The 55,605-nt window shown below is 69.9% G+C and carries 55 protein-coding genes, 3 tRNA genes and 1 pseudogene (2 of these 59 cut by a window edge); 18 read left to right on the top strand and 41 right to left on the bottom strand.

Annotated features, from left to right (window positions below; genetic code table 11):
• The 4 genes from AB0M11_RS07030 to AB0M11_RS07015 all read right to left on the bottom strand — a co-directional run.
• Positions 1-141: the start of a HAMP domain-containing sensor histidine kinase gene (locus AB0M11_RS07030; RefSeq protein ID WP_365702234.1), read on the bottom strand. It extends 1,500 nt beyond the left edge of the window; 141 of the gene's 1,641 nt are visible here — the first part of the coding sequence; it begins with the start codon at positions 139-141; its stop codon lies off the left edge, out of view.
• Positions 138-878 carry a response regulator transcription factor gene (locus tag AB0M11_RS07025; RefSeq protein ID WP_365702232.1) on the bottom strand — a complete coding sequence of 247 codons (741 nt, stop codon included), beginning with the start codon at positions 876-878 and terminating at the stop codon, positions 138-140. Before AB0M11_RS07025 ends, AB0M11_RS07030 begins: the two co-directional genes overlap by 4 nt.
• A 719-nt stretch (positions 879-1,597) precedes the next feature.
• A complete protein-coding gene (locus tag AB0M11_RS07020; protein WP_365702230.1) occupies positions 1,598-2,488 on the bottom strand; it encodes a DUF2797 domain-containing protein in 891 nt (296 codons plus the stop codon).
• Between the two features lie 303 nt (positions 2,489-2,791).
• Positions 2,792-3,190 carry an HGxxPAAW family protein gene (locus AB0M11_RS07015; RefSeq protein ID WP_365702228.1) on the bottom strand — a complete coding sequence of 133 codons (399 nt, stop codon included), beginning with the start codon at positions 3,188-3,190 and terminating at the stop codon, positions 2,792-2,794.
• Between the two features lie 144 nt (positions 3,191-3,334).
• Here AB0M11_RS07015 and AB0M11_RS07010 point away from each other — a divergent pair, with 144 nt between their 5' ends.
• Both AB0M11_RS07010 and AB0M11_RS07005 read left to right on the top strand, forming a co-directional pair.
• Positions 3,335-3,826, top strand: coding sequence for a MarR family transcriptional regulator (locus tag AB0M11_RS07010; RefSeq protein WP_365702226.1), 492 nt, complete (start codon positions 3,335-3,337; stop codon positions 3,824-3,826).
• 281 nt (positions 3,827-4,107) lie between these two features.
• The gene (locus AB0M11_RS07005) at positions 4,108-4,410 is read left to right on the top strand and encodes a hypothetical protein (protein ID WP_365702223.1); all 303 of its coding nucleotides are present in this window, start codon (positions 4,108-4,110) and stop codon (positions 4,408-4,410) included.
• A 78-nt stretch (positions 4,411-4,488) separates the two neighbouring features.
• On the opposite strand, the gene AB0M11_RS07000 is transcribed toward AB0M11_RS07005, so the two are convergent.
• A complete protein-coding gene (locus AB0M11_RS07000; protein WP_365702221.1) occupies positions 4,489-5,028 on the bottom strand; it encodes a hypothetical protein in 540 nt (179 codons plus the stop codon).
• Between the two features lie 354 nt (positions 5,029-5,382).
• Between AB0M11_RS07000 and AB0M11_RS06995 the strand changes: the two genes are divergently transcribed.
• Both AB0M11_RS06995 and AB0M11_RS06990 read left to right on the top strand, forming a co-directional pair.
• Positions 5,383-7,971: an AAA family ATPase gene (locus AB0M11_RS06995; RefSeq protein ID WP_365702219.1), complete on the top strand. Its 2,589-nt coding sequence runs from the start codon at positions 5,383-5,385 to the stop codon at positions 7,969-7,971.
• Between the two features lie 38 nt (positions 7,972-8,009).
• Entirely contained in the window at positions 8,010-8,315 is a 306-nt protein-coding gene (locus AB0M11_RS06990) for a hypothetical protein (protein ID WP_365702217.1), read from the top strand.
• Between the two features lie 42 nt (positions 8,316-8,357).
• On the opposite strand, the gene AB0M11_RS06985 is transcribed toward AB0M11_RS06990, so the two are convergent.
• Positions 8,358-8,430: transfer RNA gene (locus AB0M11_RS06985), tRNA-Arg, on the bottom strand.
• Between the two features lie 243 nt (positions 8,431-8,673).
• Positions 8,674-8,764 (bottom strand) — tRNA-Ser (locus tag AB0M11_RS06980).
• A 162-nt stretch (positions 8,765-8,926) separates the two neighbouring features.
• Here AB0M11_RS06980 and AB0M11_RS06975 point away from each other — a divergent pair.
• Both AB0M11_RS06975 and AB0M11_RS06970 read left to right on the top strand, forming a co-directional pair.
• Positions 8,927-9,343 (top strand): SSI family serine proteinase inhibitor, encoded by a 417-nt coding sequence (locus AB0M11_RS06975; RefSeq protein ID WP_365702215.1) that lies wholly within the window; start codon positions 8,927-8,929, stop codon positions 9,341-9,343.
• A 273-nt stretch (positions 9,344-9,616) separates the two neighbouring features.
• Positions 9,617-13,744 (top strand): PAS domain-containing protein, encoded by a 4,128-nt coding sequence (locus AB0M11_RS06970; RefSeq protein ID WP_365702213.1) that lies wholly within the window; start codon positions 9,617-9,619, stop codon positions 13,742-13,744.
• A 104-nt stretch (positions 13,745-13,848) separates the two neighbouring features.
• On the opposite strand, the gene AB0M11_RS06965 is transcribed toward AB0M11_RS06970, so the two are convergent.
• From AB0M11_RS06965 to AB0M11_RS06930, 8 genes are all read right to left on the bottom strand, one after another.
• Positions 13,849-15,492 (bottom strand): long-chain fatty acid--CoA ligase, encoded by a 1,644-nt coding sequence (locus AB0M11_RS06965; RefSeq protein ID WP_365702342.1) that lies wholly within the window; start codon positions 15,490-15,492, stop codon positions 13,849-13,851.
• Positions 15,493-15,638: 146 nt separating this feature from the next.
• Positions 15,639-16,208, bottom strand: a complete 570-nt coding sequence (locus AB0M11_RS06960; protein ID WP_365702211.1) for a SigE family RNA polymerase sigma factor — start codon at positions 16,206-16,208, stop codon at positions 15,639-15,641.
• 272 nt (positions 16,209-16,480) lie between these two features.
• A complete protein-coding gene (locus AB0M11_RS06955; protein ID WP_365702209.1) occupies positions 16,481-17,647 on the bottom strand; it encodes a lipid-transfer protein in 1,167 nt (388 codons plus the stop codon).
• Positions 17,644-18,093 carry a MaoC family dehydratase gene (locus AB0M11_RS06950; RefSeq protein ID WP_365702207.1) on the bottom strand — a complete coding sequence of 150 codons (450 nt, stop codon included), beginning with the start codon at positions 18,091-18,093 and terminating at the stop codon, positions 17,644-17,646. Before AB0M11_RS06950 ends, AB0M11_RS06955 begins: the two co-directional genes overlap by 4 nt.
• On the bottom strand, positions 18,083-19,267 hold the full coding sequence (locus AB0M11_RS06945; RefSeq protein ID WP_365702205.1) for an acyl-CoA dehydrogenase family protein: 1,185 nt from the start codon (positions 19,265-19,267) through the stop codon (positions 18,083-18,085). The genes AB0M11_RS06950 and AB0M11_RS06945 overlap by 11 nt, the downstream gene beginning before the upstream one ends.
• A gap of 1 nt (position 19,268) precedes the next feature.
• Positions 19,269-20,213, bottom strand: coding sequence for a bifunctional MaoC family dehydratase N-terminal/OB-fold nucleic acid binding domain-containing protein (locus AB0M11_RS06940; RefSeq protein WP_365702340.1), 945 nt, complete (start codon positions 20,211-20,213; stop codon positions 19,269-19,271).
• Positions 20,197-21,384 carry an acyl-CoA dehydrogenase family protein gene (locus AB0M11_RS06935; protein WP_365702203.1) on the bottom strand — a complete coding sequence of 396 codons (1,188 nt, stop codon included), beginning with the start codon at positions 21,382-21,384 and terminating at the stop codon, positions 20,197-20,199. The genes AB0M11_RS06940 and AB0M11_RS06935 overlap by 17 nt, the downstream gene beginning before the upstream one ends.
• 423 nt (positions 21,385-21,807) lie before the next feature.
• Entirely contained in the window at positions 21,808-22,125 is a 318-nt protein-coding gene (locus AB0M11_RS06930; RefSeq protein ID WP_365702201.1) for a hypothetical protein, read from the bottom strand.
• A gap of 370 nt (positions 22,126-22,495) precedes the next feature.
• Between AB0M11_RS06930 and AB0M11_RS06925 the strand changes: the two genes are divergently transcribed.
• Positions 22,496-23,371 (top strand): bifunctional DNA primase/polymerase, encoded by an 876-nt coding sequence (locus AB0M11_RS06925; protein WP_365702199.1) that lies wholly within the window; start codon positions 22,496-22,498, stop codon positions 23,369-23,371.
• Between the two features lie 51 nt (positions 23,372-23,422).
• Here the strand turns inward: AB0M11_RS06925 and AB0M11_RS06920 are convergent, their stop codons facing one another.
• The 14 genes from AB0M11_RS06920 to AB0M11_RS06855 form a co-directional block, all read right to left on the bottom strand.
• Positions 23,423-24,295 (bottom strand): GNAT family N-acetyltransferase, encoded by an 873-nt coding sequence (locus tag AB0M11_RS06920; protein ID WP_365702197.1) that lies wholly within the window; start codon positions 24,293-24,295, stop codon positions 23,423-23,425.
• Positions 24,296-24,693: 398 nt separating this feature from the next.
• Positions 24,694-24,828, bottom strand: a complete 135-nt coding sequence (locus AB0M11_RS06915) for a hypothetical protein (protein ID WP_365702195.1) — start codon at positions 24,826-24,828, stop codon at positions 24,694-24,696.
• 412 nt (positions 24,829-25,240) lie between these two features.
• A complete protein-coding gene (locus AB0M11_RS06910) occupies positions 25,241-26,368 on the bottom strand; it encodes a tyrosine-type recombinase/integrase (RefSeq protein ID WP_365702193.1) in 1,128 nt (375 codons plus the stop codon).
• Complete coding sequence (locus tag AB0M11_RS06905; RefSeq protein ID WP_351960385.1) at positions 26,368-26,589, bottom strand: helix-turn-helix domain-containing protein; 222 nt, start codon at positions 26,587-26,589, stop codon at positions 26,368-26,370. The genes AB0M11_RS06910 and AB0M11_RS06905 overlap by 1 nt, the downstream gene beginning before the upstream one ends.
• Complete coding sequence (repSA, locus tag AB0M11_RS06900) at positions 26,583-28,004, bottom strand: replication initiator protein RepSA (protein WP_365702191.1); 1,422 nt, start codon at positions 28,002-28,004, stop codon at positions 26,583-26,585. The genes AB0M11_RS06905 and repSA overlap by 7 nt, the downstream gene beginning before the upstream one ends.
• Positions 28,005-28,095: 91 nt before the next feature.
• Positions 28,096-28,425, bottom strand: coding sequence for a SpdD-like protein (locus tag AB0M11_RS06895; protein ID WP_365702189.1), 330 nt, complete (start codon positions 28,423-28,425; stop codon positions 28,096-28,098).
• A 24-nt stretch (positions 28,426-28,449) separates the two neighbouring features.
• Positions 28,450-28,605, bottom strand: coding sequence for a hypothetical protein (locus AB0M11_RS06890; protein WP_263209767.1), 156 nt, complete (start codon positions 28,603-28,605; stop codon positions 28,450-28,452).
• A 13-nt stretch (positions 28,606-28,618) separates the two neighbouring features.
• On the bottom strand, positions 28,619-28,810 hold the full coding sequence (locus AB0M11_RS06885) for a mobile element transfer protein (protein WP_310778705.1): 192 nt from the start codon (positions 28,808-28,810) through the stop codon (positions 28,619-28,621).
• 1 nt (position 28,811) lies between these two features.
• Entirely contained in the window at positions 28,812-29,006 is a 195-nt protein-coding gene (locus AB0M11_RS06880) for a hypothetical protein (protein ID WP_365702186.1), read from the bottom strand.
• Between the two features lie 31 nt (positions 29,007-29,037).
• A complete protein-coding gene (locus AB0M11_RS06875) occupies positions 29,038-29,691 on the bottom strand; it encodes a DUF2637 domain-containing protein (protein ID WP_365702184.1) in 654 nt (217 codons plus the stop codon).
• Positions 29,691-29,894 carry a hypothetical protein gene (locus tag AB0M11_RS06870; protein WP_365702182.1) on the bottom strand — a complete coding sequence of 68 codons (204 nt, stop codon included), beginning with the start codon at positions 29,892-29,894 and terminating at the stop codon, positions 29,691-29,693. The genes AB0M11_RS06875 and AB0M11_RS06870 overlap by 1 nt, the downstream gene beginning before the upstream one ends.
• An 83-nt stretch (positions 29,895-29,977) precedes the next feature.
• The gene (locus tag AB0M11_RS06865) at positions 29,978-31,333 is read right to left on the bottom strand and encodes an FtsK/SpoIIIE domain-containing protein (protein ID WP_365702180.1); all 1,356 of its coding nucleotides are present in this window, start codon (positions 31,331-31,333) and stop codon (positions 29,978-29,980) included.
• Between the two features lie 2 nt (positions 31,334-31,335).
• Positions 31,336-31,692 (bottom strand): hypothetical protein, encoded by a 357-nt coding sequence (locus tag AB0M11_RS06860; RefSeq protein WP_365702178.1) that lies wholly within the window; start codon positions 31,690-31,692, stop codon positions 31,336-31,338.
• Between the two features lie 138 nt (positions 31,693-31,830).
• Positions 31,831-32,610, bottom strand: a complete 780-nt coding sequence (locus AB0M11_RS06855; protein WP_365702176.1) for a GntR family transcriptional regulator — start codon at positions 32,608-32,610, stop codon at positions 31,831-31,833.
• An 18-nt stretch (positions 32,611-32,628) separates the two neighbouring features.
• On the opposite strand from AB0M11_RS06855, the gene AB0M11_RS06850 reads away from it, so the two are divergent.
• The 5 genes from AB0M11_RS06850 to AB0M11_RS06830 all read left to right on the top strand — a co-directional run bounded on the left by AB0M11_RS06850 (position 32,629) and on the right by AB0M11_RS06830 (position 38,188).
• Complete coding sequence (locus AB0M11_RS06850) at positions 32,629-33,093, top strand: NUDIX domain-containing protein (protein ID WP_365702174.1); 465 nt, start codon at positions 32,629-32,631, stop codon at positions 33,091-33,093.
• Between the two features lie 525 nt (positions 33,094-33,618).
• Positions 33,619-35,010, top strand: coding sequence for an AAA family ATPase (locus AB0M11_RS06845; RefSeq protein WP_365702172.1), 1,392 nt, complete (start codon positions 33,619-33,621; stop codon positions 35,008-35,010).
• 30 nt (positions 35,011-35,040) lie between these two features.
• A complete protein-coding gene (locus AB0M11_RS06840; protein WP_365702170.1) occupies positions 35,041-36,021 on the top strand; it encodes a hypothetical protein in 981 nt (326 codons plus the stop codon).
• 428 nt (positions 36,022-36,449) lie between these two features.
• Positions 36,450-36,836 carry a hypothetical protein gene (locus AB0M11_RS06835; RefSeq protein ID WP_365702168.1) on the top strand — a complete coding sequence of 129 codons (387 nt, stop codon included), beginning with the start codon at positions 36,450-36,452 and terminating at the stop codon, positions 36,834-36,836.
• A gap of 827 nt (positions 36,837-37,663) precedes the next feature.
• A complete protein-coding gene (locus tag AB0M11_RS06830; protein WP_365702166.1) occupies positions 37,664-38,188 on the top strand; it encodes a hypothetical protein in 525 nt (174 codons plus the stop codon).
• Positions 38,189-38,261: 73 nt separating this feature from the next.
• On the opposite strand, the gene AB0M11_RS06825 is transcribed toward AB0M11_RS06830, so the two are convergent.
• The 5 genes from AB0M11_RS06825 to AB0M11_RS06805 all read right to left on the bottom strand — a co-directional run bounded on the left by AB0M11_RS06825 (position 38,262) and on the right by AB0M11_RS06805 (position 41,868).
• Positions 38,262-39,320, bottom strand: a complete 1,059-nt coding sequence (locus AB0M11_RS06825) for a Shedu anti-phage system protein SduA domain-containing protein (RefSeq protein WP_365702164.1) — start codon at positions 39,318-39,320, stop codon at positions 38,262-38,264.
• A gap of 482 nt (positions 39,321-39,802) precedes the next feature.
• Positions 39,803-40,105: a hypothetical protein gene (locus AB0M11_RS06820; RefSeq protein ID WP_365702162.1), complete on the bottom strand. Its 303-nt coding sequence runs from the start codon at positions 40,103-40,105 to the stop codon at positions 39,803-39,805.
• Positions 40,102-40,845: a GntR family transcriptional regulator gene (locus tag AB0M11_RS06815; RefSeq protein ID WP_365702160.1), complete on the bottom strand. Its 744-nt coding sequence runs from the start codon at positions 40,843-40,845 to the stop codon at positions 40,102-40,104. Before AB0M11_RS06815 ends, AB0M11_RS06820 begins: the two co-directional genes overlap by 4 nt.
• Positions 40,842-41,066 (bottom strand): hypothetical protein, encoded by a 225-nt coding sequence (locus AB0M11_RS06810; RefSeq protein ID WP_365702158.1) that lies wholly within the window; start codon positions 41,064-41,066, stop codon positions 40,842-40,844. Before AB0M11_RS06810 ends, AB0M11_RS06815 begins: the two co-directional genes overlap by 4 nt.
• 523 nt (positions 41,067-41,589) lie before the next feature.
• Positions 41,590-41,868, bottom strand: a complete 279-nt coding sequence (locus tag AB0M11_RS06805) for a hypothetical protein (protein WP_351956891.1) — start codon at positions 41,866-41,868, stop codon at positions 41,590-41,592.
• A gap of 78 nt (positions 41,869-41,946) precedes the next feature.
• Between AB0M11_RS06805 and AB0M11_RS06800 the strand changes: the two genes are divergently transcribed.
• Positions 41,947-42,702, top strand: a complete 756-nt coding sequence (locus AB0M11_RS06800; RefSeq protein WP_365702155.1) for a GntR family transcriptional regulator — start codon at positions 41,947-41,949, stop codon at positions 42,700-42,702.
• A 163-nt stretch (positions 42,703-42,865) separates the two neighbouring features.
• Here AB0M11_RS06800 and AB0M11_RS06795 read toward each other — a convergent pair.
• Together AB0M11_RS06795 and AB0M11_RS06790 are read right to left on the bottom strand one after the other, a co-directional pair.
• Positions 42,866-42,950 (bottom strand) — tRNA-Ser (locus AB0M11_RS06795).
• A gap of 60 nt (positions 42,951-43,010) precedes the next feature.
• Positions 43,011-44,489, bottom strand: coding sequence for a trypsin-like peptidase domain-containing protein (locus tag AB0M11_RS06790; RefSeq protein ID WP_365702153.1), 1,479 nt, complete (start codon positions 44,487-44,489; stop codon positions 43,011-43,013).
• A 257-nt stretch (positions 44,490-44,746) separates the two neighbouring features.
• Between AB0M11_RS06790 and AB0M11_RS06785 the strand changes: the two genes are divergently transcribed.
• From AB0M11_RS06785 to AB0M11_RS06775, 3 genes are all read left to right on the top strand, one after another.
• On the top strand, positions 44,747-45,574 hold the full coding sequence (locus AB0M11_RS06785) for a glycerophosphodiester phosphodiesterase (protein WP_365702151.1): 828 nt from the start codon (positions 44,747-44,749) through the stop codon (positions 45,572-45,574).
• 215 nt (positions 45,575-45,789) lie between these two features.
• The gene (locus tag AB0M11_RS06780; RefSeq protein ID WP_365702149.1) at positions 45,790-46,425 is read left to right on the top strand and encodes an ATP-binding protein; all 636 of its coding nucleotides are present in this window, start codon (positions 45,790-45,792) and stop codon (positions 46,423-46,425) included.
• A 181-nt stretch (positions 46,426-46,606) separates the two neighbouring features.
• Positions 46,607-47,596 carry a DUF5926 family protein gene (locus tag AB0M11_RS06775; protein ID WP_365702147.1) on the top strand — a complete coding sequence of 330 codons (990 nt, stop codon included), beginning with the start codon at positions 46,607-46,609 and terminating at the stop codon, positions 47,594-47,596.
• A 567-nt stretch (positions 47,597-48,163) separates the two neighbouring features.
• Here the strand turns inward: AB0M11_RS06775 and AB0M11_RS06770 are convergent.
• Positions 48,164-48,664 (bottom strand): annotated as a pseudogene (locus tag AB0M11_RS06770) (hypothetical protein); the annotation flags it as partial.
• Between the two features lie 54 nt (positions 48,665-48,718).
• Positions 48,719-49,393, bottom strand: a complete 675-nt coding sequence (locus AB0M11_RS06765; RefSeq protein ID WP_365702145.1) for a bifunctional DNA primase/polymerase — start codon at positions 49,391-49,393, stop codon at positions 48,719-48,721.
• A 646-nt stretch (positions 49,394-50,039) separates the two neighbouring features.
• Here AB0M11_RS06765 and AB0M11_RS06760 point away from each other — a divergent pair.
• Both AB0M11_RS06760 and AB0M11_RS06755 read left to right on the top strand, forming a co-directional pair.
• Complete coding sequence (locus AB0M11_RS06760; RefSeq protein WP_365702143.1) at positions 50,040-51,434, top strand: PP2C family protein-serine/threonine phosphatase; 1,395 nt, start codon at positions 50,040-50,042, stop codon at positions 51,432-51,434.
• 183 nt (positions 51,435-51,617) lie between these two features.
• Positions 51,618-53,120 (top strand): aminopeptidase P family protein, encoded by a 1,503-nt coding sequence (locus tag AB0M11_RS06755; protein WP_365702141.1) that lies wholly within the window; start codon positions 51,618-51,620, stop codon positions 53,118-53,120.
• 125 nt (positions 53,121-53,245) lie between these two features.
• Here AB0M11_RS06755 and AB0M11_RS06750 read toward each other — a convergent pair whose 3' ends face one another.
• The 3 genes from AB0M11_RS06750 to AB0M11_RS06740 all read right to left on the bottom strand — a co-directional run.
• Entirely contained in the window at positions 53,246-54,061 is an 816-nt protein-coding gene (locus tag AB0M11_RS06750) for a triphosphoribosyl-dephospho-CoA synthase (protein ID WP_365702139.1), read from the bottom strand.
• A gap of 10 nt (positions 54,062-54,071) precedes the next feature.
• Positions 54,072-55,016 carry an intradiol ring-cleavage dioxygenase gene (locus AB0M11_RS06745; RefSeq protein ID WP_365702137.1) on the bottom strand — a complete coding sequence of 315 codons (945 nt, stop codon included), beginning with the start codon at positions 55,014-55,016 and terminating at the stop codon, positions 54,072-54,074.
• Positions 55,017-55,132: 116 nt separating this feature from the next.
• Positions 55,133-55,605 carry the 3' portion of a GNAT family protein gene (locus AB0M11_RS06740; protein ID WP_365702135.1) on the bottom strand. 103 nt of this gene lie beyond the right edge of the window, so only the last 473 of its 576 coding nucleotides appear in the window; its start codon lies off the right edge, out of view; its stop codon occupies positions 55,133-55,135.

The following is a 55,605-nucleotide window of genomic DNA, read 5'->3' as shown; positions in this document are numbered from 1 at the left end:
CAGCGCAAGGGTCGTCACCGAACCGATCACCGCGCAGATCACCGCGATCAGCACCACGGACGCGACGACGAGCCGGGTCCGCAGGGTGCGCGGCTTTCCCGCTCGTCGCTTCTGCGTACGCGGCCGTCGTCGCCCGCTCATGAGGCCGCGGGCTTGATCAGATAACCGGCACCTCGCCGGGTGTGGATCATCGGCTCCCGCCCGGCGTCTATCTTCCGGCGCAGGTACGAGATGTACAGCTCGACGACGTTGGCCTGGCCGCCGAAGTCGTAGGACCACACCCGGTCCAGGATCTGGGCCTTACTGAGCACGCGCCGCGGGTTGCGCATCAGGAAGCGCAGCAGCTCGAACTCGGTGGCCGTGAGGTGGATCGACTCCCCGGCCCGCGAGACCTCGTGGCTGTCCTCGTCGAGGGTGAGGTCGCCGACGACGAGCACCGAGTCGGACCGCCGGTCGGCCGCACCGGAGCGGCGGATCAGCCCGCGCAGCCGGGCCACGACCTCTTCGAGGCTGAAGGGCTTGGTGACGTAGTCGTCGCCACCGGCGGTGAGACCCGCGATCCGGTCCTCGACCGCGTCCTTCGCGGTCAGGAACAACACCGGCACGTCAGGCAGTTCGCGCCGCAGGCGTCCCAGCACGGTGAGGCCGTCCATGTCGGGCAGCATCATGTCGAGGACCACGGCGTCGGGGCGGAACTCCCGGGCGGTGTGCAGGGCGCCCTGTCCGTCTCCCGCACTCCTGATCTGCCAGCCCTCGTAACGGAGGGCCATGGACAGGAGTTCGGTGATTGACAGTTCGTCGTCCACCACAAGCACTCGGACGGGGCTCCCGTCCGGCCTCAGCAGTTCGGTGCGCCCCTGGGGCGAGGTCGTGGTCATGGTGGACACCATGTCGGGACCCTCTGAGAACACGCTTTCAGTAATCTGTGTTTTCCCTGAGAAACACACAGGAGTCTCTCAGGCAACGCCTGGGAATCCCGTCACGTGCGTACGAACTCCTGATCACACCCGTTCCCGGCTGTGCGGATCATGTGCTTCCGCCACCGGCCCGGGGACGCCGACGAAGCGCCGATGAGCCACCGATGAGAGCCTACCGAGCAGCACCGGCACCCGCACGACGGCGAGGTGGGTGCGTAGGGCACCCGCCCGTGCAGCAAGCGCCTGCCTGGGACTGCCGCCAGGCACCGGGCGGCAGGACGCGGGCCGGTGCCGTCCCGGGGGCGGCCTTGATGGACAACTCGTCGTACGGATCAGGGCTTTTCACGTACGTGGTCTCTCCGATCCGCGGCGCTGCAAGAGACCACTCGGGCGGGGAAAACGCAACTTCGACATGGCCCGCGGAGACGGCTGCCTTCACCTGGTCTTCAGCGACCGCCCACGGTCGCACCGGAGTTCCTGCAGGTCGAGCCGCCCGCGACGGGTCAAATGCATCGGGCCGAAGAGCGACGAGTCGGCCGGCAAGGAAGCCTGAACGATCGGGTCCGCTGCCGAACGAGTCCTTCAGGTCACCCGCACTCGCTGGACGATGACGTCCACGGCTCTTCTCCACCACCCTTGTCGCTTGTCAACCGTCGTCCGCCGCCCCTCGGTTCACCCGCTCAGAAGAGCCCGTCCTGCACCCCCGCCGCCCCCTTGAACTTCTTCACCGGGAGCGTGAATCCGCCCTCGCCTGCGACCGGCACGATGTCCCACCCGGTCATCAGCCGGGTGTCGAGCACGACCACGCCGTGCACGGTGGCCACATGCAGGTCGGGGCCCGCGGCCGCGAGCAGATCCCCGCCCACCCCGCCGCCCGCGACCAGTTCCGTCACCTCCCCGACGGCGGTCGGCAGGTCGGTGAGGCCGAACACCTCCACCTGGTCGACGACCTGGCAGGGTTCCCGGCGCAGCGACTCGGGCCAGGCGGCCAGCGCGAACGCCCGCCGGTGCAGGGCCTCCACTTCAGCCGCCCGTTCCGCCGCCGAAGCCGGCAGACGGGACCGGACGAGGCGCTTCTCGGCGTACGGGACACGGTCCGGCACCTGGAGGGCGGCCCGCAGCAGTTCTTCCGCCCGCCGCGCCGCCATCAGCGGACCCAGACCCAGCCAGCTGAAGCAGACGGCACCCTGCTCCAGCAGACGCGCCGATCCTCGCTCCACGGCGGTGATCCCGACCTTGACCATCCCGGGCCCGAACCACGCCAGATACACGTGGTAGGGCCGGGTGTCGTCGGCGAGGGTGTCCGCGGCCACCGAGTGCGCCCGGTCCAGCCGCGCGCACTCCTCGCACCGGGCTCCGGTGCTGCGCCCCGACACCGGCGCCCGAGTCGGGCAGCCGTGCCCCCGCGCCCCTACGCACTCCCGCTTCGCACCCCCGTCCACACCCCCCTCCGCGACCCCGAAGGCCACCCGCTTCCCCCGGACGAGCGGACTGCGCCGCCCACCGCTCCACACCAGCACGGGCCCGTCGTCCGACCAGCGGAGCCCCGAGCATTTCCACACCTGTGTCATCACTCGCGAGCGTAGAGGGGGGCACTGACAACGCCGGAGCAGCCGAGACGGCCGGGGACGTCGGGCGGGACGGGGCCCCGGACAGGACGAGGCCTCGGCAGGACGGGAGCCGTTGGGCATGGACGAAAGCCTTCCGGCAGCGACCGGAACCGTCCGGCAGAAGCGGGAACCGTCCGGCAGAAGCGGGAACCGTCCGGCAAAGACAGAAGCCATCCGGCAGAGACAGGAGCCGTCGGGGCAGGCAAGGAGGCGTCGAGGCAGGAGCGGGCGTCCGCAGGGCGGGCGGTTTCTCCGGTCAAGCCGTCAAGCGCCGGACTCCGCGGCCGCCGCCTCGCCGGTCACCACCTCCGTGGGCGTCGTGTGCGCCCCGCCCTGGGGCGACACCGGCCGGAGCGCCGACGCGGTACGCCGCCCCCGGCCCGCCAGCCGGCAGGAGACGCATCCCGGGTGGCCGTCGCGGGCACCGGTGTCCCGCACCCGGAGGGGCCACTGCGCCCGGGGCCGCGGCCCCGGCGGCTTGCCCCAGCCGGCCAGATGCAGATACCAGGTGACCAGGACGCTCACGGCACACACCGCGAACCCCGCGAGCAGCGCGGCGGTCGAGACCGCGCACACACCCAGTCCCAGCAGCCCGCTCCCGACGGTCGCGATCGCGGTCCCCGTCCACCCGGCCACCGTGTGGCCCTCGTCGTGCTGACTCACGTACCCGTCTCCCCTTCGTAGGCAGCGGAAGCACCAGCGGACACACTGGTCCGACGCGAGGGCGACTAGAATCCCTCACGAGCTAAGGAATTTACTCTCGTACCTCTCACTTGGTAAGGGAATCCGAAAGAAACGGCACCCACCATGCACGGCACGTCTCGACCGCCCGCTGACCCGGCTCGGGCACTGTCCGCCATGGACCACCTCATCGCGGCCCACCTGATCGGCCAGCAGGAACTGGCTCGGCGCCTCGGCCTGAGCGTCACGGACCTCACCTGCTTCGCCTTCGTCCTGGAAGCGGGCGACCACCTGCTCACCGCCGGCGATCTGGCCGCCCGCGTCCATGTGACGACGGGCGCGGTGACGGGCATCCTCAACCGCCTGGAACGCGCGGGCTACGTCACCCGCCGACCCGACCCCGCCGACCGCCGCCGGGTCCGCGTCGCCGCGGTCCCGGAAGCCGTCAACCGGGTCCAGGCGGTCTACGCGGGCCACTACGCCCGTCTCAACGAACTGTTCGCCGACTACACCCCCGACGAACTCGCCACCTTGACCGACTGGTTCACGAGAGCGACCGCCCTGGCCCACGACTACCTCGAGAAGCTCAACAGAAACGACTCGGCGGAGCCCTGCTGATCCCCTGGGACCCCCGGCTGAATTCTGGGGCTGTACGGGGGAAAAGGGGGACACCGCAGCGTGCCTAGTAATCGTCCGACGCCCACTGTTCGTCATCCTGTCTTCTAAAGGCCGAGATTCGGCACCGAGGACGACGAAAGGCCGGTCGATTGAAGCTCACCAAGCGATTTGCCGCGATCAGCGCCGCCGCAACGGCGGCGATTCTCTTCAGCGCCGGCGGGGCGCAGGCTCAAAACGACGGAGGTCTCCTGTCGCTTCTGAGCAACATTCCACTCCTCCAGATGCCGTACTCACTGGGGGCGGCCGGGCAGGACCTCGGCTCGACCGGAGCCCAGACCACGAACAACAACAATAACAACAACAACGGGGGCGGACCGAACAACAACAATAACAACAACGGGGGCAGGACAAATAATAACAACAATAACAACAACGGCGACACCGTGGCTCGGGGCACCGGGGCAGGCGCCCTCCCGCTTCTGGGCAAGTCACTCATCAACTTCCAGATCTGCTACCCGAAGGGTCAAGTCGGAAGGACCAACACGCTCACCGGGAACCAGAACATCAACTGCCACCAGAGCTGAGGCGGCCGCGTCTCCTTCGGACGGCACAGAACAGCTCGGCGACCGAGCGAGCACGCACCGGCCGCCGAGCTGTGAAGATCAGCCGTTGTTGTTATTGTTGTTGTTGTTCCCACCTCCGCCGTTATTGTTGTTGTTATTGTTGTTGTTCCCACCCCCACCGTTGTTATTGTTGTTGTTATTGTTGTTCCCGCCCCCGCCGTTGTTATTGTTGTTATTGTTGTTGTTCCCACCCCCACCGTTGTTATTGTTGTTGTTATTGTTGTTGTTCCCACCCCTGCCGTTGTTGTTGTTATTGTTGTTGTTGTTTCCGCCTCCACCGTTGTTGTTGTTATTGTTGTTGTTGGCGCCTCCACGGTTGTTGTTGTTGTTATTGTTGTTGTTGTGGCGTCCACCGTTGTGGCGGCCACCGTTGTTGTTGTTGTTATTGTTGTTGTTTCCGCCTCCGCCGTTGTTGTTGTTATTGTTATTATTGTTGCCTCCGTTGTCAGTGGGCGCCATCACGTGCGCGACTGTCGGCGTCGGAGCCGCGAAGGCGGCGGATGGGGCCAGAGCGCCTCCTGCGGCCAGGGCCGCCGACGCGGTCAGCACCGCTGTACGCTTTGCGATCTTCTTGAGCATGGTGATCCCTTTTCGATGAGTACGGATCGGGTCGCCGAGTTCGCAGCCCAACGCCTTCGATCGAGCAGCGTCAATTCATGCGCGCCAGCCCCGGAATCCGGGGACGTGACAGTTTCTGGCGAAGTCGGCCCCAAAGACGCCTGCTTGAGTCGCGTATTCCGGAAACCCGGGCAACGACCCATTCGCCAGCATGCTCCCGCCGCGGTCGGGAACACATCGGGCGAACACCCCAAGTTCCACCCGGCGCACTCCCCACGTGACTCCGCAATTCCCCACATCACCCCACCCGTCGGCCCGCCCTGGCCGGTCTGGATCTTTTGCGCGGGTCCGGCCACGGAGGGAAAATGGCCAGTGATGGACCTGCTAGAGCGAGAGGACGTACTCCAGGACCTCACCGGTCACCTCCAGGCATCAGTGACCGGCCCTGGACGACTCGCCCTTGTGCGCGGAGAGGCCGGCATCGGCAAGACCAGCCTCGTCAACCGGCTGGCCCAGCTGGCCGACCCCCGGATCAGGATCCTGATCGGTGCCTGTGACCCGCTGGCCACGCCCCGTCCTCTGGGCCCCCTGACGGACCTGGCCGGACGCCTGGGGCAGACGGTTCAAACGGCCCTGACCGGGGCGCTGGCCGGTACCTGCCGCTCCGACGAGGTATTCGACTGTCTGCTCGCCGATCTGAGTTCCTACCCGAGTCTGCTGGTCGTGGAGGACGTCCACTGGGCCGACGAGGCCACGCTGGACCTGCTGCGTTACCTGGCCCGTCGCCTGCCGAGCGTTCCGGCGCTGGTGGTGGCCACCTACCGCGACGACGAGATCGGCCGTACCCACGAGGTGACCGCTCTCCTCGGGACCCTGGCCGGCTACCCGTGGGTGTACCGGCACGACCTGGACCCGCTGAGCCGCGCGGCCGTGGCGCGGCTGGCCGGCGGGCACACCGTCGACGTCGACCAGCTGTACCGCGTCTCCGCCGGCAATCCGTTCATCGTCAGCGAGATCCTGGCCACCCCCGAGGAGGCCATCCCGGCCACGGTGCGCGAGGCAGCCGCCGGTCGCCTGGCCGGGCTGTCGGCCGCGGCGCGCAGGGTCGTCGACGTGCTGGCCGTGCTGGGGCGCCGGATGCCGTTGCCGCTGCTGGCCGACATGCTGCCCGGCTCGGAGGAGGCACTCGACGAGGCCGCGGCCGGTGGAATCGTGCGGACCGACACCCAGGCGGCCGAGTTCCGCCATGAACTGACCCGGCTGGCGGTGCTGGAGTCCGTCCCGGCCGCCTGCCGGCTGCGGACGCACCAGCAGGTGCTGACGGCGATGCGGTCCCGTCCGGTCGTCGCGGACGACCTGGCGCTGCTGGCCGATCACGCCGAGGGCGCCGGGGACGCGGCCGCCGTGCTGGAGTACGCGCCCGCCGCGGCCGCCCATGCCGCCGTGGCGGGCGCGCACCGGGAGGCGGCCAGCCAGTACGCCCGCGCCCTGCGCTACGCCGACCTGCTGCCGCTCGACCGGCGTACCGCCCTGCTGGAGGGCCACTCGCGGGCCTGTCTGCTGTCCAGTTGGCTGGACGAGGGGATCGCCTCCCGCCGTAAGGCGGTGAAACTGCGCCGGACCCTGGGCGACCGGCTGCGCGAGGGCGAGGACCTGCGGTGGCTGTCGTGCTGGCTGTGGCCGTTCGGGCGGACCGTCGAGGCCGGGCGGACCGGCCTGGACGCGGTGCGGGTGCTCGAAGAGCTGGGACCGAGCCGGGAGTTGGGCCGGGCTTACCTGAACCTGTGCCAGCTGGCCTGCTACGGGCACGAGGACGTCCGGGTGACCGCCGCCTACGCCGACAAGGCGGTCGCTCTGGGCGAGCGCTTCGGCGACGCGGGGGCGGTCCACCAGGCGCGCTTCCATGCCGCGGCGGCAGGCATGCTGAGCGGCGGGTCCGGCTGGGCGGAGTGCGAAGAGGCGGTGTCGCGTGCGGTGGCGCAGGACCTGCCGGAGGACGCGGGTTTCCTTGCGGTCGTCACGTGCTGGTTGGCCGCGCTGCAGTGCGACTCCGCCCGGACGACCGCGGCCGTGAAACGGGCGGAAGCCTATGTCCTCGACCACGATCTGCTGTGCTACCTGCTGTGCACGAGGGTCTGGGGCAGCTGGGGCCTGCTGAACCAGGGCTCGTGGTCCCGGGCCGTCGACGCCGCGCGGGAGGTCCTCTCCCATCCCAGCTCACCGCCAGTGGTGCGGGCCCTGGCCCTCACCGTCGTGGGCCTGGTGCGGGCTCGGCGGGGCAAGGCACGGGCGTGGCCGCTGCTGGAGCAGGCGGCGAGTCTGGTCGACCAGGACTGCCTGCTGGACACGGGACTGGGGTGGGAGGCGCGGGTCGAGGCGGCCTGGCTGGCCGGCGATCACGAACGGGCGCGGGCGGAGGCACAGCGCGGCCTGGACGCCCTGGCCGAGCGCAGCCATCCCTGGCTGTCCGGGCCGCTGGCCTGCTGGCTCGGCCGCATCGGCGAAGCACCCCCGCAGGTGCCCGGGGCCGGACCCTACGCCCTGGAACTGGCCGGCGACTGGGCCGGCGCCGCGGCCCAGTGGGACCGGCTCGGCTGCCCCTACCAGGCCGCGCTGGCCCGTCTGTCCGGCGACGGGCCGGCGCTGCACCAGGCTCTGGCCGCCTTCGAGGCCCTGGACGCCCGGCCGATCGTGGCACGTACCCGCGCCGTGATGCGAACCCGCGGCGTCCGGCCGGTCCGGCGCGGCCCACGGGCGGCCACCCTGGCCAATCCCTACGGGCTGACCGTCCGGGAGATGGACGTCCTCAAGCTGCTGAACGAGGGCCTGTCGGACGCCGACATCGCCGCCCGCCTCTACATCACGCCCAAGACCGCCGGGCACCACGTGAGCGCCGTACTGGCCAAACTCGGCGTCCACTCCCGTCAGGAGGCCGCCCGGAAACTGCACGACCCCGAACGCTGACACGTCCCTACGAACCTACGAAGGCGAGGTGGCCGAACATGCGGAAAGCAGCCCTGCCGGGCGCCGGCCTTCTGATCGCGCTGATCGCGCTCGTCACCTGTACGACGCTCCTCGCGGCCCAGGAATCGCGGGCCGAACCGACCCGGTCGGCGCTCCGGTGCTACGCGGCACACCGCAGTCCGCACGACGTCGTCTGCTACCGGGACTCGTGGAAGGCCGAGTACCGACACGGAGCCGTGGTCTACGTCCCCGTCCTCATCCAGGTGCCCACGCCCGCACATCCACCCGCCGTGACACTCGTCAACACCCTCGACGACGTCCACCCCACCGAACCGTCCCCCTGAAACGCAAGAGACCCCGGATCTCTCCGGGGTCTCTCACTCATGTGCACTCGGCAGGATTCGAACCTGCAACCTTCTGATCCGTAGTCAGATGCTCTATCCGTTAAGCTACGAGTGCTTGATTATTTTGTTTTTTGTCTTCGCTCTCGGATCTTTCGGCCCGCTCGCGGCGACAGGAAGAACATTACATGACTGCCGCCGCCATGTGAAATCCGTTAGCCGCACCCCTTGTGACCTGCGAAAACGCCGTATCGGGCGGGTGCCGGGCGGTCGGCGGGTCGGCACCGGCGCCGCTGCCGCGGGGCCCTGAACGCGAATCAGGGAGCCCAGACCGAAACGGTTGGACTCCCTGAGTCAGGTGCGGAGGCGGAGGGATTTGAACCCTCGATGGGCTTTAAGGCCCAAACCGCATTAGCAGTGCGGCGCCATAGACCGGACTAGGCGACGCCTCCAGCACAGCCGCCCGCGTGAGCGCGAGTGGTGCGTGCAGATGATGACACAGTCGAGCGTGCTGTCACCAATCGGCTCCCACGGTACTAGGCACTCGGGCCACAGGGCAAAGCCCTTCCCGTGACGTCGCGCAACATCCCGGCGGGCCGCGCGTTGGGCAGGGCATGACTCACTTCGCCGTGCGGGGCGCCCTCGGGGCCGTCACCGCCGTCCTCGGGTCCGTGCCCGCACTGCCCGCCTCCGCCGCCGTCACGGCCGACCACCTCACCGTCACCGTGCGCCACGCCGGTGACGGGCGGGACGGGACGTACGAGCTGTCCTGTCACCCCGGCGCCGGCAGTCACCCGGACGTGGACGGGGCCTGCCAGTCGCTCGACCGGAACACCCGCTGGGGCCGGGACACCTTCGCCCCGGTCTCCCCGGGCAGCGTCTGCACCATGCTCTACGGCGGCCCGGCCACCGCCCACGTCACCGGGACCTGGGCCGGCCGCCCGGTGGACGCCGTGTACGACCGCAGCAACGGCTGCGAGATCGGACGCTGGGACCGGATGGTTCCGCTCCTGCCCGACCTCGGCTCGTAGCAGCCACCGGCGGCCCGCGGGCCGCCCGCGCCACCAGGGCGGCACAGCCGCCGCACGGGTGCGGCCCCGCCCGCGTCAACGCGGCACGAAGGTATGGCGGAGGTGAGGCGTGTCGGTCACATGTTCGCCGTCACTTCGTCGTGCGACCTCCCTCTCATCCGGCGTCGCGAGCGCAACCGGTGCCTTTAGACTCCCTCGCGTGACACGCCGCGGGCCGGTTGGCAAGATGGCCCGAGCGGTCGGCAAGGTGCGGTAACAGGGAGGAAGCGTCTCGTGAGCAGCAGGCCATCCCGAGGCGCTGCTCGCCTCGCAGCCATACTGGACGCGCTGCCGGATGCGTTGGTCCTGGTCAACGCCAACGGCACCGTCGTCAACGCGAACACGATCGCCCTGGAGGCGTTCGAGGCGCCCGGTACCGCGCTGGTCGGGCGAGGGCTGCTCGATCTGCTGCCGCAGTTCGACTCGCGGCTGATCCCGGGGTCGATGCGACGACCCGACCACATGGACCCGCGCGGGCGGACCAAGCCGACCCGGATGGTGGCCCGGCGGACGGACGGGACCGAGTTCCCGGTCGAGGTCACCAGCGCCAACCTGGAGAACGGACAGCAGGCGTACGACGGTTACGGCTACAGCGGCGACGAGCTGCTGATGCTGGTCGTCCGCGACCTGACCGGCACCGTGGACACCGAGGCCGAGCTGGCCCGCTCGCAGCGGCAGACCGAGATGATCCTGCGGGCGGCGAGCGAGGGCGTCGTAGGGACGGACACCGACGGACGGATCGTCCTGGTGAACCCCGCCGCCGCTCAGATACTGGGTTACCGGGCCGGCGAGCTGGGCGGCAAGGAGCTGCACAACCTCGTGCTGCACTCCCGCGCCGACGGCTCCCCCTTCCCGTACGCCGAGTCGCCGCTCGCCGACACCCTGCGCTCCGGACGCAAGCACCGGGTGCGCGGGCAGGTGCTGTGGGCCAAGGGCGACAAGAAGGTGCCGGTCGACCTGACCACCGCACCGGTGCGCGACGGCGACCAGCTGGTCGGCGCCGTGATGACGTTCACCGACCGGCGGCCCTACGACTCCGTCGTCGACGAGAAGGCGGCCCTGGAGAAGGCGCACGCCGAGGAGCTGGAGCGGCTCTCCGAGGAGCACGCCTCCGACCTGACCGCGCTGCGCCAGAAGCACGTCACCGAGGTCGAGGAGCTGCTCGAACGGCACGCCGAGGAACTGGCGGCCGGCGAAGACCGGTACGCGGCCCTCGGCGAGCGCGAGAAGGACCGGTACGAGGCCCTCTCCGGACGGCACGAGCAGCTCCTGACGCTGCTCTCGCAGTCGCTGCGCGGCCCCCTGGACGAGCTGCGCCGGGAACTGGCCGCGCTCGCCGCCGACGACGCCGGGCAGCTGTGGCCCGAGGCCAACCAGGTGCTCCACCACCTCTCGGCCGGTTACTCGCGGATCACCCAGCTCATCGACAACGTGCTCGGTTACCAGGCGCTGGACGCGGGGACCGAGGACATCAACCGTGCGAAGGTCATGCTCGACGCCGTCGTCGCCGCGGGCGTGGACGGCGCGGTGGAGCTGATCGGACCCGGCCGGGTGCAGTTCGCCGTGCACGCGCCGCCCATCGAGGCCGAGGTGGACCCGCAGCGGCTCGCCGTCGCGCTCGCGCATCTCATCGCGGACGTGGCCGGGGTGGACGCGACCGGCAACGCGCCCGTCTCCGCGGGCGGCTACATGGACAACACGGTCGTGGTCGCGGCGGCGCAGCGCGGCGAGGTCGTCCGGATCGAGGTGCGCGGGCCGTACGCCGGGGGAGACCCGGTGCACGAGCCGATCGTGCGCGGGATCGTACGGGCCCACGGCGGGGTGCTGCAGACCCACGAGGTGCCGGGCATGAGCGGCAGCGCGTTCGTGCTGGAGGTGCCGATCGGGGGCGGCGCCGGTGCGGTGGCCGCGCCGGCCGGTACCGAGCTCGCCGTGGTCGCGGCCGCCGACGAGGCCGGTGCCGGTGGCCGGCGGCGGGCCCGGCGGTCCTCCGTGGACGCCTTCCTGGAGAGCGACGTGCCCGTCGAGGGCGGCGTCGGCGGCGAGGGCGAGGTCCCGGGTACACCGACCGGACGGCGGCGCCGTCGGGCCGCCGAGGCGGTGGACGGTCCGGAGAGCGGACCCGCCGCGATCGAGAGCGCGGAGGCGGCGTCCGGCGGTACCGGACGGCGCCGCGGGCGCCCGGGTGACGCCGGCCTCGGGGTCGCCGAGGGTGCCGTGATGACGGCGGCGGAGCAGGGCGCCGGGGCGGCCGCCTCGGGTACGGGGCTGGGCGGCACCGTACCCCCGCAGGGCGTACCCGTACCGGCGCCGGGGCGGCGCGCCCGGCGTGAGCCCGACGAGCAGCAGGCGCTGCCGCCCGCGCTGCCCTCGGTGCCGTCCGAGCAGGCGGCCGACGAGGGGCAGCCCGGCGGGCGCAGGCGCCGTGCGCTGGCCGCCGCGGCCGAACGGGCCGAGCAGCAGCAGGCGGGGCCTCGCCCGGTCTTCGCGCTGCCGCCCGCCGAGGCCGACCGCGCCCCCGAGCCGGTCGCGGCCGCCGCGGAGGGGGGCGACGAGGGCCGGCACGACTCCTTGGCGCACGACCAGGCCGAGGACCACACCCCGCCGCAGCCGCACCCCACCACCGCGCCGACCGGCCGTCGCCGACGGGCCGTGGCCCAGCCGGCGGAGAACGTTCCGGCCGCGCCGGGCGTGCCGACGGTGCCCGCGCAGGCGGCCGCGCCCGGACAGCCGGTGCAGCCCCAGGGCATGCCGGTGCAGCCTCAAGGCATGCCGGTGCAGCCCCAGGGCATCCCCGTACAGGCCGGGCCGGCGGCCCAGCTCGCCGCGCCGGCGGGTATCCCCGTCGCCCAGGCGACCGGCGGGCAGCACCCCACCCCGGTGGACCAGGGCCAGCCCGTCCTTCCCGGTGCCCAGGCGCTGCCGGGTGCGGCCGTACCGGCGCAGGCCCAGGTTCAAGCCCAAGCCCAAGCCCAAGCCCAAGCCCAGGGTGCCGTTCCGGGCGCCGAAGCCGGCCCGGCTCCCGCCCAACCGCTGCCGCTTCCCGCGGAGGCCGCGCCGGTGGCCCCGGTGCCGCAGCAGTGGCCGGGCGCCGACGACACCCCCGCCGCCGCCCCCCAACCCCCGGTTGCCGCCCAGCCGTTGCCCGCGGAGGCGACGGCGGCGCCGATGCCGACGGCGGCCCCGGCGTCCTCTGCGGTACCGATCGACCCGGACTCCACCCAGGGCCGGGCGTTCAGCGTGCGGACGCTGGGGCAGGGCGTGCCGTTCTCGCGGCAGGCCGCGCAGGTGCAGCAGCCGACGGCGACCCCGCCCCCGCATCAGCCGGGTGGCAACGGGCGGCGCCGGAAGCTGGGCACGCCCCCGGACCCGGGCACGCGCGCCGCGCAGCCGCAGCCGCAGCCCGAGCAGTCGGCCCGGCCGCATCCGCCGGCCGAACAGCCGGTCGCCGCCCCGCCGCTGCCGCAGCCGTCGCTGGCCGGGCAGTCCCGGCTGGTGGGAGCCACCGACGGCGCGGGACGGTCGTACGCGATAGGCGCGCCGGACGTGAACGCCGCCGAGGGCCCGGAGCCGCTGGACGGTCCGGGCGGGGCGATCGAGGTCGCGGATCCGCCGCGCCCGCAGCCGATGGACGACGAACTGCCCCCCGAGCCGCTGGACAACCCGCGCCGGCTGCTGGTGTGGCCGGCGCCGGACGTCACCACCCAGCAGGAGCTGAGCGACCGCGGTTACCGGCCGGTGATCGTGAACTCGCGTGAGGAGGTCGACGCGCAGATCGCCGCGTTCCCGGCGGCGCTGTTCGTGGATCCGCTGACCGGGCCGATCACCCGGACCGCGCTGCAGTCGCTGCGGCAGGCGGCGGTGGCGGCCGAGGTGCCGGTGATGGTGACGGCGGGGCTGGGACAGGCGACGCGCGAGGCGGCGTACGGCGCCGATCCCGCCGTCCTGCTGAAGGCGCTCGCGCCCCGGGACAGTGAGCAGCATCCGCCGCGGGTGCTGCTGATCGAGGAGCACGCGGAGATCGCGCTCGCGCTGACCTCGACGCTGGAGCGGCGCGGGATGCAGGTGGCGCGGGCGGCGAGCGACGCGGACGCGGTGACGCTGGCCGGGCAGTTGCGGCCGAACCTGGTGGTGATGGACCTCATGCAGGTGCACCGCCGGCAGGCCGGGATCATCGACTGGCTGCGGGCGAACGGGCAGCTGAACCGGACGCCGCTGGTCGTCTACACGGCGGCGGTGGACCAGGCGGACCTGCCCAGGCTGGCGTCCGGCGAGACGGTCCTGTTCCTGGCGGAACGCTCGACGAGTGCCGAGGTGCAGAGCCGCATCGTGGATCTGCTGGCCCGGATCGGTACGAACTAGGGCTCACGAAGCGCCCCTCAGAGGGGCGCGGGGAACTGCGCGACCGGCCACGACGAACCCGCGCCCGACCGACGGCAGTTCCCCGCCCGGGACCCGATCGCCGTTCAGAGACTGGTGACGTCCAGCTGACCGTCGGCGTACTGCCTCCTGAGCACCTTCTTGTCGAACTTGCCCACGCTGGTCTTCGGCACCGACTCGATCACCGTCCAGCGCTCGGGCAGCTGCCACTTGGCGATCTTGCCTTCCTCCGCGAGGAAGACGCGCAGGCTCTCGAAGGTGGCCGTGGCGCCCTCCCGCAGGACGACCGTGGCCAGCGGCCGCTCGCCCCACTTCTCGTCCGGTACGGCCACGACCGCGGCCTCGGCGACGTCCGGGTGGGACATCAGCGCGTTCTCCAGTTCGACCGAGGAGATCCACTCGCCGCCGGACTTGATGACGTCCTTCGCCCGGTCGGTGAGGGTGAGGAAGCCGTCGGGGGAGATGGTGCCGACGTCACCGGTCTTCAGCCAGCCGTCCTCGCTGAACTTGTCGGCCGGGCGCAGGGATTCGGCGTCGGGACCGTTGTAGTAGGCGCCCGCGATCCAGGGTCCGCGCACCTCCAGCTCGCCGGCCGACTCGCCGTCCCAGGGGAGGCGTTCGCCGCCCGGACCGCTGAGCCGGGCCTCCACGGAGGCGGGGAAGCGGCCCTGGGTGAGGCGGTAGGCGAACTCCTCGTCCGTGCCGACCACATGGGCCGGCGGGCGGGCGATGGTGCCGAGCGGGGAGGTCTCGGTCATGCCCCAGGCGTGGCAGACCCGCATGCCCAGCCTGTCGAAGGCCGTCATGAGGGACGGCGGGCAGGCGGCGCCGCCGATGGTGACCTGGGTGAGGGAGGAGACGTCCCGGGGGCGGGCGGTGAGTTCGCCGAGCAGGCCCTGCCAGATGGTGGGGACCGCGGCCGCGTGCGAGGGGCGCTCGCGCTCGATCATCTCGGCGAGCGGGCCGGGCTGGAGGAAACGGTCCGGCATCAGTAGGTTGACGCCGGTCATGAAGGTGGCGTGCGGCAGTCCCCAGGCGTTGACGTGGAACTGCGGCACGACGACCAGGGAGGTGTCCCGGTCGGTCAGCCCCATCGACTGGGCCATGTTGACCTGCATGGAGTGCAGGTAGATCGAACGGTGGCTGTACACCACGCCCTTGGGGTCACCGGTGGTGCCGGAGGTGTAGCACATGGCGGCGGCCTGCCGCTCGTCGAGCTCCGGCCAGTCGTAGCCGGTCGGCTTGCCGGCGATGAGCTCCTCGTACTCGTGCACGGCCGCGGTCGCGCCGTCGAGGAGGGAGCGGTCGCCCGGGCCGACGACCACGAGGTGCTCGACGGTGGGCAGTTTGGACAGCAACGGCGCGATCATCGGGATCAGCGAGCCGTTGACGACGATCACCCTGTCCGCCGCGTGGTTGACGATCCAGACCAGCTGCTCGGCGGGCAGGCGCAGGTTGAGGGTGTGCAGGACCGCGCCCATGGCGGGAATCGCGAAGTACGCCTCGGTGTGTTCCGCGTTGTTCCACATCAGGGTGGCCACGCGGTCGTCGCCGCGGACGCCGAGGTCGTCCCGCAGGGCGTGCGCCAGCTGGGCGGCCCGGTCGCCGATCTCGGCGAAGCTGCGGCGGTGCGGCTCGCCCTCGCCCGTCCAGGTGGTCACCTGTGACGTACCGTGAACCCTCGACCCGTGGGTCAGGATCCTTGAGATCAGCAGTGGTACGTCCTGCATGGTGCTCAGCACGGCGTCCTCCCGGGGGCGACATTGCCTACTCGGCGGTATAAGGGCTGCGCTGATTCTGCGCACATACCAGTCGGTATGTCACTAGGAGGAAGCCAACAAAGCCCGCCCGGCGGCCCCGGTGACCGCCCCGGCCGTCAGCGCGCGAGGTCCAGCTCAGGGTCCTCGCGCAGTTTGCCGAGCGCACGCGACACCGCGGACTTCACCGTCCCCACCGACACCCCGAGCACCTCGGCCGTCTGCACCTCGCTCAGGTCCTCGTAATACCGCAGCACGACCATCGCCCGCTGCCGCGCGGGCAGCCTGGTGATCGCCCGCCACATCGCGTCGTGCAGCGCCTGCCGCTCGGCCGGGTCGTCCTCGCCCCCGGCCGGCTCGGGCTCGGGCATCTCGTCGCAGACGAACTCGTCGACCCGGCGCTTGCGCCACTGCGAGGTCCGCGTGTTCAGCAGGGCACGGCGCACATAGCCGTCGATCGCCCGGTGGTCCTCGATCCGCTCCCAGGCCACGTACGTCTTGGCGAGGGCGGTCTGGAGAAGGTCCTCGGCGTCGCTCGGGTTGGCGGTCAGCGAGCGGGCGGTGCGCAGCAGGACCGGCTGGCGGGCCCTGACGTACGACGCGAACGACGGGTACGGGCGGGTGTGTGCGCGGGTCTGCCTCGCCGAGACAGCGGCGTCCGAAGCGCTGGTGCAGACGGGTGTGGTCATGGCTCCACGCTATGAGCGAGCGATGTCACGGCGGATCGGCCGCAGGTCCCGAAGCCGAGTCCCCCTCAGGGAGTAGGGGTGGGGCTGCCTACACCTCCTGAAGGTGGAGTGCGGGTGCCCAACCGCTACGGGTTTACCCCTGAGGGAGGAGCCCGCCAGACCTCGCGCCCTCACCCGTCCGAGCCGTCAGACCGCTCGACCGCCCCGGGCGTCCGACCCGTCGGGCCTGTCGGCGCGCTCAGGCGTCCGAGCCGTCGGGCCTGTCGGCGCGCTCAGGCGTCCGAGGTCAGGACCAGGCCGGAGGTCGGTACGCCCGTCCCCGCCGTCACCAGGACCCGGGCCGCCCCGGCTATCGGGTTCACGGCCGTGCCGCGCAGCTGGCGCACGCCCTCCGCCACCCCGTTCATCCCGTGCAGGTACGCCTCCCCGAGCTGCCCCCCGTGCGTGTTCAACGGCAGCCGCGCCTCGGCCACGAAGTCCGCCGCCTCGCCGCGCCCGCAGAACCCGAACTCCTCCAGCTGCATCAGCACGAACGGGGTGAAGTGGTCGTACAGGATCCCCACGTCGATGTCGGCGGGAGCGAGTCCGCTGGTGCGCCACAGCTGGCGGGCCACCACGCCCATCTCCGGCAGCCCGGTCAGGTCGTCCCGGTAGAAGCTGGTCATCTGCTCCTGGGCCCGGCCGGCCCCCTGCGCGGCCGCCGCGATCACGGCCGGCGGATGCGGCAGGTCGCGCGCCCGCTCCACCGAGGTGACGACGAGGGCCTGACCGCCGTCCGTCTCCTGGCAGCAGTCCAGCAGCCGCAGCGGCTCGACGATCCAGCGGGACGCCGCGTGGTCCGCGAGGGTGATCGGGCGGCCGTGGAAGTAGGCGGCCGGGTTGGTCGCCGCGTACCTGCGGTCGGTCACCGCCACGTGCCCGAACGCCTCCGGGGTCAGTCCGTACGTGTGCAGGTAGCGCTGCGCCGCCATCGCCACCCAGGACGCGGGGGTGAGCAGCCCGAAGGGCAGCACCCAGCCGAGCGCCACGCCCTCCACCGACGGCTCCCGGTGCTGCACGCCCGAGCCGAAGCGGCGGCCCGATCTCTCGTTGAAGGCGCGGTAGCAGACCACCACCTCGGCGATCCCGGCGGCGATCGCCAGCGCCGCCTGCTGGACGGTCGCGCAGGCCGCGCCGCCGCCGTAGTGGACGCGGGAGAAGAAGGACAGCTCGCCGATCCCGCAGGCCTGGGCCACGGTGATCTCCGGGCTGGTGTCCATCGTGAACGTCACCATCCCGTCCACGTCGGCCGGGGACAGCCCCGCGTCGTCCAGCGCGGCCCGCACCGCCTCCACCGCCAGCCGCAGCTCGCTGCGCCCCGAGTCCTTGGAGAACTCGGTCGCCCCGATGCCGACGACCGCCGCCCGCCCGCCGAGCGAGTCCCGGCCCCGCACGCTCATGAGTCCGCCTCGCCGGTGAGGGTGACGGTCACCGTGGCTTCGGCGAAGGTGAGGGTCACCGTGCCGGTCACGTGGTTGCCGATGCCGTTGGCGCCGACCACCCGGACCGTCGCCGTGCCCGTCTCGTCGTCCAGCTCCTCGATCCGGCCCGTCAACACCATGGTGTCCCCTGGATAGTTGGGCGCGCCGAGCCGGATGGCGACCTTGCGGAGCACTGCCGTCGGGCCGAAGCAGTCGGTGATGTACCGGCCGACCAGGCCGTTCGTCGTCAGGATGTTCATGAAGATGTCCGGCGAGCCCCTGTGCCGGGCCAGTTCGGCGTCGTGGTGCACGTCCTGGTAGTCCCGGGAGGCGATCGCCCCCGCCACGATCAGCGTGCGGGTGATCGGGATCTCCAGCGCGGGCAGCTCGGTGCCCACGCCCGGCCGCGTCGTCTCAACTCCCACTCGCGATCAACTCCCCTAGTTCCTGGAGCACTTCGCCCCCACTGCCCAGATACGCGTCCAGTTGCCGGCCCCACAGGAAGTGCCGGTGCACCGGGTGGTCGACGTCGGCGCCCGCACCGCCGTGCAGATGCTGGCCCGTGTGCACGACCCGCTGCCCGGCCTCGGACGCCCACCAGGCCGCGGTCAGCGCGTGCGTGGCGTACGGCAGCCCGGCGTCCCGCCGCCAGGCCGCCTCGTACGCCGTCACCCGTATCGCCTCGGTGTCCAAGTGGGCGTCGGCGGCACGGAGCTGGACGCCCTGCCGGGTGGCGAGGGGGCGCCCGAACTGCTCGCGGGTGTTGACGTGCGCGACGGCCCTGGCGAGTGAGCCCGCGCAGACGCCCGCCTGGAGTCCGGCGAAGGCGGTGCGGGCGGTGGCCAGGACGTCGGCGTAGGCGTAGGCACCGGGGCCGGGGGCAGGGCCGAGGTCGGAGTCGGGGTTGGAGCCGGACTCGGGGCCGGAGTCGGAGCCGGGGCCGGAGTCGGAGCCGGAGTCGGGGCGTCGGGCTGGACCTGGGTGCGGGCCGTCGGCGGTGCCGAGACCGGAAACCGGACCGTCGGCGGCGCCGAGGGGCTCCGCGGGGGCCGCGTCGAGGGTGAGCCGACCCGCCGACCAGGGCGCGGTCAGCTCGACCTCCTCGATGCCGGTGCCCTCACCGATGGGCACCAGCCACAGCCGCCGTCCGGCATCGGCGACCAGGACGTGCGTGGCGTCACGCAGCCAGGGGACGACGGGGACGGTGCCGCTCAACGCGCCGTGCGCGCCGGGTCGTACCGCGGGCTGTGCGGGGAACGCGCCGGTGACCACCACCGAGCCGTCCGCGATCCCCGGCAGCAGCCGCTCCCGCTGTTCGACCGTGCCGTGCGCGGCGATCGCCAGCTGCCCGTACACGCAGCTCGCCGCGTACGGCACCTGGGCCGTGGTGCGCCCCTGTTCTTCGAGGAGCAGCACCAGCCCCAGCAGCCCGAGCTCCTCCACCGCGGCCACCAGCCCGGCCGCGGTGAGGGCCTTCCACAGCTCCGGGTCGCTGCCGGTGCCCACGGTCCGCAGCCGCTCGTGGGTGGCGAGGTCGGCGAAGATCCTGGCGGCCAGATCACGGGCCTCCGCCTGGGCCTCGGTGGGCGTGAAGTCCATGTCAGACCTCCCCGTCGAGAACCCGGAAGACGGGCAGGGTCAGCGCCCCGCCCTCGTCCTCGTACCGGCGGAACTCCACCCGTACCGGCAGCCCGATCCGCACCTTGTCGTACGGCACCCCCACCACGTTGCTCACCATCCGCACGCCCTCGGCGAGTTCGATCAGGCCGACCGCGTACGGAGGGTCGAAGGCCGGGAAGGGCGGGTGGTGCATCACGACGTACGAGCAGACCGTGCCCTCGCCGGACGACTCGACCGTGTCCCAGTCCAGGGAGCCGCAGGCGTTGCAGCCCGGCAGCCAGGGGTGGCGCAGGGTGCCGCAGTCCGCGCACCGCTGGACGAGCAGGCGCTCCTCGGCCACGCCCTCCCAGAAGCCGGCGTTGTCCCGGTTGACCACCGGCCGGGGGCGCGGCGACGGTTTGGGTTTGCGGCCGCCCGGCGCGTACTTGAGGACGCGGAAGCGGTGGGTGCCGACGAGTTCGGGGCCTACCCGGACGTCCGTGCGGGTGGTCACGAAGTACCCCGTGCCCAGCTTGGTGGTCTTGCGCCCGGACACCGACTCGATCACGGTGTCGAAGGCGACCTCGTCGCCCGGCCGCAGCGGCCTGAGGTACTCCTGCTCGCAGTCGGTGGCGACGACCGAGGTGCAGCCCGCCTCGTCGAGGAGGGTGAGCAGCTCGTCGTACGCGCCCGTGCGGGCGGTGTGCCCGGAGAGACCGCCCATGGTCCAGGCCTGGAGCATGGTGGGCGGGGCGACCGCGTCCGGCCCCTCGTACGCCGGGTTGGTGTCGCCCATCGCCTCGCACCAGTGGCGGATCATGGGCAGGTTGACCGGGTCCTTGCCGGTGCCGGCGCGGGCCGCCGGTTGCCCCTCGTACACCTTGAGCCGCGTGCCGAGATCGTCCGCCTCGGGTCGCGCCCCCGGTTCGTCACTCCCCCCTGCCACTGCCACGGTCCCCACCCCTCCCCGTCCTGCGCATCCCGAGCCGCATCGTCGCGACGATCTCCCGCTGCACCTCGCTCACCCCGCCCCCGAACGTGTTGATCTGCGCCGCCCTGTTGAGCCGCTCCAGCTCGCCGCCGTCGAACGCCCCCGGCGAACCGGACCGGACCAATGCCGCCTCGCCGACGATCTCCTGACACATGCGATACGTCGCGACTGCCGATTCCGTTCCCGCGAACTTCACTCCGCTGGCCTCCGCAGGGGCCACCCGGCCCGCCCCCGCGCCCCCCACCAGACGCCAGCTGAGCAGGCGATTCGCCGCGAGCCTGGCATGTGCTTCGGCCAGCCGAAAACGAATCCAGGGCTCGTCAACACGGCGCCGGCCGGTCACCGGATCGGGGGTGCGGGCGGCGGAGAGCGCGGCCGCGTAGAAGTCCTCGGCCTGCATACCGGTCGCGGCTAGCGCGACCCGCTCGTGGTTCAGCTGGTTGGTGATGAGCGACCAGCCGTCGTGCTCGGTGCCGACCAGGTTCCCGGCGGGGACGCGGACGCCGTCGTAGTACGTGGCCGTGGTGACCTGGCCGCCCACCGTCTCGATCGGCGTCCAGGAGAACCCGGGCGCGTCCGTGGGGACCAGGAGGATGGAGATGCCGCGGTGCCGGGGAGCGTCCGGGTCGGTGCGGCAGGCCAGCCAGATCCAGTCGGCGTGCTGGGCGCCCGAGGTGAAGATCTTCTGCCCGTCGATCCGCCAGCCGTCGCCGTCCCGTACCGCCCGGGTACGCAGCGAGGCCAGGTCGGTGCCGGCGGAGGGCTCGCTGTAGCCGATGGCGAAGACGAGGTCGCCACGGAGGATGCCGGGCAGGAAACGGGCCTTCTGCTCTGCGCTGCCGTACTTCATCAGGGTCGGGCCGACCGTGTTCAGGGTGACCATCGAGACGGGGGCGCCGGCCCGGTACGCCTCGTCGAAGAACACGAACTGCTCGTCCGCGCCCCGCCCTTGACCGCCGTACTCGACGGGCCAGCCGAGGCCGAGCAGCCCGTCCGCGCCGATCCGACGCAGCAGCTCACGGCGTTCGGCGGGGTCCTCGGGAACGGGAGTCGGGATCAAACTGCGGAAGTAGTCCCGGAGTTCGGCACGCAGCCGTTGCTGGCGTTCGGTGGGAGCCAGATACATGGTTTCTGACTGTCCGTCAGATACGGTGCGCTGTCAAGCACGACGAGGTCGAACGGGGAGACGGCGGGCACGAAGCGGCGGGCGTGAAGCGGCGGGTGGGGGCCGGAGGCGGCGCAAGGGGGCCGGAGGCGGCACAAAGGGGGCGGGAGGCGGCGCGAGGGGGCGGGAGTCATGGCGGCCGGACGACGACAGAGGCGCCCCGGACCGACGGGCAGACGGTGACCGGACGACGGCAGAGGCGGCTGGGCGAAGGCAAAGACAGCCGGGCGGCTGACGGTGCCGTCGGCCCGCCGCAGAGATCCATGAGCGGTCGGCCGCCGGGCCGGTGAACGCCCGCGCGGCGGTGCCGAAGCACCGCCGCGCGGACGCACCCCCTCCCCACAGACCACTCCCCACCAGCACCCGGACGAGGTCAGACGGGGTTCACCACAGCCGGGTGAAGTGGACGGCAACGTTGTCGTTGCCCTGCTGGATCGCGGTCCACGCGGAGCGGTTGACCTGAGCGGTGTTGCTCTGGTTCGACGCGCCGTTCCCGACCGCGTTCTGCTGGGTCGTGGAGGAGTTGCCGTTGTTGTCGCGGCCGACGCCGCTGCCGATGATGCCCGCCGAGCCGGCGTTGGCGCTCGATCCGTTGCCCGCCAACGCACCGTTGTCCGCAGCCGCGACACCGGCGAAGAGGGCGGCGGCGAGCGGGAGGGCGGAGACGGCGGCGAGAACGCGGGCGGTACGGATGCTTGCCATGTTGTTTCCTCTCAGCGCCCGGCTGTGCCGGACGTTCGTCAAGTAGTGCATTTTCCAGGGTGGTTGGCCGACCGCCCCGGGGTTTGTCGTCGACGTCGCGAGACCAGAGTTGCCCACCGAATCCCCGGCGAACCATCACAGAAGCCGTTATTCGCCCTCAAGCGTGATGACAAGTCGATAAACCCTTTCACCACCTTTAGTAGATTTCAGCCTCACTCCGCACCACTCAGAACCTTCACTCCCCCTAGGCCCCCTAAGGGAAAAACGTTCGGCTCCCGCTCCACACCCAGACACCCGGCATCGGGGTTCCTCCGGCGTGTCACAGCGGCCCCCTCTTCCCTTTTTCGAACGCACGTACGAACATGGAGCCATGGCCACCACCGATCGGCAGGCCACGACGCTGGCCCTCGCACACGCCCTGTCAGCCGCCGAGCGCGGCCTGGCCGTCATCCCCCTGTCCCGGACCAAACTTCCGGCCCTGCGCTCGCCGCACCGCCACGAACCGGAACCCGCGCTGCCGCCCTGCCACGGCGAGTGCGGCCGCCCCGGCCACGGCGTGTACGACGCCACCACCGACCCGGCCCGCATCCGCGAACTGTTCGCCGCGGCGCCCTGGGCGACCGGCTACGGCATCGCCTGCGGGCTGCCCCCGCACCGCCTCATCGGCGTCGACCTCGACGTGAAGGCCGGTACGGACGCCACGTCCGCCCTGCGCGAGCTGGCTCTGCGGCACCTGTTCACCATTCCGCCGACGGTCGTCGTCGTGACCCCGAGCGGCGGCCGCCACCTCTGGCTGACCGCACCGCCGGACGTCGTGATCCCCAACTCGGCCGGCCGGCTCGCCCCCGGCATCGACATCCGCGGCGCCGGCGGCTACCTGGTCGGCCCCGGCTCCCGGACCGACCACGGCGTCTACGCCGTCGCCCCCGGTGCCGAACACCTGGTCCCCGCCCCCTGCCCGCCGTCCCTCCTCCGCCTCCTGCTCCCGCCCCCGCGCGCACCCCACCCCGCGACCCACCCCTCGGTGGGCAACCGCGGCCAGGGTCTGGTCCAGTTCGTCCTCTCCGCCCACGAGGGCCAGCGCAACACCCGCCTCTTCTGGGCCGCCTGCCGCGCCTATGAGAACGGCATCGGCCGAGCCCTGCGAGCCCCGCTCATCGATGCGGCGGTGCACACCGGCCTGACGGAACACGAGGCCCGCGCGACCATCGCATCAGCGGCCCGCATGACCGGCCACCGGCCTTGAGAGGCCCCGAAACCGAACCCCCCGTCGAACGCCGCTTCCTGGGCGGCCTCCTCAACGCACGGACGCCGAGAAGTCGTACACGGACCATTCGCTGAGCCGGACGTATCCGAGACGCTGGTACAGAGCGTTGCTGGTGGGATTGGACAGGTCCGCGAACAGGACGACGTCCTGCGCCCCCGCGGCCAGCGCGGCCCGGCTCACCTCCGCCGTCACGGCCGCCGCGTACCCGCGGCCGCGCAGGTGGGCGGGGGTGTAGACGACGTCCACCTGGATCTGGCCGCCGATCAGCGGGTTCATGCCCGCGACGGAGACGGGAGTGCCGTCCGGCGTCTCCCAGAGCGTGTAGGTCTTGTCGGCGAAGCGCGTGCCGGACCAGGTGCCGGCGTCGATGACGACGTCCTCCCCGACAGCCCGGGCGAACTCGGCGCACCAGAACACGGCCTGCTCCAGGTCCTGCTCGCCCAGGACACGGCCCCGCCCGACCGGCGGCGGGTCCGGCGGTGTGAGCGTGCCGAGGCGGTACAGGGACAGCCGCGTGTCCCGGAGCCTCGGCGTCGCGCCGGTGCGCCGCTGCCAGGCTTCGGCGAACGCGGTGGCCGTGGCGTGGTCCGCGCTCACGGAGGGGACACGGTGGCCGAGGGCGGCCAGCCGTGCGGCGAGGAGGTCGGCCTGCTCGGAGGTGAGGGGGGAGAGGCCGAACCCGCGAGGCACCAGGCGGTAGAAGGTGGCGCGGACCTCACCGGCCTCCTCCAGGACACCGAAGAGACAGGCGTCGGCACCGAACGCCGCCACCCCGCGCGCCCGCACCCGCTCGGCCCACGTCGACTGCATGACATGCGGTCCGGGACGGGACCGCAGGAAGTCACCGGCCCGGTCGAGGAAGTCGTCGGCATCATCGGTCAGGTACCAGTCGGCTGAAGGCATGCCCGGTACCTTTCCCGTTCCGCCGACCTGCACCCGCACCGCCCACCGAACAGAGGTGGCCCCAAAGCCCCACACGACGCCGCCTCATCCCACCCCACCGACAAGCGACGCCGCCTCCCTCCCCACCCGCACACACCAACGGCCCCCGACCGTCATACCTGGTCAGGGGCCGTTCGCGTCATGCGGTGGGTGTGGGATTTGAACCCACGGTGACTCGCGCCACGACGGTTTTCAAGACCTTTCGGCGGGCTGGGGCTCTTGGGTCTCCGCCGCAGGTCAGACAGGTACCGGCACCCCGGCGGAGCCATTGTCATCGTCGTCGTGCCCGCTGCGTGCCCCTCGCCCCGTGACCGTGCCCGCTGAGCGGGGGCCGACCACCCCAGCCCTGGCGAGGAGCCTCAGCCGCCGGTCAGCACGGGGACGATCACCGCCGCGACAGCCGACAGCAGCCCCACGACCGCCAGGAAGGCGTTGAACTTCTCCTTGGCCGTGGGGAACACGGCGCGGCTGAAGTCGCCAGCCTTGCTACGCATGACGATCATCTTGATCTTCTGCCACCGATGCTGACGCCTCCTGCACCCCATCAGGACCCCGTACGCGTTCTCCCGGCAGTATGTTCGCCCGTCTCGGTTGACCGCCCCGCACCAGACCGGCACTTGAAAGGCGGAGTAGGCCGATACAGCGATCGACAGAGTCACGATGACCGGCAACGCCCACTGCTGGCTCCACCCAACTATCAGAGCCGCAGCCACCATGTATCCCCAGTACAGACGCACCACTTTGCCCATGACCACGCAGAGTAGCGACGGGCCGCCAGGCTCAACAGACGGTAACAAGTCACCTTCTGTAGCGGATTTCGTCCGACTCGCGTGCAAGCCCGACCAGGTATGAGCAGACCGAGCCCCTGGCCGCTCAGAAGGCCAGGGGCTCGCTCTCGGTAGTGGCTCAGTCGACGGCGTTCGCGTCATCACCGCCACTGAGCCAGGAGTCCGCCGCTTCCGCCACCTGGTCGTCGCGGCCGGCGACCGGGCGGGCATAGTGCCGGGTGGTGACACTCGCGTTCGAGTGCCCGAGGCGGTGGGCGGCGGTCATGACGCCGTACCGGTCGGCGACCCATGTGCCGTGCGAGGCACGGAGATCGTGCGGGGTGACGTCGGTCAGGCCGGCCGCAGCCACGGCGGGGTCGAAGTACGCCTTGCGCCACTGGTTGTAGCGCAGCGGCTTGCCACCGGGCGTCACGAAAAGGAGGGCGTCTTCCCCACCCTTCAGCGTCTCCAGGTGGCGGCCAAGCCGCTTCGCCAGCGAGGGACCGACCCGCAGGATCCGCTTCTGATGGGACTTGGGGGTGTCGAAGACGAGGGCGCCGTTCGCTTCGGCCAGGTTCTCGTCAACGTGGACCAGGCCGCCGGAGACGTCGATGTCCGCCCGCCGCAGTGCGAACGCCTCACCGATCCGCAGACCCCCGTACGCGAGCAGGGCGATCAGCAGGTCATGCGGCTTCGCCGCGCTCCGCACGATCCGCGAGGCTTCGAGCGGGGTGAGGATGTGAGGCTCGGTCTGGGGCATCCGAGGCAGCCTCACTCCCCTGCACGGTGTCTGCGCGATCATGTCGTTGTCGACGGCCGCCCGCATGATCTGCGACAGCACCCGGTACGCCTGCCGGATCCGCGACGCGCTGAGTCCCCGGGTCTTCATGGCGCCCACCCACTCGGCGATCGTGATCGGCCGAAGGCTGGACAGCTCACGATCACCGAGCGCGGGAACGATCAGCGAGTTGATCAGGGACCGGTACGACGCCTGAGTCTTGTGCTTGAGCTGCGGGGAGACGGCAGTGAGCCAGCGGGCCGACCAATCGCGCACGGTCGTCTGTCCCTCTGCCGGGTCGAGCCAGCGTCCCTCTTCGATCTCTATGCGTTTCCGGGCCAGCCAGCGATCAGCGTCGGTCGAGGTGGCGAACGTCCGATCAGCGGCCCGCAGTACGCCGTCAGGGCCCGGGTAGCGAGCCTGGAAGCGGCCCGAGGGCAGCTTGCGGACGCGGCCGAAGCTCCGGCGGGACTTGCGCTTGCCCGCCATCAGGCAGCCCTCCGGTACGCCGAGGAGGGCCGCAGGACGATCGGCTCCACCGTGTGACTGCTGACGTACTCGTCGACCGCGCTCTCAGGGATGCGGACGTGTCGGCCGACCTTGACGAAGGTGATGCGGCGTTCCTCAATGAGACGACGAGGGAAGCGGAGACCGGTGCCGAGGCGTTCGGCGACCTGGTCCACGGTGAGGAGTCGGTCCACGGTCACCACTCCCTGTCGTCGATGGCGAGGCCGTTCAAGGCGTCGCGGGCGGTCTCGCGGTTGGTCTGGAGGTCGCGGGCGATGGTGGCGGCGAGGGCGGCTTCGCCCGGGGTGTGGCCGTGGCCGGCGTATTGCCAGTCGGTCAGGACGAGGACGGTGTCCGGCTCGCGGTCGTCGAGGCCGAGGGCGGAGGCCTCTTGGGCGGCGCGGTAGTCGGCGCGTTCCTGGCGGAGGGCGCCGAGGGTGGTGGAGTAGGTGCGCGACTTGGACGAGAAGTGGCCGCGGAAGCCGAGCATGTGAGCCCAGGCCCAGAGACGTCGGTCCGGGTAGAGGGCGTCCAGGTCGCGGCAGGCGGTGATGAGTCGGCGGGTGTGGTCGGGGACGTGGTGGCGGTCGAGTTCGGCGAGTTCGCCGATACGGCGGTCGAGAGTGCCGGTGTTCTCGGCGGCTTTGGTGGCGTACTTGGCCACGTAGGAGGCGACAGCCTGTTCGGTGATGTCGGAGCCGTCGCCGAATGCCTTGACCGGCCGGACGTCGAGTTGCCGACCCCATCGGAAGGTGCGGGCGGGTTGGTCGGCGGAGGCGGGAACGGAGACAGACGTGTAGGAGTGCGCGGCGGCGGCGCGGGCCGCGTCCGTGAGGAGGCCGACCGTGGCCCAGGCGGGCGGTGGTGTGCCAGGTCCGTCGGGGCCGTCGAGGCGGATGACGGCGTGGAAGTGGAGGGCGCCGCGCTTCTGGAATTCGGCGACCTTGCCGTACGAGACGCGGAGGTGGTCGGCGAGTTCGCGGCGGGGCAGGCCGGCGCGGGCGGCGAGTTCCCGGCGGAGGCGGGTGGTGAAGCGCTGCCAGAGCTGACCGGCGTGGTTGTTGAAGAGGACGGCGCCCGCGTAGTCGTAGGTGTTCGGGTCAAGAGCGGTGCCCAGCTCGGAGGCGTCGGGGGTGTGCGGTGTGCCGCAGCGGCAGGTGCCGCCGTGGTCGGGGCGGTTGTGGACCGGGCCGAAGGAGGGCGCGGTGAGGGTGGTGAAGACACGGGGGTGGTCGCGGACGGCGGCGGGAATGTCGCGGCGGTCGTCTCCGGCGAGGCCGGCGCGGATCAGGTGGTAGGTGTCGCCCGCGTAGGTCCAGGCGCAGGAGGGGCAGCGGGAGGCGCGGCGGTTGCCGCAGGCGAGGCGGAGGCGTCCGCCCGGTTCGACGGCGGTGGAGTAGTGGTGCAGGGTCTCACCGGTGGTCTTGTCCTTGTGGAGGGTCCAGCCGGTGAGGTGGATCGGGTCGGAGCAGCCGCCGGTACGGCGGATCTGGTCTTCCCAGCGGGAGTAGTCGGAGGCCGAGGCGACCCGGAGGACGTCCCGGAGGGTGGTCGGGTCGAGCGGCGGCGGGGTGAGCGGGTGCGTCTTTTGTGTCGCGGGTGAGGCCCGGTGGGCCATGCTGGTGGTTCCTTCCGATTGCGAGATCGATCGGCGGGGACGGCTCCCGGGCGGCGGATGCTTGGCGGTATCGAGGCCGCCCGGGGGCCGGTCAGCGGCGCTTGGCGTCGGAGGCGAGCAGGGAGCGCAGGACGACCGCGCAGACGGCGACCGAGGCGCCGGTGATGGCGACCGCCAGGAGCAGCGAGACGAGGACGGCGCCGAGGACCAGGACGACGGCCGTGCCGCCGCCGACGAGGGCGAGGGCGGTGCCGGGGGTGAGCTGGACAACCGGGCGGGACGGCGGCGCGGGAACGGCGACTGGTGCCGACGGGACCGGGGCGGTCGGGGTTCCCGGGGTGATCGTGGTCGGGTGGACGACGGCGGGCGGGGTGGTCAGGCCGGTGGGCTGGGGCATGGTCGGGAGCTTGGGCCGGAACATGGGCGGTTCTCCTTTCGCGGCGGGTTACTTGACGGCGGTGTTGATGAGCGGGGCGAAGACGCTGTCGGCGAGGAGGTAGCCGCCGAGGAGGAGCACGCAGATCAGCCACCAGGGCGGGCGGATGAGCTTGACGCCGAGGTAGCCGACGGCCAACAGGGCGAACCAGAGCGGAACTTGCATGGACGGTGGTCTCCTAGGCGACGCGGCAGCGATGCGTACGGGCGGCGAGCTGGGCGGCGGTCTGGCTGGAGTAGTCGGCGGACCAGCCGCAGCGGTCGGCGGTGCAGACGGCGGCGTGCACGGTCCGGCCGTTGCGGTCTCGGTGGGTGCCTATCTGCACGGGGCCGATCCGCATCAGGGAGTGGAAGTTGTCGCGGGCGGGCATGTCAGTCGCTCTCCTCTCGGGCGGTCGTCGGGTCGGGAAAGGTCGCGCGGATACCGGCTGCGGTGGCCGGGTCGGGGGTGCGCTTGGCGGCCTCCTCGGCGAGCAGGTGGGCGAGGTAGGGCCGATCGGCTGCGGTCATCTCGCGGGCGCCGTCGAGGTAGTCGGCAGCGGTCAGGGCAGCGGGGTCGCGGGTCATCTGTGGTCTTCCTTCCGGTGTCTCTCGCGGGTCAGGTGAGGTGGGCGGCGATGGCGTCGGCGAGGTGGGGCGGGACGCCGAGGCGGGAGCGGAGGGTGTCGGGGTCGATCGGGGATCCGGTGCGGGTGCGGTACTCGTCGGCGACCTTGCGGGCGTGGTCGACGAGGGCGGCGGGGACCGGGGGCACCGGTGTCGCGGCAGCCGTGACTTCGGGCACGGGGGTCGCGTCGGGCGCGGGCACGGCTTCCGGTGCGGGCTGCTCAGCGTCCGGCGTGTCCGGGACGGGGGCCAGCGGAATCGGCTCCGTCTCCGGCTCGGCAGGCGACGAGTGAGCGAGGAGCGTGCCGCCGAGGAAGGCGAGCGCGGGCCATCCGGCGATGCCGAGGCGGAGCAGGGCGGGCGGGTCGGTGAGGTCGAGGAATCCGGCGGTGGCAACGTTGGCGCCGAGCGAGGCGAACAGCGCGACGACGAACCAGCACCAGGCCAGCCGGGACGGCCCCTCACTGCGCAGCCGACGCCAGGCGGCGACCAGGAGCAGGTCGACGCTGACCGGGTAGGCCCAGGCCTTCCAGCCGTTCTGGCCGGCAGCGGCGGCCAGGTCGTGCAGGTGGGCGAAGGACAGGGCACCGGCGATCACGGCCTGAATCAGGACCGCGTCGACCCGGAGACCGTGACGGGCACCCATCAGAGGTCGCCCGGGTAGGCGGGGCCGCCGTCGGGGTCGTAGTCGTCCGGGAACATGCCGGGCGGCGGCTCAGGCAGCGAGACGGCGAGGGACGGGCTGACGGTTTCCACGAAGTCGAGGTCGGCGCCGGCCATGTCGGCGTAGAGGGCGAGTTGGCCGAGCAGGAGCACGGTCCGGGCGAAGTCCTCGCAGTCCGGGCACATGGCGGGTCTCCCTTCATTTGGGCATGGCGGGGTAGGGACGCGGCGTGAAGACGGTCACGCCGACCGTGAGGAGCGGTGAGAGATCAGGCGGTAGCCGAGGACGCCTTGACCAGCGGCACGGACTCGGTGTCGGGGCCGGGGAGGGCGGGCCGGAACGGGGCCAGCTCGGGCAGGTCCGGGGTCCGGTCGGCGTGCCGGTTGCAGATGTTCACGGCCTGGCGAAGCGAGGTGTGCGGGGCGCGGATGCGGTGCCATCCGCCGGAGGAGTCGCCCGCGATGGCAAGGCCGCGCAGCTCGGCTGGGATCTGGATGGCGGCGAGGACGGCGTCCGGGGAGATATCGCCGAAGGCCATGTTGGCGGAGGATTCGTCGTTGACACGGTGGGCGGTACGGCCGGTGAGCTGAGCGCGGAGCATGGTGATGCCCTTGCCGAGTTCGGAGCCGAAGCGCTGCCCGCAGATTTCGAGGTAGATGCCGGCCGCGCGGCCGAGCTGGGCGAGGCGGACCAGCGCGGTGACGATGCGATCCCGGCGCTTCTCCTCCTCCTTGCTTGCGTACAGGGCGAGTTCGGCGACCTCATCGACCAGGACCACGACCGGAACCGGGCGCAGGTCGTCGGGCAGGTCCCAGATGTCGGCGGCGATCTCCGCATCCGGCACGTCGGAGGTGATCCGCTGCTGGGACCGGATGACCTGATAGACGCGCTCCATCCGTGCCACGAGCGCATCGAGCACTTCGGCGGCGGTGTCGGGGTCGTCGGCCAGCGCGGAGAACCGGCGGGCCAGCGGGAACAGTTCGACCCCCTGCTTGCAGTCGATGCCGACGAGGGCGACGTCCATCGGGGCGAGCCCGGCGACCAGGTTGCGTTGGTAGACGGACTTGCCGGACTCCGTGGCGCCGAGGGTGAGGGCATGGGGTATCGCCCGGTAGTCGCGGTAGTGCACCGAGCCGTCCTGCCGCAGGGCGACCGGCACCCGCATCGGCCGCGGGTCGGTCTCGGCCGGCATCTGCACCCGCTTGAGCACGTCATAGCCGGTCATCCGCACTTCGACGACGCCGGAATGCAGTTCCCGCGAGGTGACGCCGTACATCGAGAACGAGTGCCGAAGCCGGTCCGAAGCGGCTGCGATATCGAAGGCGTCCTGCCCAGGACGGAGCTTGAGCCGCAGGACCAGGCCTGTACGAGTCGGCCGTAACCGCAGGATGCGTGGCGGACGCGGCTCCGGTATCGGCCGGTTGGTGGCACGGGCCAGAGCGAGCCGCCACCGGGCGGGCGGGACGGTCAACCCGCACGCGTCCATGACCGAGCCGTACCGGACCAGGACCCGCACCACGGCCAGCGTGACCCCGAAGGTCAACCAGTACCAGGCGGGGCGCCGCCACCGCAGGAGACCCACGGCAGCGACGACCAGCACCAGAGCGACCGTGAACCCGGTCATGATCAGGCTGCCTTGGGCCCTGCGGCGGCGCCGGCGAGCGAGGTCACCGCGACCGCGCGGAACGCGATGCCGTGCCGCCTCTGGCCGTTGAAGTCGTTCTCCCACGGCCGGGCGATCAGCCCCGTGAGTGCGACCGGCGTGCCCATGGCCAGCTCACCGGAGATACCCGGCTCCGGAACGGTGATGGACAGGATCTCCACCTGCTCGTTCGCCGCGAACATCACGTCCACCGTCATCAGCTTCGCCCCGGTCTCGGTGTCGGTGGCGATCTCACCGGTACGACGGTCACGCACCTTGACCTGCGGGGACTTGGCGACCATGACAACCGCGCCGGAGGTGTCGACGGGAATCTGACGCACAGAGATCACTCCTCTATAGATGCTGAACTTCGCCACTCATGTACATGAGTGACATGAAGAAGAGTGCATCACTCCTGTACATGAGTCAACCCGCCACGAAGAAGAACTCGCGACGGGCTGTGAGAAGTTGAGCCAGCGTCAGTCGTCCGCAGGGATCCGATACTCGAAAACGAACTGGTCAGCGGCCATGAGGGTGTCGCACACCTCGACCACAAGGCCCGCGACCGTACGAGCCTCACGGATCAGATGAACCACCGGAGCACCAGGGCTCAGCGCCAACTCCGTGGCTTCCGCCTTGGAGGCCGGCCGCGCTTGCAGCGTCTCGACGAACTCCGCGAACTCATGCCCGTGGTCTTCCAGTCGGGCGTAAATGCCACCGCCGCCGGGGTTCTCAGCGAACAGCTCGGGGATGTCCTTCACGACGTCCCAGGGCAGGTACGACGTGGCGGTCTCGACCGGCGTGCCGTTACGGAAGTACAGGCGCCGACGGGCCAGCACCTGCGTACCGGCGGGGACGCCCAGCCGCTCGGCGGCATCCTCGGGCGCCTCGATGGGCCCGATGTAGAGGACGCTGACCTTGGCCGTGGCCCCGGACTGCGCGGACTCCGCGAGGTAGGCCGCCTGCCCTCCCTGCCGCAGCGAGCGCCGGAAGCGATCGGAGGAGCGGTGCCGCACCGGAGGCCGGTTCTTCACGATCGAACCCTTACCGTGCCGGGTCTCGACCAGCCCACTCGCCCGCACCTCGACCATGGCCTTACGGATCGTCCCGCCGGACACGCCATAGCGGTCCACCAGCTCAGACTCACTCGGCACCATGTCACCAGGCTTGAGAACACCCGCCCGGATCTGCTGCACGATCTCGTCCGCGATCTGCACGTATCGAGGCCCGGAACCGACCCCTCCCGCCGCAGTTCCCATAGTCCTTCTCTGCCTCCTATGCTCCTCTACATGAGTCAACCACAGGAAGCGACACCCTCCCCCCTGCACTCCGTATCCGTAGCCGGAGCAGTGGTGCGCGAGGACGGCCGCCTCCTGGCGATCCGCCGAGCCGACAACGGCACCTGGGAACTCCCCGGCGGCATCCTCGAACTCAACGAGACCCCCGAAGCCGGCGTCGCCCGCGAGGTCCTGGAGGAGACCGGCATCCACGTCGAGATCGACGAACTCACCGGGGTCTACAAGAACACCACCCGAGGCATCGTCGCCCTGGTCTTCCGATGCAGGCCCTCCGGCGGCACCGAACGCACCTCCAACGAATCCACCGCCGTCTCCTGGCTCACCCCCGACGAAGTCAGCGACCGGATGTCCGAGGTCTACGCCGTCAGACTCCTCGATGCCCTGGACGGCAACGGCCCCCATGTCCGCAGCCACGACGGCAAGCGCCTCATCCCAGCGGGATAAAACCTTCTCTCCATCATCAAGGCGGCTCGCTCCGCTCCCCGCGCGCGGCACGGCCCCCGGCCGGGCCGCCGCTCCTGTCTCCGCCCCGCTCCAGCCCGGCCGGCGCCCGTGCCGCGCTCAGAGCATGGAGCCGCCTGATGCCAGAGAAGCGGGTACGTCGTGGCTGGGGCGGTCGGCTCCACGGCTTTACGGAGCCACTTTGGCGCGAGCCTCGAAGATCATGGCCCCAACGTCGTACTTTACCGGGCAGGTCCACAGACTGCCCGACGCGCCGGAAGCTTACAGGGCCATGATCACTCGCGCCAAAGCAGCGCCACCCCAAAGCCGCTCCACCGACCGCGCCTGTCTCCGCACGTGTTGCTTGGATGGCGTTAACACAGCTGAGATCCGAAGTCAGCTAGGAAGGGCCAGAGAGCGAGTCAGCTTGGGAAGCAATCGGTAGCTTCCCAACTCGGGAAACGCGCCCGTAGGCGAGTCGTGAGCTGTATCTTGCAGACACCCAGCCGCATCACCTACGGGGGTCTCATGCAGGTCACGAACGCCGCCCTCATCTCATGGGTCGAGATCGAAGATTTGTTTGGCGCGTATAGCTACCATCTAGACTTTTTTGGCGTCAACGAACCGGACTCACGGGGCCGACGACTCACACTGCTCTACGGAAATAACGGCAGCGGAAAGACAACAATACTCAAGCTGCTATGGGACACACTATCCGCAGATACCTCTAAAGGGCACCGCGAGCGAATTGCGAAGACACCATTTCGGTCGCTAGTGATTCGCCTCTCCATGGGTGACACTATCAAGGTGACTAAGAATGATGGTTTGACCGGTTCCTTTTCCATCACCGTTGACGGCGAGACGGAGGTTCGGCAAGCCTATATGGTAACGGCAGCGGGCGTAACGGCGGTGCCTGACTCACTCTTGGGGGAGAACGCGGAATCGAACGAACGGGAGCTACGACTTCGACTGATCCGAGCGCGAATGCAACGCCCCGTAGAAGAATACAAGGATGGCAGCGATAAATTCGCCGCATACCTGAAAGAGCTCGGAGCCGTACCATACATGCTCGCGGATGATCGACAAATCTACGGTGACGCGATCGATTCAAGCACACGGGAGGAAGAGTGGGTCATTGTTGAGGATGACGACGACCCGTCAGCCGAATCAGCGAAAGGAGTAGCCGCCGAGCTCACCCAGGCCATTGAGCGTGTTGACGCACTCGTGAAAGATCAAGTGATTAAAGGCGGTCAGCAAGGATCGCGAAGTTCCAACAGCGTCTATCTCGGCATTCTTGGCCGAGTAGCGAATACCGAAGCGTCTCGCAAGGAGGTCACAAAGGATGAGCTGATTGGAAAAATTGAAGAAGTAGCCGAAAGGACGCAGGTATACAGTCGCTACGGGCTTCTGCCAAGGATCAACAAAGATCAATTCATTGACGCTGTTCGTGCCGTTCCTGACAGCGAGCTCGGTGTTGCCGAAGCGGTTCTTGATCCCTTCCTGAGCTCCCAATCAGCTCGCCTGGATGCCCTGAATGGTGTCTTCGCACTGGTGCAGACATTCACCAACGAAATGAATCGATTCTTTGGTAACAGCGGCAAGAAGGTTACATACCAAACGTTCAGGGGAATTCAAGTCCGGTCCGCTGGCAATAATCGACTTTCCCCCGAACAGTTGTCCTCCGGCGAGCGTCAAATCCTACTGCTGCTACTCAATACAATTTTGGCTCGCGAAAACACGAAACTTTTCCTGATTGACGAACCGGAAATTAGCCTAAACGTCAAATGGCAGCGCCAACTGATGGATGCATTGCTCGCATGTACAGAGGGAAGTGCCGTTCAATTCGTCGTCGCTACACATTCCATCGAGGTCATTACAGGACATCGCGCTTCGCTTGCGCGGATGGTACCAAAGAAGTAAGAGGCATCGGCGGAATCCCAGGGGGCACTGATGGCGACGACAGAACCTTTCGAAGACATGGAACGACGCCAACCTGCCGAGCTCGTGACGCTATACGAGTTGGAGCCGGAGGTCAGGGACGTAATTGTCGAGGGGAGTAACGATAAAGCGTTCTTTGACTGGTACCTTTCACAAATCGATCACCGAGGAAACCTCATTCGCGTGTACGCGGTAGGTGACAGGGTCTACCTGCCTGACGGTGAGGTCCTTGATGGAGGACACACCGCCGGGGAGCGGGGGAGAGTGGTCCGTCTCGCGGAGATCTTGAATGACCTGGCTCCAGATTGCACTTCGGCGCTAATGATTGCTGATTCTGATTACGCCAGTATAGCCTTGGACAAAAAACCTGAAATTCCAGGACTGTTTTTTACGGACTATGCATCCCTAGAGTCGTACACTCTATCGGATCACGTAATTGACAAGCTGTTGCGTGTCGTATTCGCCGCTCCTGCAGAGATATCTGCACCTATGGTTCTTCGGGCAATCAAAGATCCGCTGACTGCCTCATTTTTGATCGGCGCATGTCTTAGGGAGGCAGATACAGGAGCAGCTATATCCCCGAAAGCGGTAGACCGCATCCCTCTGGCAACCCCATGTCCGGATGATGTGATACGTGAAGTCTTCCGCATTTCCCTGAAAGAGAAGGCGAGGGAAATTTCTGTCGATAATCTTACACGGCGCTATGGGGAACTAAGAAAATCAGTCACCGATGATTTCCGCAATTTTGTCCGAGGTCACGACATTGCGCACTTCGTAGTAAAGTTCCTTAAGGAGAACTGCAAAAGGGTCTTCACGAAAGAAGACGGCCGGAGAAGGGGGCTACAATCCCCGGAATTGCTAGAGATAGCTTTGATGTCTTGCCTTGAATATCAGAAATTGCGATCAGAAAAACTTTTCGCGGCCGTCGAACTCTGGTTGTCCCGGGCTAGCGCCACCGAGTCAGAACCTCCTGGAGCTGCTGCCTGTGCCTAACACTGCCGGAGGGTGCCCGCGTCGGCCTTCCTCTGCTAGGCCTGGGCACCTTTGCACTGCGACTTGGGGTAGCTGAAAGCTCTGCCCTCCCATTAGTTGCTCGACGGTAAGGCCGAAGAGATCGACACACAAGTTGTCGAAGAGCTTGCAGCGGTGCTGTGACCTGCTGCCCAGCAGGTCACCATTTACCGTCGCACGCCATCATCGCTGCTCCCCGTTGCACCACAACCGCACCAGATCGGGCGGGGAACAGCGGGGAACCACGGTGAAGGCAGCCGACTCCGACGAGGCTGCACCTCGGTTGTTCGCGCAGGTCAGCCCCTGATTCGGTCCCAAATGCCCGCAGCTTCCCAAGCTGAGGTCCCGTCAGAGCGACGAAGTTGGTCAGTCCCGCGTCGGGGCCGGCCACGGTCATGGACGATGACCGCATGCGTTACTTCAACGGGACAGGCTGGCTCGCGATCTTCACCGGCACGGAGACGATGACCGGCCGAACAGTGCATGTCGATGCCTGGGACGAGACGACAGGCACTGCACTTGTCGTCGATCCCAAGCGGGGTACCCGCCGCCCAGTGACGGATTACCCGGACTTCTCCCACCTTGAGCAGGCCGACCAGGTCGTTGCAGCCATCCCAGGAGGTGGATGGCGCGCGTATTGGAAGGACGAGGGACCCGACAGCGGGCCGCTGACCGAGCAGGTGCTTGCATGGCTGGTCACAGCCAAGGGACGAGCAACCCCGATCACCGTCGACGCCCACGGACACGTGGACGACGCCGAGAGCGCCGATCGCCTCATCCCACCTGGGGAAGAGTGAGACAGCCTCTCCCGCACCGCCGTCTCAGTTTCCGTCTCATTCACCCCCGTTCAAGGCCGTTCAGAGCGGACCATCGGCCAGGCTCGCCGCGCGAACCAGCCGCCCATGAACCCGGGTGAACGCCCCCGCACACGCCCCAACACCGCACCACCACAGTTGGAAAGCGTGGTGGAGGTCCGAGCTTCGGCAGGCGTCGGCCCGTGAGGATGTCAGAGCTCGGTTGGCGTTCGCCGTACGCCAGTGCATGACACCAGAGCGCTGCCGTCCTGATCAAAGAACAGCACGAACGTCCAAGACCCATCGGCAGCTCTGATCTGGCCCAGCCGGACCGGTCCGGCATAGCAACTGAGCCGTTGCACAGCCTGCTCCAGCCCCGTCGTTTCAATGCCCTTCCGAAGGGTGAGCCTGAGTCTGCGGCCGTAGATCCTGGCGAGTGACGCGGCGGACGTTGTGCCGTCCCACACAACGTGAGATCCGCCGGCACAGAGAGCAGCCAGGGCAGCCACCGACGCTTCGTCGTCACCGCCCAGCAGTTGTTTGAGCCGGTCCCGCTCCACGCCTTCACCCCCGGCCACGATCGTGCAGTACAGCAACGAGGTACAGCAACCCCCAAGCCACCATGCCCGCCCCCTACAGAGCTACGGATCAGAAAGCTCTGACATCCACTGCTGACATCAACGACGCCGGACGAGGGCGTACACCAGCGACTCTGTCCGGTCGTCCCACCAGTTGCCGACCGCAGCCGAAGCGGACCCGGATCGAACTCCGAATGCGGTGCTCCGAAAGCGCCGACGCCTCCGTCACCTGCGGTCGCTATGCTCGGACTCGTGAGCGATGCCACCCGAGTCATAGCGAACCACCGAGTCCACGTCGTACCTGTTGTGCTGGCTCTGGCCAATCCACCGTGGCAGCGGGATGTGTGGCTCGACCCGTCGGCGTTCGAAGGCCTGGCCCATGTCTTTCACACACTCTTCGACGACTTCTGCGACGCCGACGAGCCAGAGCGGTACCTCGGCATCAGCCTACGAAGTGACGAAGAGGTCGGCCTGATGAGAGAACTCGGTGCCGCGCTCAACGCCGCGGCGGCCGAGGCGCCCCACGACACCGACGCGGAGTATCTCCGGGCATCTGCCTGGCCAGAGGTCGTGGCCATTGCCGGACGCCTCGCTCAAGTCATGGTCACGAACGACCTGAGGGAACTTGCCGCACTGCTTGGCGACGCAGCCGTGCCGGACCCGTGCCAGATCGGGCGGGGAACCACGGGGAACAGCGGGGAGCAGGCCGGCGGAGACTCAGGCTCCGACACGGCATCGCCACAGGCCGGTTCGGCGAACTCCCGTAAACGCCCTTAGCTTCCCAAGCTGAGGTTCTCTGGTAGCCAGGTTGGACAGCCTGGCGCCGCTATAGCGCCCGCAGTAGCCTGCGTCATGCGGGCGGAGACTTACGGCGAATGCGGCTTCTGACACGTTCGAGGATGTCGTCGTAAGCGACGAGGGTAAGGCCCGGGACGTCGGACTCTGCTTCTCGCAGTTTGATCGGATCGACCGCTTTGCGTTGCCCGATAACGACGATCATGCGCGGCCTGAAGAAACGGAGGCCGTACATCTGGTGCACGGTCTTCCGCCGCCCTTCGTCGTTAAAGTAATTCTGGTACGTACGCATCTGACCAACCGCGTCCATGACCTTGGCGGACAGGTGGATACGGCTGTCGATGCCGGCCAAGAGCTGGTGTTGAGGAAGCTTCAAGTCCAACAGGTCGCACAAGTCGGCAGGGTTGGACGGGGTGAGCGCGAAGTCCGGCCGAAGCGATCTGCCGTCGCTGAGCGGTAGGACGAGCTGAGGGACGGCTTGCTCGTAGGAATCATTGAGTAGAAACTCAGGATGTCGCTCGAAGAACCGCTGGAGCTCGGCTTCTCGCACCCGTGGGTCGTTGATCAGGTCCTCTAGTTGCCGAGCGAGGACGGTCAAGCTCGGCATCGCCGAGGTGCCAATGTTCAGCAGGTCGTGGGCGACATCAGGTCCGGAGGGGAGCCGCACCGAACCATCTACGTGGAGGGAGACAAGCCTAAGCCGATCATTGACCAGGGAGATGCCCACAGTTTCACTCGTCTGATCCGACCCTTCGCCAGTGCTCAGCAGATCGAGAGCAGGGCTCCGAGCTGTGTCGCGGACGTAGCGATCCACCCAGTCGATCACCGGCGTCCTTTCGTGCACGTCCACAAGTACGTGGGGATCGCCAGTTCGAGCAGGTTCCAGCAGATGTGCCCGCAACACGTGGTTTAGCCGAACAGTGAACATGGGCTGTTCACGCCCGCGGTCCCCGCGCAACCGCTTCGCCGCCCACTGCGGGGATTGGAGCGTTGCAGCAGCGGCGCCGCCTTCCATAAAGGCATGACAGAAGGCCATCACACTCTGGCGCGCGTGAGGATCAAGGCGCGGGTAGCTCCCAGTGACAAAAGACTCGGTCAGTGCGATACGCCCCAACTGATCTCCTAGCCAGGCGGTCGGTGAAGGTTGTCCTGTCACCTGAAGGCCATGGTCTCAGGTACCACTGACATCGCCGCCTCCGGCGGATTCGCCCAAGCGCGAGACAGCAGCCGTAAGCAAGGGGCAACGATCACGTGCCACGGTCGTGCCAGATGCAGGGTCAGCCGCGGTCAACAAGGCCGGCCAGCGGGCACATCCGAGCCTGCTGACTCAGTCACAGAAGCAGCATGGCCGCGTGGCTGAGGCCGACGGGGGTGCAGCGAGGCACACGCGCGCGTGGTCGGTCCGCGCACCCGCCGCTGTGGCTGGCTGTCTTCGGCTGAGGCTCAGACGGCGCAGAGAGATTCTTCTCCACATCGATGTGCGCCGTATCGCTGGGGCAACGTAACGCGACGGGGAGGAGAGCCCCGGTTGGTGCTCAGGCTCCCCTCCCCACCAGGACGGCCGCTATCGTCACACGCCTTTTCGCCCGATCCTTTTCACTCGCCCTGCGGTTCGCTCACCGCCAGGAGGTGGCCGCGGCTGGTCGCGACGCGAAGAACGTCTCGCAGAACGCCAGTCAGTTCCTTCGCCAGGTGCCGCATATCCTCCGGGTTCGTGTCCTGGTCGTCGAGCGCTTCGGAGGCTCGTTCCAGCAGGTCGGCCGCCGTGCCGAGTTGGACTGCCTCGATGTTGTCCGCCAGGCGGGACATGGAGCCGTTCCGGTCATCGGTGCTCAGGTAGCAGGGCTTACCCTCCGGCCCCGACCACGGGAGAAGCCGCAGTTCGTTCCGTGCCGTCATCCTTGCGTCTGCCTCTCATCGGTCATGTGGTGGGTGGTGAAGACCGCGTCGACGCGATCCCCTGGGAACGCCAGTAGTGCGGCTTCGACGACTCGACCGGTGGGGTCGGTCGCGACGCGTGTGATCGCGAGGACGGGCGGGGCGGAGCCGATGCGGAGGGCCGAGGCTTCGCCCGGCGTCGGCTGCCGGGCGCACACCGTCTCCCTGACGGCGGCCGGCGACGGGCCAAGTACGGCGAATCGCGTGACCGCCTCCCGGCACGTGGACTCGTCATCGAGCGCCCCGGCCGGGACCAGGTCACGCGGGATGTAGATGCGGGCGAGCCCGTGCGGTGCGTCTCCTTCGAGGCTGACGCAGGTGAACTCGGCAAGGGGGCTGCCCGTGGGCACCTTCAGCAAGGTCGTCAGATGCCCGTGAGCCTGCACCGTCGTGCTGCGAATGGTGACGCGTAGGGGCGCATCAGCGGCGGTCCAGGGGTCCAGCGTGCCCCAACCGCCGACGTACATGATCTTGCGCACGGGGCGGCGGACGAAGTTGCCCTTGCCGTGGATCTTCTCGACGAGACCTTCCCCTTGGAGCACCGCGAGGGCGTTCCGCAGAGTCACCGTGCTGACCTTGTACCGGTCGGCCAGGCCGGCTTCGGACGGAAGACGCTCGCCAGGCTGGATCCGACCGGTCATGATCTGGCGCCGGAGGTCCTCGGCGATGTCGTGGTGGCGAGACGGCACGACTTCGGTCACCGCCTTCTCAGCGTTCGCGCGACGACGAGCCGGGTGCGCCTGTGTATGGTCAGCGACTCGCCCGACTCGAAGACGAGTTGTTTGGCGCCATGAGGGAGTTGGAAGAGGTCTCCCACCCGGCAGGCACAGCCGCCGAGTTGGATGATGTCGCCGCGCTGCACAGTGGTCGAGGTGACCTCGATGTTGGAGATGAGAGCGCCACCGGGGACCCGTTCGCTCACCGTGCCACCTCCGCAGGCGCGGACTGGTCACGTGCCATGTGGCACGGGCAGTTGCACGCTTCGTAGATCACCGGCAGGTCGGCCGGCTCCGAGGTCGGGGAGGACTCCGCGCAGGCGGGATGGGTGCCGATGCGGCAGGCGGTCGATCGGTAGAGGGCGGCGGGGGTGTCCGCGATACGGGGCTGTTGGCGAGGAGGCATCAGTGAACCCCCACGAGGGCCGACCAGGCATCGGTCGGCACATGGGGAGCGACCACCACCGAGCGCGCCCGTACACGCGCCTCCCAGGCCAGCACGTACGGGCGGACGAGCGCGGTGTCCTCACCCCTGAGCGGGTGTCGATGGTCCGGGCCGGCGGAAGCTCGACCCAGAACGAGGGTCGACGCGTCAGCCGACGCCGTAGAGGCGGAAGCGGTCGGCGGTCGAGCGGGCGTTAAGGGGCGGCGGTGCCTGCCGGTCGGGAAGCGCCGCGCCCTGGTGAGGTGGACGGCGCGGCGGATACGGTTGAGCACGCTGTTCAGCTCCTATCGCTGATGGCCCGGTCCCCCGACATCGCCCGTCGTGGGGACCGTTTTGCGTACGACCGCCCAGAGGGTGCGGCCGTTCAAGCTGGTGGCGAGGAGCCCGAACCGATCGGCCTCCGCCACCACATCCAGGACCTCCCGCCATGTCTCGGCGGAGACCGATTCCGGTATCTCCGCTTCCACCGAGGTGTGTCGGGGGTGTTCCTCCACTCGCGTGAGGAGTCCGAGAGCGGACAGCCGGGCAGCGATGGCCGCCGCGCTAACTCCCGAAGCGGGCACAGGGCAGCCTCCGTCACCAGCGATCACTTTGAGTGAAGCTAGTTAACTAGATTAGAGCTAGTGGACTAGATTTTCCATATGCCTGAGCAGCCGCCCTATCTCCGCATCGCCGACGAGCTTCGGCAGCGCATCGCGGAGCACGCATGGGAACCGGGCGACCGTCTGCCCTCCCGCGCCCAGATCGGCCAGGAGTACGGCGTGGGCGAGAACGTGGTCCGCCGGGCACAGGAGCTGCTGATCTCGCAGGGGGTGCTGGAGGGGCGGGCCGGATCGGGCACGTACGTCGCCGAGCCCCGGCAGCGGGTGCGGGTCGTCCGGTCAACCGCCCGCGAGCAGCCCAGCGGATCACCGTTCCGGGCCGACATGAAGGCCGTGGGCAGGCAAGGGGATTGGGAGAGCCGGACGGACGCCAAGGTACCGGCGCCGACGGAGATCGCGGCACGGCTCGGGATCGCCGCGGGCGAGTTGTGCGTCCGGACGACGTACGAGTTCCTGGCGGACGGCAGACCGGTGCAGTTGTCGACGAGTTGGGAGCCGTACGACCTCACGGCCGGCACTCTCGTCGTACTCCCCGAAGGCGGGCCCCACGCGGGCGCCGGGGTCGTGAACCGCATGGCCGCGATCGGGGTCACCGTCAGCCATGCCGTAGAGCAGCCGGAGCCGAGGCAGGCGACCGCCGAGGAGGCGTCGCTCCTGGGCATCCAGAAGGCCGCGCTCGTGACGCACATCCGGCGGACGTACTACAGCGACGACGGGCGGCCCGTGGAGACGGCAGACATCGTGGTGCCCGCCGCTCACTGCGAAATCGTCTACGAGATCCCGATCAACCGTTAGCGGGCGGTCGACCAGCGGTCGGGCGCCCATCCGTACGCGTGCCCCCGGCGTGCCCCTTGCGTGCCCGACAGGGCGGGAAACTACGGGGACAGGCGGTGTCCCACGGGCAGTGGACATGGCAACGGCCCCTGACCATACGTACTGGTCAGGGGCCGTTCTTGCGCGGTGGGTGTGGGATTTGAACCCACGGTGACTCGCGCCACGACGGTTTTCAAGACCGTTCCCTTAGGCCGCTCGGGCAACCCACCCCGCGCCGGTGTGGATCGGCGCGGGGAACAGAGTAACCGGTTCCTGCGGGCGTGTGCGGGTCAGTTGTCGCCGACGCGGGAGCCGAGGGTGAGGGTGACCGTGTGTTCGGAGCCGCCACGCTTGTAGGTGATCTCGACCTTGTCGCCGGGCTTGTGGGTCCAGATCTCGCCGATCAGGGTCGGGCCGCTGTCGATCACCGTGTCGTCCAGCTTGGTGATGACGTCGCCGGGCTTGAGGCCGGCCTTGTCCGCGGGGCCGCCCGACTCCACCGCGGCGGAGCCGCCCGAGCCGGAGTCGGTGATCTGGGCGCCGGAGGAGCTGTCCTCCAGCGACACCGACGCGCCGATCTTCGCGTAGACCGGCTTGCCGGTCTTGATCAGCTGCTGGGCCACGTACTTGGCCTGGTTGATCGGGATGGCGAAGCCGAGGCCGATCGAGCCCGACTGCCCGCCGCTGCCCAGGCCGCCGCTGGAGGCGGACTGGATCGCGGAGTTGATGCCGATCACCGCGCCGGAGGCGTCGAGCAGCGGGCCGCCGGAGTTGCCGGGGTTGATGGAGGCGTCGGTCTGCAGGGCGCTCATGTAGGACGCCTTGCTGGTGGAGCTGCCGTCGCTGGAGGCGACCGGGCGGTTCTTGGCGCTGATGATGCCCGTGGTGACCGTGTTGGACAGGCCGAAGGGGGCGCCGATCGCGATCGTCTCGTCGCCGACGGCCACCTTGTCGGAGTCGCCCAGGGCGAGCGGCTGCAGGTCCGACGGCGGGTTCTTGAGCTTGATCACGGCGACGTCGTAGCCCTGCGCGTGGCCGACGACCTCGGCGTCGTACTTCTTGCCGTTCGGGAACGTCGCGGTGAGCTTGCCGCCGTCGAGGGAGTCCGCGACCACGTGGTTGTTGGTGATGATGTGGCCCTGCTTGTCGAAGACGAAGCCGGTGCCCGTGCCGCCCTCGCCGCTGGTCGACTCGGACTCGATGGTGACCGTGCTGGGCAGGGACCTGGCGGCGACCGCCGCGACGGTGCCGGCGGCACGCTTGACCTGGGTGGCGCCCGCGTCGGAGGAGGCGGAGATGGTCGTGGAACCGCTGTCGTCGTTGTTCTTCGCCAGCGTGTAGCCGAGGCCGCCGCCGAGGCCGCCCGCGACCAGCGCCGCCACCAGGACGGCGGCGATCAGACCGCCGCGGCCGCCGCCCTGCTTCGGCGCGGACTGCGGCTGCTGGAAATGGAACGGCTGGTGCTGCTGGTACTGCTGGTGCTGCTGCTCGTACGACGAGCCCCAGGGGGCCCCGGCGCCGGGGTCCGCGTAGGAGGGGGTCGCGGGGGGCGGGGGCGGCCAGGCGCTCTCGGGGGCCCGCGGCGTGGTGCCGTAGGGGTCACCCGCGGACGCACCGGGGGTGCCCTGGGGAGTCGGCGGGATCGGGGCGGTCGGTGCTTCCCCGCCGTCGGACGCGGCTGCCTGCGGCGAGTCAGCGGGAGACGACGGCGGCACGGGCGGTGCCGACGGGGCCGGAGGTACCGGGTTGCCCTCGTTCTCGGTGCTCACAGCTTCTCTCCTCGGTCCACGGCTTTTCTTCTCGGTCGCACTCGGTCACGCACTTTCACGCTTGCTGTCGGTCCGGCGCGATTCGGCTGTGCATGTGCTTTTGTATGCCGTCAGCTTTTCCCACAGGACGTCAGAGCACCATAAGCGGTGCCTGTGGGTACACGGACAACCTTTATATAGGGCCTGTCCGACAAAAGTTCTCTTTACCGGCATCCAGGGTGCCCCCAGGCACCCGCGCTCGGTGGCACCATGTCGCGGTGACCCACGCACCACAGCATCGCATCCAGGTCGTCGCGCACCGCGGGGCCTCCGAGGACGCCCCCGAGCACACCCTGGCCGCGTACAAGAAGGCCATCGAGGACGGCGCCGACGCCCTGGAGTGCGACGTGCGCCTGACCGCCGACGGCCACCTGGTGTGCGTCCACGACCGACGGGTCAACCGTACGTCCAACGGCCGGGGAGCGGTCTCCGCCCTGGAGCTCGCGGACCTGGCCGCCCTGGACTTCGGCGCGTGGCGGAAGGGACCGGCCTGGCGCGGGCGGGACGAGGAGCCCGACTGGGAGTTCCGGCCAGAGGACCGCGCGGACACGTCCGTACTGACGCTGGAGCGGCTGCTGGAGCTGGTCTCGGACGCCGGGCGGCGGGTGGAGCTGGCGATCGAGACCAAGCACCCCACACGCTGGGCGGGGCAGGTCGAGGAGCGGCTGCTGGTCCTGCTCAAGCGGTTCGGACTGGACGCCCCGGCCGCTCCCGCCGAGTCGCCGGTGCGGGTCATGAGCTTCTCCGCGCGGTCGCTGGCCCGGGTCCGGGCGGCCGCGCCGACGCTGCCGACGGTCTACCTGCTGCAGTTCCTCTCGCCCCGGCTGCGCGACGGACGGCTGCCGGCCGGGGTCCGGATCGCGGGCCCCTCGATCCGGATCGTGCGCAATCACCCGGCCTACGTGGAGCGGTTGCAGAGCAACGGCCACCAGGTGCATGTGTGGACGGTGAACGAGCAGGAGGACGTGGACCTCTGCGTGGAGCTCGGCATCGACGCGATCATCACCAACCGGCCGGCGGCGGTACTGCGCCGGCTGGGACGCTGAACGCCGCGGCCTGGGGACCCGTCCTGACCAGGGATCAGATAAAGAGTCGCGTAAGGACACCTCGCACCTCTTGACCCGAAAGCCCGCTCACAGCATCCTCACTTCTCGGCCACACCATCGAAATCAAGCCACACGACGCCATATCCGGGGGGATAGGGCGACGGCCCGTCACAGGGAGTGCTCCGGCGCGTTCGGCACGTATTCGTTGGTTGCGAATGCGTCACCGGACATTCATTGGCCGGTTTCCGGTTCAGGCCAATGGGGCATCCACACCGTGGCGTGGGGCAAAGGAGGTCTCGGGGGTGGCGTTGGTGGTGGCACAGGAGGTGCCCACGTCGTCGAGCATGGCCGTACCCCATGGCCCTGCGGGCGTGGGTAAGGCGAGACACCGCATGCGCGATCAGTTGCGCACGGGTGGTCTATCTGAATCGGTCATCGATGATGCCGTACTGATCCTTTCCGAACTTTTGAGCAATGCCTGCAAACACGGGCGCCCGTTGGGCGACGCACTGGCCGGGGACGGCGACGTCCGGGCCGCCTGGCGGGTGGACCCGCGCGGCCGGCTGATCGTCGAGGTGACGGACGGCGGCGGCCCGACCCGCCCGGCCCCCATGACCCCGTCGGTCACGGCGCACGGCGGCCGCGGGCTGAACATCATCACGGCCCTCGCCGACGACTGGGGTGTCCGCGACGACGCGGGCGAGGTGACGGTCTGGGTGGTGGTCCACAGGGACGTGCGCGAGAGCGACATCCGGGACCGCCGCGACACCTTTCCCGCGCGCGTCATGACTCCCTCGGTCCCGGAACTGCCCGGCCTGGACCTCGCGGACGCGTTCGACGACCTGGACTGAGGCTCAGGCGACCCCGGCACCTCGGCACCTCGGCAGCCTGCCGTCACTTCCCGCGGCTGCGGCGCCCTCACCGCTCGACGGCGTCCCGTGTCGGCGCCGTCGTCCACAGGTTCCCGTGACCCAGGGCGTGAACGGCTAGGCTCCCGCCGTACGAGACGAGCCGTAACCGGGAGACACCCAGATGGCCAAGAAGCGACCCCAGACGAAGGCCACGCGGCCGCAGCCCAGCGATGCGGCGCGCGCCGGAGGCGCTGACGGAGACATCCCGGTCGTCGGTGCCCGGGAACCCTGCCCCTGCGGCAGCGGCCGACGCTACAAGGCGTGCCACGGCCGGGCCGCGGCACACGCGGCGACCGAGCTGGTGCACCGGCCGTTCGAGGGACTGGCCGGCGAGGGCGACTGGGTGGCGCTGCGCGAACTGGTCCCGGCCGCCACGGTCGAGCTGACCCTGAAGGACGGCCTGCCCGAGGGCGTTCCCTCGGTCACGCTCGCCACGGTGCTGCCGATGGCCTGGCCGGCGCTGCGCCGCGACGACGGCTCGGTCATGCTCGGCCTGCAGAACGACACGGCGTCCGGCGACATCAGCCGTGACCTCGCCGACACCCTCCAGCGCGCCCTGGCCGCCGAGCCGGGCACCCCGGTGCAGGGCCGCCGTGCCCCCGCCGACAGCCCTCGGCTGCAGGACCTGCTCGACCCGAAGGGCCCGTTCGAGCCAGTTGTGCACGACGGCTTCGAGTTCTGGGTGCAGGACGCGGCCAACGCCACCCCGGACGTGACCGCCTCCCTGGAGCGGGCCAACGCGGCGGCCATCCCGACGGTGAAGCTGACCGGCGTCGACTCCGCCTATTGGTGCCGGACGCCGGAGAAGAACCATCTGCGGTGGGTCATGCCCCATCCCGAGGAGCAGCTTCTGGACGCTCTCGCGCGGCTGCACGCGGCGGGCCGGTCCAGCCTCGGCGAGGGGACCCGGCTGGTCGGTTCCTTCCGAGCGCACGGCCTCACCGTGCCGGTCTGGGACCTGCCGAGCGGGGTCGGCGCGGAGGACATCGAGAAGCCGGCCGCCGAGTTCGCCGAGCGGCTCGCGACCGCCCTGGCCTCGGAGGCACCGCTCACGGCGGACGAGCGGCGGGCCCGCGGCGGGCTGACCAACCGGCAGGTCACCCTCAGCTGACGATCAGTCGTCGAACAGCGCGGACACGGGGTCGCGGCTGACCGGTCGGTCAGCCGTCCCAGGTCCGTCGGATCAGGTGACTCCTGTCACAACTCCCCTACGGGGCAAGCACATATGTGTCCGAATAGCCGAGATCGAATTTGCGAACCGCCGATCTCTTGTTACCGTCTCAGTAGCCCGGTTGCTGGTGCATCCCCCGTCGCCAGCAACCGGGCCTTTTCATGTCCCCGTCCGGTGTACGGATCGGAGCGGTTCGTCAACTCCCCTTGAACCGTTGAGAGTTGGCCGCAGTTGGCCGCCAAGGAGTCCGCGGCGCCGCCCGCCGGGTCACCCCCCGGCCGAAGCTCCCGTCACGCCCCCCGGGCCGTCCCCGGAGCCGCTGCCCGAGCCGTCCGCTGCGTTCCGGGAACCGCTTCCCGAGCTTCCCGAGCCGTCCGCTCCGCCCCCGGATCCGCCTCCCGAGCCTCCCGAGCCTCCCGAGCCTCCCGAGCCTCCCGAGCCTCCCGAGCCTCCCGCTCCGTCCCCCGGGTCGCCCCCGGAGCCGTCCGGGCCGCCCTCGGAGTCGTCCCCCGCGTTGCTCGCGGAGCGCAGCAGCAGGGGGCCGTCGCCCTCGTGCGCCGCGAACTCCGTGACGGCCGTGTAGGCGTCCAGCGAACCCCGGGTGCGCTCCCGGGGCGTCTCGCAGGTGGCGGGCTCGTCGTCGGCGTCCGCCGCGCAGTGCGTCTGCACGGTGCGGCCGCGCGGCCCCAGGAGGCTGAGCACGCCCTCCAGGGCGGCCCCGGTGGCGTTGCGGTAATAGGTGCGCGCCCAGGTGTCCGCGCCCTGGGCCATCACGCAGGTCTGTGCCTCGACGCCGTCGGGTGAGGTGAGTTCGGGACCGCAGCGGGCGGCCGTGGCCAGGCCCAGGCCGAGCACCAGCGGGGACCGGACCGGGGCCGGCAGCTTCTCGTCGTCGGCGCGGGCGCGGTGTCCTGCGGCGTCGCCCACCTGCCCTGCGGACGCGACGGTCAGCGGCAGCGCGACCGCGCACACCATGACGCCCGCGAGGGCGAGGAGACGCACGTTCATGTGCGGAGGGTAACCAGACGGATGCGGCGCGCCGGGTTGTCGCGCCCGACACCCCTACAACTCGGGCGCGCTCACACCCGTACGGGTGAGGGCGTCGACCACGGCGTCCACCACCGCCTCCACATCGGGCACCCATGGCTTGGCCGATCCGGGCAGCGGGGCCCGCTCCCAGCGGATGGCGCCCTGGCCGGTCTCGGAGGGCGGCAGGGCGAGATAGCCGCCCTCGCCGTGGAAGCGGAGCGAGCCGGGGACGAAGTCCTTGGCGTAGAGCAGTTCCCCCAGCTGCTCCATGGAGTACGGCTTGACGAGCAGCGCCCAGCGGGTGGGCGCGGCGACCACCGGGCCGAGGCGCATGCCGCGGCGGTCGAGGAGGGTCAGGGCGCGGGAGGCGGCGAGGGCCGGCAGGCTCACCGCGCAGGGTGCCGCCCCGCCGGCGGCTCCGGTGGCGAGGACGATCGGGGCCGTCGGCCGGTTGCCCCACCACCAGCGGACCATGCGCTCGTCGGTGGTGGCGGCGAGCAGGCCGGGGTCGAAGGGGTGGGCACCGGGGACGGTGCACTCCGGGTCGGGACACGCACACCGGGCCCGCCCCTGGGGGTCGGGGGCCACACCCGGGAGTACGGGCCACTGCCATTCCGTCGCGAAGGTCAGGGCCGCGTCGAGAAACTCAGGACCCTTGTCGTTCCGCCTGGACAGGAGCCTGCGTCGCCTTCCGAGGATCTCGCGCATGAGCGCTCGTTCCTTTCCGTTGCACCGCTGGCAACACCGTGGACCACATCACATCATGTGTCGATCACTTCACTGTGCGTACCTGTTGGCGCATCACACCCCTGCCCTGAGCAAGGGGAACCCCTGGGGGTCGAGCGGAGGCCGCGCCCGCGTTCACCAGAACTGCGTCGTACTGCTCGTACTGCGTCTATCAAAAGCACGGCCACGGCGTGGGGGTGGCGAAGTCTGGCGTTTTGCCGTTCCGAGTGTTTCTCTCCGCCTCCGCCACGGGAGGATGGGGCACGGTCGTCGGTGGTTAAGACGCCCGGGTCCGGCGCCAGGTTCCGGGTGGTCCCCAACCACCCCTGGCCTTCTCCGAGTAGGTACCCATCACGACCGCTGTGACGCTCCGTGGAGCAAGGCCAGTCGACCGCAATGAACCGTCGCCCGAGTCAGTTTTAAGCCAACTTTGCCTTTGTGCAAGCCGTCCGGGACGGCACCTCGCGAAGGCCTCAAGAGGCAAACGGACACCAGGAATCCCAGCAGGACAATGCTGGACATCCCCTCACGAGTGCGTGTACATGTGGAGACACTGCTAGCGGCGCAGAAGGGCATGGGGGTTTGCGATGCTTTTGAGCAATACGCACAGGTCTGAAAGCCGGACGCCATGAACGCCCCGCACCCTCCGAAAGTGGCTGGAATCGATTCAACGGTTCCCACTCCCGCCCACACTGTCGCGCCGGTTCCCCCCGCCCCGGCCTCCCCGGCCGCATCTGCCGTCCCCAAGGCCCCGGCCGCCCCGGCCCCGGGCACCGTCCTCCAGGACCGGCTGGCCGGCTGGGTCTCCGACCTCACCACCCTCCACGAACTGACCGAACGGCTCGCCCGGACCGGAACGCTGGAGCCGGCCCTCCAGGAACTGCTGCGCGCCGGTGCCGCCCTCGTGGGCGCCCGGCGCGGTCTCGTGGCGCTGGAGCCGGCCGACGGACTCGGCCCGCAGATCACGCTCGGCCTCGGACTCGGCCGCGCGGACCTCGGCCACCTGGAGACCGTCCCGCACGGCGCGCTGCCGTACGACAGCGGTACCTCCGGCGAGACCGTGCACCCCGACCTGTTCGCCGAGGACGGCCTCGACCCGCGCCACCGTGAGGTCGCCGCCCGCCTCGGCTACGCCGCCAGCTACGCGCTCCCCCTCGTCACCGGCGCGGCCGAGCACCTCGGCGCGGTCGCCTGGCTGTACGACGAACCGGCCCAGCCGCACGAGCGCCACCGCCACCTCATCGGTCTGTACGTCCAGTACGCGGCCGAGCATCTGGCCCGGCTGCTCGAAGTCGAGCGCACGCGCGCGTGCATGACGACCATCGCCGAGGAGCTGCTTCCCTCCCGGCTGCCCCGGGTGGCCGGCGTCCAGCTCGCCGCCCGGCATCGCACCGGTCCGCGCGGCGGCGGCGACTGGTACGACGCGCTGCCGCTGCCCGACGCCGCCCTGGGCCTCGCCGTCGGCTCGGTCACCGGCTCCGGACCGAGCGCGGTCGCCGCGATGGGACGGCTGCGCGCCTCCCTGCGGGCGTACGCCGTGATGGAGGGCGAGGACCCGGTCGCGGTCCTCTCCGATCTGGAACTGCTGCTGCGACTGACCGAACCGGCCCGCTCCGCCACCGCCCTGTTCGCCTACTGCGAGCCCGCGCTGCGCAAGGTCACCCTCGCCGGCGCCGGGCACAGCCCACCGTTGCTGATCGGGGAGCACCGCACCGAGTTCGCGGAGACCTCGGTGTCCGCGCCGCTCGGCATGCTCGCCTGCTGGGAGGCGCCCAGCGCGGAGATCGAGGCCGAAGCCGGGGAAACCGTTCTCCTCTACACCGACGGGCTGCTGCACCGCACCGGCGACCCCATGGACCGCGCCTTCGCCCGGCTGCACACGGCCGCCGCGAGCACCCCGCGCGCCCTGCGCCACGACCCCGGGGCGATCGCCGACCACATCCTGCGCACGGTGCTGCCGGGCGGCCTGGACGAGGCCGACAGCGCGGAGGACGTGGTGCTGCTGGCAGCCCGGTTCGACTGACCGGTCAGTCAGCCACCGGCGGCAGGGGAACCGGAGGAAAGCCGGAGGAGACCCTGGGCAGAGCCGGAGGAGAGCCAAAAGGGGGGCGGCGGAGACGCCTCACACCACTGCGGGGCCCCGGTCCCTGGGACGCTGTTCGGTACGACCGTACGATGGACGGCATCCACTGCAGTGTCGAGGAGGATGACCGTGTCCGACGAGCTCACCCCGGCGGTATCAGATGATGCTGCTACCGCAGCGGGTCCGGAGACCCCGGAGATTGAGTCGGAAGAGCCGATCAAGCAGCGCAAGAACGGCCTGTACCCGGGCGTGTCCGACGAGCTCGCCGAGAGCATGAAGTCCGGCTGGGCCGACACGGAGCTGCGCGACCTCAAGCCCATCGAGCAGGCCGGGCACACCGCCCGCCGCCGCGCCGAGCTGTCCGCCCGCTTCCCGGGCGAGCGCCTGGTGATCCCGGCCGGCAACCTGAAGACCCGCTCCAACGACACGGACTACCCGTTCCGGGCGTCGGTCGAGTACGTCTACCTCACCGGCAACCAGACCGAGGACGGCGTACTCGTCCTGGAGCCGAAGGACGACGGCCATGAGGCCACCGTCTACCTGCTGCCCCGCTCCGACCGCGAGAACGGCGAGTTCTGGCTCTCCGGCCAGGGCGAGCTGTGGGTCGGCCGCAGGCACTCCCTCACCGAGTCCGAGGCGCTCTACGGCATCCCCGCCGCCGACGTCCGTGAGCTCGCCGACAAGCTGCGCGAGGCCACCGGCCCGGTGCGGGTCGTCCGCGGCTACGACGCCGGTATCCAGGCCGCGCTGACCGACAAGGTCACCGCCGAGCGCGACGAGGAGCTGCGGGTCTTCCTCTCCGAGGCACGGCTGGTCAAGGACGAGTGGGAGATCGGCGAGCTGCAGAAGGCCGTCGACTCGACGGTCCGCGGCTTCGAGGACGTCGTGAAGGTCCTCGACAAGGCCGAGGCCACGAGCGAGCGCTACATCGAGGGCACGTTCTTCCTCCGCGCGCGCGTGGAGGGCAACGACATCGGCTACGGCTCCATCTGCGCCGCCGGCCCGCACGCCTGCACGCTGCACTGGGTCCGCAACGACGGCCCGGTGCGCTCCGGCGACCTGCTCCTCCTCGACGCCGGCGTCGAGACGCACAGCCTGTACACCGCCGACGTCACGCGCACGCTGCCGGTCAACGGCACGTACAGCGAGATCCAGAAGAAGATCTACGACGCCGTGTACGACGCCCAGGAGGCCGGGATCGCGGCGGTGCAGCCGGGCGCGAAGTACCGCGACTTCCACGATGCCGCGCAGCGGGTGCTGGCCGAGCGACTCGTCGAGTGGGGGCTCGTCGAGGGGCCGGTCGAGCGGGTGCTGGACCTGGGGCTGCAGCGCCGGTGGACGCTGCACGGGACGGGGCACATGCTCGGGCTCGACGTCCACGACTGTGCCGCTGCGCGGACCGAGACGTACGTGGAGGGCGTCCTGGAGCCGGGAATGGTGCTGACCGTCGAGCCGGGGCTGTACTTCCAGGCCGACGATCTCACCGTGCCGGAGGAATACCGGGGGATCGGGGTGCGGATCGAGGACGACATCCTGGTGACGGCCGACGGGAACCGGAATCTCTCGGCTGGGCTGCCTCGGCGGTCGGACGAGGTCGAGGGCTGGATGGCTTCGCTGAAGAGCTGACGGGCTGACGGGCTGACGGATGCGGGACGGCCGGGTACCCAAGGGGTGCCCGGCCGTCGTCGCGTTCTGCGGATGGGTGGGGGTTGCTCGCGCCCACGCGCGTCGGAGCCGCCTGTGCGAAGGCGTCACAGAGCAGGCAGGGCGTCCAGGAAGAGGGCGCCTGTCAGCAGTCCCGCGCTGCCCCTCGGGCTCCAGCCCCGGTCGCGCAGGTCCGCGTCCAGGGCGACGAGCGCCTCGGCCCCTGCCTGCGTCGCCGTGCCGCCCGCCTCCAGCACCCCCCGCGCCCCCGCCTGTACGTGGCGCAGGCCGAACGGCCCGGCCGTGTAAAGGAGTTCGGTGTCCTGGAGGGTGGACATCACGGTGAGCAGGGCGTCGAGGCGGGCCTGGTTCTCGGTGGCGCCCGCCTTGCGAGCCGTGGTCAGCGCGTCCAGCGCCCTGCGTACGTGCGGGAATCCGGCCCTCGCCTCGCCGCGGGCGCCGGCCGCGCCGTACTTGACGGAGATCGACGAACCCCGGGACGGGCGACGGGTGGCGCCCTTGTCGTTGAACGCGGCGATCTTCCGGGTGTGCGCGGCGATCTCGTGGGCCTCGGCGCGGGGGTTCAGGGCGGCCGCGGCGACCAGGAAGCCGAGAGCCCACAGAGCGCCCTTGTGTCCGCCGCCGGCCAGCCCGACCGAGTGCTCGGTGCACCGGCCGATCGCGCCCAGTTCCGCCCGCAGCGTCGGCGTGGCCCCGCCGGCCCGGCGGGCGGCGGCGGCCATCGCCGCGAGGCCCGGCGCCAGTGCCTTGGCCGACCAGCGCAGACTGTCGTGCTCCCGGCGCGTGCTGCGGGCGTCCAGGTCACGCGGGTCGGGCAGGCCCGGCTTGGGGGCCAGGGCCAGCTGACCGGTGAGTGCGGCCACGGCGGCCCGCGCCAGCGCGTCGTCCTCGCGGCTTGTCATGCTCCTTGCCTTACGAGGAGGCGGAGGCAGAAGCAGAGGCGGAGGCGCTGTCGCTGGGGGCGCCGCTGGGCGGGGTGCCCGTGGGGGCGTCGCTCGGGGCACCGCTCGGCGGGGTGCCGCCACCGCCGCTGCCGGCGCCCGTGTTCTCGGCGTCCGGGTCGATGCCCAGCGTCAGAAAGCCCTTGTAGCCCTTCGAGGGGTCCTTCTTGTGCACGGCCTTCAGGGTCAGCAGCCCGCTGGCGGCGCCCCCGCCGTCGTACACCATGTCCTCGGCGAGGACGGTGTAGTCACCGGTGTGCTTCGCGTAGGGCTCCAGGGCGAAGACCTTCTCGGCGATGTCGTCCGCGAAGAACAGCTGGCCGGTGTGGTTGACCTTGCCGCCTTCGTAGCTGCCGTCCTCCTTCTCGCCGCCCGTGTGCACCTTCACGTGGATGTGGCAGGTGCGCGGGGTGTACCAGCCCGGGAAGATCGTCTCGAACTTCACGACCCCGTCGGCGTCGCCGATCTGGTAACCGCGCAGGTACGTGTTGTCGTCGGCGGAGTCGCCCTCCTCGCTCTCCGCCGGGGCGGAGCCGCCGGGGTTGGCGGTGGTGTAGCCGGAGTAGTAGCCCCAGGCGTCGCAGTGCCAGATCTCGACCGCCGCACCCTTGACCGGGGTGCAGCCGTCGGTGGCGTCCACGACGGTCAGCCGCAGGGTCAGCGGAACGCCGGCCTTGCCCTCGGTGATGTCCTTGCGCACCAAGGCACCGTCGAGGTAGTACGGCCCTTCCGTGACGCTGCTCATCAGTGTCATGCACGCACCGCTGGTCGAACTCGCACTGGTCGCGGTGCCGGTCGTGTCGGCGAAGGCCGACTGGAAGCCGGCGACCGCGAGGCCGCCGGCCGCCACCGTGCCGCCGGAGACCGCGAGGGCGCGACGGCGGGTGATCGACGTGTCTTTGTGGTTTCCCGTCATGGCCGACGAAGGTAGGAACGCCGATTGTCAGGGGCATGGGCAGGCACTGGGAAGGGCCTGTGAGCTCCCAGGAAGCTGAACCGGCCGGGAAGCCGCTGGTCACAGAGCCGGAGCGGTCACAGAGCCGGGGCGTGATCGTGCAGGATCCGCTGGAACAGCCGGCTGTCCCGCCATTCTCCATTGATGTGGAGATACTGCGGCGCATCGCCGATCGTCTCGAACCCGCATTTCTTCAGCACGCGTTGGGACGTCGTGTTCTCGATCAGAGTGGACGCCTCGATGCGGTGAAGTCCTACGACATCCCTGGCGATCTCGCAGACCCGATCCAGAGCGGCGGTCGCCAGACCACGGCCCTGCTGATCAGCGGCCACCCAATAACCCACGTAGGAACTACAGAAAGGACCCAGGGAAATCCCGGAAAGGGTGATCGCGCCGACGATCCCGCCGTCTTCGGCCGACTCCATGATCCACGGGGCCATGAGACCGTCGGCGGCCTGTCCCAGCAGGCCTTCGATCCGCTCGGTCTGGCCCTCGACAGTGAAGAAGGACTCGGGTCTGACCGGTTCCCAGGGTTCGAGATGGCTTCGGT

Source organism: Streptomyces sp. NPDC051987 (assembly GCF_040680735.1).
In the GTDB taxonomy this organism is placed as follows: domain Bacteria; phylum Actinomycetota; class Actinomycetes; order Streptomycetales; family Streptomycetaceae; genus Streptomyces.
This window is presented reverse-complemented; position numbering and strand designations above follow the sequence as displayed.

Excerpts from the sequence above, each read along its gene's own strand:
- AB0M11_RS06865 (WP_365702180.1), bottom strand. The coding sequence starts at position 31,333 with ATGACCGGGTTCACGGTCGCTCTGGTGCTGGTCGTCGCTGCCGTGGGT.
- AB0M11_RS06890 (WP_263209767.1), bottom strand. The coding sequence starts at position 28,605 with ATGCAAGTTCCGCTCTGGTTCGCCCTGTTGGCCGTCGGCTACCTCGGC.
- AB0M11_RS06915 (WP_365702195.1), bottom strand. The coding sequence starts at position 24,828 with ATGCGTAGCAAGGCTGGCGACTTCAGCCGCGCCGTGTTCCCCACGGCC.
- AB0M11_RS06870 (WP_365702182.1), bottom strand. The coding sequence starts at position 29,894 with ATGTGCCCGGACTGCGAGGACTTCGCCCGGACCGTGCTCCTGCTCGGC.
- AB0M11_RS06880 (WP_365702186.1), bottom strand. The coding sequence starts at position 29,006 with ATGACCCGCGACCCCGCTGCCCTGACCGCTGCCGACTACCTCGACGGC.
- AB0M11_RS06765 (WP_365702145.1), bottom strand. The coding sequence starts at position 49,393 with ATGCGCGAGATCCTCGGAAGGCGACGCAGGCTCCTGTCCAGGCGGAAC.
- AB0M11_RS06755 (WP_365702141.1), top strand. The coding sequence starts at position 51,618 with ATGACCGTGTCCGACGAGCTCACCCCGGCGGTATCAGATGATGCTGCT.
- AB0M11_RS06960 (WP_365702211.1), bottom strand. The coding sequence starts at position 16,208 with ATGACCACACCCGTCTGCACCAGCGCTTCGGACGCCGCTGTCTCGGCG.
- AB0M11_RS06840 (WP_365702170.1), top strand. The coding sequence starts at position 35,041 with ATGGCGACGACAGAACCTTTCGAAGACATGGAACGACGCCAACCTGCC.
- AB0M11_RS06990 (WP_365702217.1), top strand. The coding sequence starts at position 8,010 with ATGCGGAAAGCAGCCCTGCCGGGCGCCGGCCTTCTGATCGCGCTGATC.
- AB0M11_RS06920 (WP_365702197.1), bottom strand. The coding sequence starts at position 24,295 with ATGCCTTCAGCCGACTGGTACCTGACCGATGATGCCGACGACTTCCTC.
- AB0M11_RS06965 (WP_365702342.1), bottom strand. The coding sequence starts at position 15,492 with ATGCAGGACGTACCACTGCTGATCTCAAGGATCCTGACCCACGGGTCG.
- AB0M11_RS06945 (WP_365702205.1), bottom strand. The coding sequence starts at position 19,267 with ATGGACTTCACGCCCACCGAGGCCCAGGCGGAGGCCCGTGATCTGGCC.
- AB0M11_RS06745 (WP_365702137.1), bottom strand. The coding sequence starts at position 55,016 with ATGACGGGAAACCACAAAGACACGTCGATCACCCGCCGTCGCGCCCTC.
- AB0M11_RS07005 (WP_365702223.1), top strand. The coding sequence starts at position 4,108 with ATGCCGTACTCACTGGGGGCGGCCGGGCAGGACCTCGGCTCGACCGGA.
- AB0M11_RS06850 (WP_365702174.1), top strand. The coding sequence starts at position 32,629 with ATGCTCCTCTACATGAGTCAACCACAGGAAGCGACACCCTCCCCCCTG.
- AB0M11_RS06835 (WP_365702168.1), top strand. The coding sequence starts at position 36,450 with ATGCGTTACTTCAACGGGACAGGCTGGCTCGCGATCTTCACCGGCACG.
- AB0M11_RS06925 (WP_365702199.1), top strand. The coding sequence starts at position 22,496 with ATGGCCACCACCGATCGGCAGGCCACGACGCTGGCCCTCGCACACGCC.
- AB0M11_RS06845 (WP_365702172.1), top strand. The coding sequence starts at position 33,619 with ATGCAGGTCACGAACGCCGCCCTCATCTCATGGGTCGAGATCGAAGAT.
- AB0M11_RS06875 (WP_365702184.1), bottom strand. The coding sequence starts at position 29,691 with ATGGGTGCCCGTCACGGTCTCCGGGTCGACGCGGTCCTGATTCAGGCC.
- AB0M11_RS06910 (WP_365702193.1), bottom strand. The coding sequence starts at position 26,368 with ATGGCGGGCAAGCGCAAGTCCCGCCGGAGCTTCGGCCGCGTCCGCAAG.
- AB0M11_RS07025 (WP_365702232.1), bottom strand. The coding sequence starts at position 878 with ATGACCACGACCTCGCCCCAGGGGCGCACCGAACTGCTGAGGCCGGAC.
- AB0M11_RS06885 (WP_310778705.1), bottom strand. The coding sequence starts at position 28,810 with ATGCCCGCCCGCGACAACTTCCACTCCCTGATGCGGATCGGCCCCGTG.
- AB0M11_RS07010 (WP_365702226.1), top strand. The coding sequence starts at position 3,335 with ATGCACGGCACGTCTCGACCGCCCGCTGACCCGGCTCGGGCACTGTCC.
- repSA (WP_365702191.1), bottom strand. The coding sequence starts at position 28,004 with ATGGCCCACCGGGCCTCACCCGCGACACAAAAGACGCACCCGCTCACC.
- AB0M11_RS06895 (WP_365702189.1), bottom strand. The coding sequence starts at position 28,425 with ATGTTCCGGCCCAAGCTCCCGACCATGCCCCAGCCCACCGGCCTGACC.
- AB0M11_RS06995 (WP_365702219.1), top strand. The coding sequence starts at position 5,383 with ATGGACCTGCTAGAGCGAGAGGACGTACTCCAGGACCTCACCGGTCAC.
- AB0M11_RS06930 (WP_365702201.1), bottom strand. The coding sequence starts at position 22,125 with ATGGCAAGCATCCGTACCGCCCGCGTTCTCGCCGCCGTCTCCGCCCTC.
- AB0M11_RS06935 (WP_365702203.1), bottom strand. The coding sequence starts at position 21,384 with ATGTATCTGGCTCCCACCGAACGCCAGCAACGGCTGCGTGCCGAACTC.
- AB0M11_RS07020 (WP_365702230.1), bottom strand. The coding sequence starts at position 2,488 with ATGACACAGGTGTGGAAATGCTCGGGGCTCCGCTGGTCGGACGACGGG.
- AB0M11_RS06975 (WP_365702215.1), top strand. The coding sequence starts at position 8,927 with ATGACTCACTTCGCCGTGCGGGGCGCCCTCGGGGCCGTCACCGCCGTC.
- AB0M11_RS06800 (WP_365702155.1), top strand. The coding sequence starts at position 41,947 with ATGCCTGAGCAGCCGCCCTATCTCCGCATCGCCGACGAGCTTCGGCAG.
- AB0M11_RS06855 (WP_365702176.1), bottom strand. The coding sequence starts at position 32,610 with ATGGGAACTGCGGCGGGAGGGGTCGGTTCCGGGCCTCGATACGTGCAG.
- AB0M11_RS06750 (WP_365702139.1), bottom strand. The coding sequence starts at position 54,061 with ATGACAAGCCGCGAGGACGACGCGCTGGCGCGGGCCGCCGTGGCCGCA.
- AB0M11_RS06955 (WP_365702209.1), bottom strand. The coding sequence starts at position 17,647 with ATGAGCGTGCGGGGCCGGGACTCGCTCGGCGGGCGGGCGGCGGTCGTC.
- AB0M11_RS06820 (WP_365702162.1), bottom strand. The coding sequence starts at position 40,105 with ATGACGGCACGGAACGAACTGCGGCTTCTCCCGTGGTCGGGGCCGGAG.
- AB0M11_RS06760 (WP_365702143.1), top strand. The coding sequence starts at position 50,040 with ATGAACGCCCCGCACCCTCCGAAAGTGGCTGGAATCGATTCAACGGTT.
- AB0M11_RS06780 (WP_365702149.1), top strand. The coding sequence starts at position 45,790 with ATGCGTCACCGGACATTCATTGGCCGGTTTCCGGTTCAGGCCAATGGG.
- AB0M11_RS06775 (WP_365702147.1), top strand. The coding sequence starts at position 46,607 with ATGGCCAAGAAGCGACCCCAGACGAAGGCCACGCGGCCGCAGCCCAGC.
- AB0M11_RS07000 (WP_365702221.1), bottom strand. The coding sequence starts at position 5,028 with ATGCTCAAGAAGATCGCAAAGCGTACAGCGGTGCTGACCGCGTCGGCG.